General features: G+C 52.1%; 39 protein-coding genes (1 of these 39 running past the window's edge). 18 read left to right on the forward strand and 21 right to left on the reverse strand.

Features of this window, described 5'->3' with window-relative positions; translation table 11 throughout:
• On the forward strand, positions 1-277 hold a 277-nt coding region (locus LZ24_RS11880), incomplete at its 5' end, for a type II toxin-antitoxin system HicB family antitoxin (RefSeq protein WP_246118594.1).
• Between the two features lie 2 nt (positions 278-279).
• A complete protein-coding gene (locus LZ24_RS18075; protein ID WP_144685526.1) occupies positions 280-462 on the forward strand; it encodes a type II toxin-antitoxin system HicA family toxin in 183 nt (60 codons plus the stop codon).
• Between the two features lie 336 nt (positions 463-798).
• On the opposite strand, the gene LZ24_RS11895 is transcribed toward LZ24_RS18075, so the two are convergent.
• The 6 genes from LZ24_RS11895 to LZ24_RS11920 all read right to left on the reverse strand — a co-directional run bounded on the left by LZ24_RS11895 (position 799) and on the right by LZ24_RS11920 (position 10554).
• On the reverse strand, positions 799-3324 hold the full coding sequence (locus LZ24_RS11895) for a PAS domain S-box protein (protein WP_186443101.1): 2526 nt from the start codon (positions 3322-3324) through the stop codon (positions 799-801).
• 158 nt (positions 3325-3482) lie between these two features.
• Positions 3483-5393, reverse strand: a complete 1911-nt coding sequence (locus tag LZ24_RS11900; RefSeq protein WP_144685528.1) for a bacteriohemerythrin — start codon at positions 5391-5393, stop codon at positions 3483-3485.
• Positions 5394-5421: 28 nt separating this feature from the next.
• On the reverse strand, positions 5422-6426 hold the full coding sequence (locus LZ24_RS11905) for a methyltransferase (RefSeq protein WP_144685529.1): 1005 nt from the start codon (positions 6424-6426) through the stop codon (positions 5422-5424).
• 641 nt (positions 6427-7067) lie between these two features.
• Entirely contained in the window at positions 7068-8537 is a 1470-nt protein-coding gene (locus tag LZ24_RS11910) for a protein adenylyltransferase SelO (RefSeq protein ID WP_144685530.1), read from the reverse strand.
• A gap of 42 nt (positions 8538-8579) precedes the next feature.
• On the reverse strand, positions 8580-9551 hold the full coding sequence (locus tag LZ24_RS11915) for an NAD(P)H-dependent flavin oxidoreductase (RefSeq protein WP_144685531.1): 972 nt from the start codon (positions 9549-9551) through the stop codon (positions 8580-8582).
• 118 nt (positions 9552-9669) lie between these two features.
• A complete protein-coding gene (locus LZ24_RS11920; protein WP_144685532.1) occupies positions 9670-10554 on the reverse strand; it encodes a LysR family transcriptional regulator ArgP in 885 nt (294 codons plus the stop codon).
• A 231-nt stretch (positions 10555-10785) separates the two neighbouring features.
• On the opposite strand from LZ24_RS11920, the gene LZ24_RS11925 reads away from it, so the two are divergent.
• Positions 10786-11403 carry a LysE/ArgO family amino acid transporter gene (locus LZ24_RS11925; RefSeq protein ID WP_144685533.1) on the forward strand — a complete coding sequence of 206 codons (618 nt, stop codon included), beginning with the start codon at positions 10786-10788 and terminating at the stop codon, positions 11401-11403.
• A 233-nt stretch (positions 11404-11636) separates the two neighbouring features.
• Here LZ24_RS11925 and LZ24_RS11930 read toward each other — a convergent pair whose 3' ends face one another.
• Positions 11637-13985, reverse strand: a complete 2349-nt coding sequence (locus LZ24_RS11930; RefSeq protein ID WP_144685534.1) for a PAS domain S-box protein — start codon at positions 13983-13985, stop codon at positions 11637-11639.
• Between the two features lie 575 nt (positions 13986-14560).
• On the opposite strand from LZ24_RS11930, the gene LZ24_RS11935 reads away from it, so the two are divergent.
• The 11 genes from LZ24_RS11935 (at position 14561) to LZ24_RS11985 (ending at position 35220) form a co-directional block, all read left to right on the forward strand.
• Entirely contained in the window at positions 14561-17641 is a 3081-nt protein-coding gene (locus LZ24_RS11935) for a PAS domain-containing hybrid sensor histidine kinase/response regulator (protein WP_144685535.1), read from the forward strand.
• Positions 17631-19937, forward strand: a complete 2307-nt coding sequence (locus LZ24_RS11940; protein ID WP_186443103.1) for a GGDEF/EAL domain-containing response regulator — start codon at positions 17631-17633, stop codon at positions 19935-19937. Before LZ24_RS11935 ends, LZ24_RS11940 begins: the two co-directional genes overlap by 11 nt.
• A 166-nt stretch (positions 19938-20103) precedes the next feature.
• Positions 20104-22128: a methyl-accepting chemotaxis protein gene (locus tag LZ24_RS11945; protein WP_144685537.1), complete on the forward strand. Its 2025-nt coding sequence runs from the start codon at positions 20104-20106 to the stop codon at positions 22126-22128.
• Positions 22129-22231: 103 nt separating this feature from the next.
• Positions 22232-24274: a hybrid sensor histidine kinase/response regulator gene (locus LZ24_RS11950; protein ID WP_144685538.1), complete on the forward strand. Its 2043-nt coding sequence runs from the start codon at positions 22232-22234 to the stop codon at positions 24272-24274.
• The gene (locus LZ24_RS11955; protein ID WP_186443104.1) at positions 24267-24647 is read left to right on the forward strand and encodes an Hpt domain-containing protein; all 381 of its coding nucleotides are present in this window, start codon (positions 24267-24269) and stop codon (positions 24645-24647) included. The genes LZ24_RS11950 and LZ24_RS11955 overlap by 8 nt, the downstream gene beginning before the upstream one ends.
• On the forward strand, positions 24644-25270 hold the full coding sequence (locus LZ24_RS11960; protein ID WP_144685540.1) for a response regulator: 627 nt from the start codon (positions 24644-24646) through the stop codon (positions 25268-25270). Before LZ24_RS11955 ends, LZ24_RS11960 begins: the two co-directional genes overlap by 4 nt.
• Positions 25271-25558: 288 nt before the next feature.
• Positions 25559-27055, forward strand: coding sequence for a response regulator (locus LZ24_RS11965; RefSeq protein ID WP_144685541.1), 1497 nt, complete (start codon positions 25559-25561; stop codon positions 27053-27055).
• A gap of 51 nt (positions 27056-27106) precedes the next feature.
• Positions 27107-28297, forward strand: coding sequence for an ABC transporter substrate-binding protein (locus LZ24_RS11970; protein ID WP_144685542.1), 1191 nt, complete (start codon positions 27107-27109; stop codon positions 28295-28297).
• 51 nt (positions 28298-28348) lie between these two features.
• On the forward strand, positions 28349-31237 hold the full coding sequence (locus tag LZ24_RS11975) for an ATP-binding protein (protein ID WP_144685543.1): 2889 nt from the start codon (positions 28349-28351) through the stop codon (positions 31235-31237).
• Positions 31238-31256: 19 nt separating this feature from the next.
• Positions 31257-32387 carry an FIST signal transduction protein gene (locus LZ24_RS11980; protein ID WP_186443105.1) on the forward strand — a complete coding sequence of 377 codons (1131 nt, stop codon included), beginning with the start codon at positions 31257-31259 and terminating at the stop codon, positions 32385-32387.
• Positions 32377-35220: a PAS domain-containing hybrid sensor histidine kinase/response regulator gene (locus LZ24_RS11985; protein ID WP_186443106.1), complete on the forward strand. Its 2844-nt coding sequence runs from the start codon at positions 32377-32379 to the stop codon at positions 35218-35220. The genes LZ24_RS11980 and LZ24_RS11985 overlap by 11 nt, the downstream gene beginning before the upstream one ends.
• 3 nt (positions 35221-35223) lie before the next feature.
• Here LZ24_RS11985 and LZ24_RS11990 read toward each other — a convergent pair whose 3' ends face one another.
• The 6 genes from LZ24_RS11990 to LZ24_RS12015 form a co-directional block, all read right to left on the reverse strand.
• Positions 35224-35799: a class I SAM-dependent methyltransferase gene (locus LZ24_RS11990; RefSeq protein ID WP_186443107.1), complete on the reverse strand. Its 576-nt coding sequence runs from the start codon at positions 35797-35799 to the stop codon at positions 35224-35226.
• An 18-nt stretch (positions 35800-35817) separates the two neighbouring features.
• On the reverse strand, positions 35818-36207 hold the full coding sequence (locus LZ24_RS11995) for a phage holin family protein (RefSeq protein ID WP_144685547.1): 390 nt from the start codon (positions 36205-36207) through the stop codon (positions 35818-35820).
• 171 nt (positions 36208-36378) lie between these two features.
• Positions 36379-36804, reverse strand: a complete 426-nt coding sequence (locus LZ24_RS12000) for a PilZ domain-containing protein (RefSeq protein WP_186443108.1) — start codon at positions 36802-36804, stop codon at positions 36379-36381.
• Entirely contained in the window at positions 36782-37507 is a 726-nt protein-coding gene (locus LZ24_RS12005; protein WP_144685549.1) for an OmpA/MotB family protein, read from the reverse strand. The genes LZ24_RS12000 and LZ24_RS12005 overlap by 23 nt, the downstream gene beginning before the upstream one ends.
• Positions 37504-38286 (reverse strand): motility protein A, encoded by a 783-nt coding sequence (locus tag LZ24_RS12010; RefSeq protein ID WP_144685550.1) that lies wholly within the window; start codon positions 38284-38286, stop codon positions 37504-37506. The genes LZ24_RS12005 and LZ24_RS12010 overlap by 4 nt, the downstream gene beginning before the upstream one ends.
• 200 nt (positions 38287-38486) lie before the next feature.
• Positions 38487-38924 (reverse strand): hypothetical protein, encoded by a 438-nt coding sequence (locus LZ24_RS12015; RefSeq protein WP_144685551.1) that lies wholly within the window; start codon positions 38922-38924, stop codon positions 38487-38489.
• A gap of 71 nt (positions 38925-38995) precedes the next feature.
• On the opposite strand from LZ24_RS12015, the gene LZ24_RS12020 reads away from it, so the two are divergent.
• Together LZ24_RS12020 and LZ24_RS12025 are read left to right on the forward strand one after the other, a co-directional pair.
• Complete coding sequence (locus LZ24_RS12020; protein WP_144685552.1) at positions 38996-40984, forward strand: ribonuclease catalytic domain-containing protein; 1989 nt, start codon at positions 38996-38998, stop codon at positions 40982-40984.
• A gap of 25 nt (positions 40985-41009) precedes the next feature.
• Positions 41010-41660, forward strand: coding sequence for a hypothetical protein (locus tag LZ24_RS12025; RefSeq protein ID WP_144685553.1), 651 nt, complete (start codon positions 41010-41012; stop codon positions 41658-41660).
• Here the strand turns inward: LZ24_RS12025 and LZ24_RS12030 are convergent.
• The 3 genes from LZ24_RS12030 to LZ24_RS12040 form a co-directional block, all read right to left on the reverse strand.
• The gene (locus tag LZ24_RS12030; RefSeq protein ID WP_144685554.1) at positions 41657-42661 is read right to left on the reverse strand and encodes an OmpA family protein; all 1005 of its coding nucleotides are present in this window, start codon (positions 42659-42661) and stop codon (positions 41657-41659) included. The genes LZ24_RS12025 and LZ24_RS12030 overlap by 4 nt on opposite strands.
• A 660-nt stretch (positions 42662-43321) precedes the next feature.
• Entirely contained in the window at positions 43322-44689 is a 1368-nt protein-coding gene (gene purB / locus LZ24_RS12035; protein WP_144685555.1) for an adenylosuccinate lyase, read from the reverse strand.
• Between the two features lie 27 nt (positions 44690-44716).
• Positions 44717-45247: a YkgJ family cysteine cluster protein gene (locus LZ24_RS12040; RefSeq protein WP_186443109.1), complete on the reverse strand. Its 531-nt coding sequence runs from the start codon at positions 45245-45247 to the stop codon at positions 44717-44719.
• A gap of 364 nt (positions 45248-45611) precedes the next feature.
• Here LZ24_RS12040 and LZ24_RS12045 point away from each other — a divergent pair, with 364 nt between their 5' ends.
• On the forward strand, positions 45612-47237 hold the full coding sequence (locus LZ24_RS12045) for an FAD-dependent oxidoreductase (RefSeq protein WP_144685557.1): 1626 nt from the start codon (positions 45612-45614) through the stop codon (positions 47235-47237).
• Positions 47238-47796: 559 nt separating this feature from the next.
• Here the strand turns inward: LZ24_RS12045 and LZ24_RS12050 are convergent.
• From LZ24_RS12050 to LZ24_RS12070, 5 genes are all read right to left on the reverse strand, one after another.
• Positions 47797-49494, reverse strand: coding sequence for a TIGR03545 family protein (locus tag LZ24_RS12050; protein ID WP_144685558.1), 1698 nt, complete (start codon positions 49492-49494; stop codon positions 47797-47799).
• A gap of 16 nt (positions 49495-49510) precedes the next feature.
• Positions 49511-50014: a TIGR03546 family protein gene (locus LZ24_RS12055; RefSeq protein ID WP_186443110.1), complete on the reverse strand. Its 504-nt coding sequence runs from the start codon at positions 50012-50014 to the stop codon at positions 49511-49513.
• 74 nt (positions 50015-50088) lie between these two features.
• Positions 50089-51183 (reverse strand): mechanosensitive ion channel family protein, encoded by a 1095-nt coding sequence (locus tag LZ24_RS12060; RefSeq protein ID WP_144685560.1) that lies wholly within the window; start codon positions 51181-51183, stop codon positions 50089-50091.
• 22 nt (positions 51184-51205) lie between these two features.
• Positions 51206-54910 (reverse strand): AAA family ATPase, encoded by a 3705-nt coding sequence (locus LZ24_RS12065; RefSeq protein ID WP_144685561.1) that lies wholly within the window; start codon positions 54908-54910, stop codon positions 51206-51208.
• A complete protein-coding gene (locus LZ24_RS12070) occupies positions 54907-56184 on the reverse strand; it encodes an exonuclease SbcCD subunit D C-terminal domain-containing protein (protein ID WP_144685562.1) in 1278 nt (425 codons plus the stop codon). The genes LZ24_RS12065 and LZ24_RS12070 overlap by 4 nt, the downstream gene beginning before the upstream one ends.
• Positions 56185-56775: 591 nt before the next feature.
• Between LZ24_RS12070 and map the strand changes: the two genes are divergently transcribed.
• Positions 56776-57671, forward strand: partial view of a type I methionyl aminopeptidase gene (gene map / locus LZ24_RS12075; RefSeq protein WP_186443111.1) — the 5' portion only. Its footprint extends 10 nt past the window's final position; only the first 896 of its 906 coding nucleotides appear in the window; the start codon lies at positions 56776-56778; its stop codon lies off the right edge, out of view.

Below are 57671 nucleotides of genomic sequence, written 5' to 3' on the forward strand. Positions count from 1 at the left end.
TGCAGATTTAAAAGAGGCGGGCCAAAAATGTAGAAAATCTTGCATTGAAAAAATAAGGAGCAGATCAATGAGAACTTTTACAGCCGTGATAGAAAAATGTCCTGACACAGGTCTTTTTGTTGGTTTTGTTCCGGGTTTCCCTGGAGCACATACCCAGGCTGCAAGCCTTGATGAAATGAAGGATAATCTCAAGGAAGTTGTAGAAATGCTTTTGGAAGATGGAGAGCCAAAGCTTGAATCCGAACTTATTGGAACACAAACCGTTATGGTGGCATGATTATGGGAACATGCCCTGTACTGAAGCCAAAAGAAGTTGTAGCAATTCTCCAGCAACTTGGATTTCAAGAAATACGCCAGAGAGGTTCACACAAACAGTTTCGACATTCCGATGGTCGTAGAACCACTGTGCCATTCCATAGTGGACGGGATATATCACCAATCTTACTCCGTCAGATTTCTTAAGATATCGAGATCAAACTTGAAGATCTATTGCAGCAGCGCTAACCACCACAGCTTTAAATGGAAGGAAGGCCATGCCTGCGAAATTGAAATCACCGATTACCATTGATGTCGGCCGTCGTTTGCCTCAAAACCGCCCACCGAAGCCGCCTTTATGATGTTTCGTGGTTCATGCGGATGCTCAATGAATCCATCGCAAGAAAAGCCAATCAGGAGGAAGGCATTTCCGGCAGGTTCTGGGAGGGACGTTTCAAAAGTCAGGCCCTTCTCGATGAAAAGGCCATGGCCTATGTGGGGCCCAACCCTGTCCGTGCAGGTATGGCCGAAACCTTTGAAACATCAGAATTTTTGAGCGAAAAAGGACGCCCGGTCCCTCCCACTGGCCTTGGAGTGGTACATGGCCCTGTCTGCCCGCTTGCACAGGGTGATAAGATCCCTGCCATGCTCGGGATAAAGAGCAATGCCGATGCTGGCTGAAATACGGAGTTCATGTCCTTCAATACAAAATGTCCTTCTCAGCTCCCTGCAGATATTAGCCCCGATCCGGGCTGCGTCCTCTCTGGAGGCTATCTTGCGCAGAAGGATGACAAACTCATCGCCACCGATCCGGGCTGCCGTGTCCGAAGCCCGGATGAGTTTTTCCATCCTCCGGGCGGCCTCCTGAAGCAGAAGGTCGCCCACCCGATGCCCCAGCGTATCGTTCACGGGTTTGAATCTGTCCAGATCAATGAACAAAAGGGCAAAGGTATCCTTCTCCCGCTCCCCCTGAATCAGGGCCTGCTCCACACGGTCCTCAAAAAGCGTCCGATTTGGAAGCCCCGTCAGGGGATCATGCAGAGCCATGTGGGTAATACGTTCTTCCGCGTCTTTCCAGTCCTGAATATCTGCGAAATATCCATGCCAGAGAATAGCCCCGTCATCCTGCAACTCCGGTACGGACTGCCCGGAAAACCAGCGGTACGCTCCATTTGCCCTGCGTACACGAAACTCATTCTGCCACAGACTGAGGTTGGCTGCTGAATCCAGAATGCTTTCCATAAGGGATCCCAGATCATCAGGGTGCATGGCATTAAAGGCTGGGGAGGCGTCCTCCATCAGCTCTTCGGGATGAACCCCGAAAATTTCCTGCACTCTCTCGCTGGCATAGGGAAAATGATAACTGCCATCGGGCCGTATTCTGAACTGGTAAATGGCACCGGGAATGTTGGCAGCCACCTTGTTCAGCATGGCCAGGGCCGTTTCCCTGGATTCTGCCGCATACTTTATATCGGTGATATCCCTTGCAATGCCATGGATACCTGCAATATGGCCTTCCCCGTCAAAAAATGGCGAGGCATTGGATGTATGCCAGCGCCAGCCACCGTCCCTGTGGGTCACACGATAGGATATGCCCCCCTGTTTTTTGCGGGTATCATAAATCAGATCCAGAAATGCATATCCTGCGGCAAGGTCATCGGGATGCATGAAGGCGGTAAAAGACTGGCCCCTGACATGGGAAACATCGTGGCCAAGTATTTCCGTCCAGTTGGGAGAAACATAGGTCAGCACGCCATCCATATCCATGCTGAAAATAATATCATTGGCGTTTTCCACCATTGCCCGGAAGGTTTCTTCACTGATCCTCAGTTTTTCTTCCAGCTCCTTCCGCTCCGTCACATCAAAGACGGTTCCTGCACTGGAAATCATGCCTCTGTACAACAGAGTGCCAAGGCTTAACTCAACCCAGCGGACCCCACCATCCTTTCTCAGTATTTTCATTTCATACCGGGAGTGTACATCCTTTCCCTCCAGCCGTTCCATGGTCATCTGGACGGCCACTTCCCGATGGTCCGGATGCACAAAAAAAGAAACCTCATGGGCAAGGAGTTCCTCTTCATTGTAGCCAAGGATATGGCCCATGGCAGCATTCACCAGCACAAAGTGCCGGTTCTGAAGCACATAAATGCCTGCGGTCGCATGATCCGCCAGCGTCCGGAATCGTGCTTCACTTTCCTTCAGGGCACGGGTTCCTGCTCCCAGCTCAGCCAGAAGCCGCCTGCGCTGTACCCTGAGGGCCAGCAGATAGGCCCCGCCTCCGGCAAAGACCAAAAAAAGCAGGCCCGCTCCCAGTACAGGCAGCAGCCATCCGGGCAGGACCTCCACCCTTTCGCTGCGCATCCAGCGCTGGCTGATCCGCTGAAGTTCCTCATCTCCGAAAATGGAAAGGGCCACATCAATGCTGTCCTGCAGGTCACGGCTTCCCGGAGGCAGGCCCGCTGCCAGATACCGGGTATAAAGAAGCGTCACAGCATAAAACTGACCGGGCTCTCCATATCGGTCCAAAAGATACATGCCTGTGGGATAATCCGCCACAAAAAGCTGAACCTCTCCATGAAGTGCCGCCTGCACCATCAACTGGTTATTGAGAAAAGGACGGAGCGTCAGGTCGGGATACGCAAGCCGCATAAACTCCTGTTCATAACTTCCGAGGGTCACACCCACTTCCGCACCGTCTGGAATCTCCAGCCTCAGGGGAATCAATTCCGAAGCGGCAAAGGCGTAGGTGTGAACCCCCATAATTTCAGCTGAAAAATCCATGAACTCCGATCTTTCAGGTGAAGGGACCAGTCCTCCATGGACATGGGCACGACCATCCTTTACGGCTTCGATGCTTTCTGCCCAGTCCGTGAGAAAAAAACGGACATCCATTCCCATGATACGGGTGATCTCCTGCCAGAGCTCTATCAGCATTCCTGCAGGACGCCCCCCATCGTCAAGGAATGAAAAGGGCGGCCAGGCATGATCCAGGGAAACCACCAGAGTTTCCCTCACAGGCTCCCTCTGCCCATGGGATAAAACCGGCAGGGAGCACAGCAGCATCAGCATAAAAAATGTCTTTATTTTCCCACAAAAGGACATAGACAACTCGCTGAAATTGAAAATATTATAACATCTTATCCCTGCCTGATTCTGGCCGTCCTCCCGCCATGTTCTTCCCGGCACCACGACCATCAAGGTGTAACAATAAGGTCTTCCGTCAGCAATCAGAGCCTAAGCTCCGTTTTACCCATCTTTTCCTTGAGAAAGGGAACATAGGCCATGTCTGTCTTTAAGATATGGGTATTAAGCCAGTCTTTGAGAAAATCCATGAGATCCATGGTGACCGTCGCCTTTCCGCTCTCAAAATCCTTCTGAATTCCCACAACCCTTGCCACAAGATCCCTGTGAACCTTACTGTGGGACCGGCTTTCCGGGTATCCGTATCGGGCAAAAAGCTCTTCCTCATAGGCAAAATGGGTTACGGTGTAGTCCGCAAGCTGCTTAAGAATGCCTCCCAGCTCAGCGGCCCCCTTTTGAAGCCGCATGGCCTTGTGAAGCAGGTTGATCAGGCGCACAAGTTCTCTGTGCTGGTCATCAATGGTCTTGATGGATGTGGCAAGGCGTGAACGCCATGGCATCAGCTCCGGTATGTCCGACGCCTTCAGTCCGGAGTGAAGACCTCCGGCCTTCTCTTTATTGGATACCCTGAAAACGGCGATCATTTCCCTGAGATTTGAAGCCAGAAGATCCAGATCCTTTGCGCTGATGCTCATATGGCTGGACCGGCCGGACATTTCTGCGGCCACCGTATCCACGGTTGCAATGTCCCTTGCAATTTCCGATGCCACAAGGGAGCTCTGGGCAACATTCTCATTCACTTCCCGGATACCGATGGAAGCCTGATCAATGTTTTCAGCCACCTCCGATGCCCTTGATGACTGCTCATCCACAGAAAGAACAATCTCGTGGACTATCTGATCCACCTGGGAAATCACCTGAGAGATGGTTCCTACCTCCTCTACGGTCTCACGGGTGGATGACTGGATGCCCCCTATCTTCCCACGGATAATGCGGGTGGCATCCGCCGTCTGATCCGCCAGCTTCTTGATTTCTCCGGCAACAACGGCAAAGCCCTTGCCGTATTCGCCAGCACGCGCCGCCTCTATGGTGGCATTGAGGGCCAGAAGATTGGTCTGCTCCGCAATTTCCGTTATCAGCTCCGTTACATTGCCAATTTCCTGAGCCGCTGCACCCAGCGTGCCGACCTTATCGGAAACCACATCCACCTGATTTCTGGCCTGGGTCGATATTTCAAGGGCTTCCCTGCAGTTCCCCGCCACTCCTGAAATATTGACCTGCATCTGGGCAGCGGCTTCTGCCACCATGGCAATATTGGTGGAAGCTTCCTCGCTGGCCGCAGCAACCGTATGCATACTGGTGTTCATCTCTTCCGCTGCCGCCGCCACGGAATTGGAACGGCGGTGCAGGTCCGATGCCTCCCCCTCCATTTCAGCAGACACCATGGCAACCTCGGAGGATGCAGCAGCAATACTCTGGGTTTTTCCTCCAACACTCATGATGATCTCATCGAGGGTGGCCACAAAAAGATCAAACCCCGCCGCAAGGCTGCCGATTTCATCCTCTCTCACAAGCCCCATTCGAACGGTGAGATCCCGCTCTTTTCCTTTGATGGCCTTGCGAAGGCTGGCATTCAGTTCTCTGACGGGTGTAAGAAAAATACGATTGAAAAGAAAGCCCATGGCAAGCATGACAAAGAGCAGGCTGGCTGCAGCAGCAAGAACCATCCGGCCCAGCATCCCGTGGGAAAGGGTATGGGGAATGGCACGGATATCCTTCTGAAGCCCTTCCAGTACGGCTCTGGTATCCGCATTCACAGAAACGGAATCCATGGCCTGAACCTGCGCTGCCATGGCTTCGGCAATGCGGGTGCTGTCATGGATCTGGACACTGCGAAAGGCCCACAGCATAAAAATCAGGGCCAGAATCACCACCAGCAGGAGCGATCCTGCAATTTTAACATCCAGACTTTTTTTAACCAGCGATGCAACCATGAACACCCGCCTCAGACATGAAGGATTATACAAGAACAGAACCGCCATCGGTCCCTTTGCCAAATATCCATCCTTAAAATAGGGGAACGGATCATTTTATGCCCATGAGAATACCTGATTCTGTGGGGCCTTTATAGGGCAGGCGACGGATCTCAGAAGCCCCTGCGTTTTCAAGCATCTCCCGGATTTCTGACTCGGAATAGGATTGTCCGCCATCCGTTGCCACCAGCATATTGATACTGAAAAGAGCTGCAAAAAGCGGGGCTGTGCGCAGATCTTCAAGGATGAAATCATGGATGAAAATGCGGCCTCCGGGTTTTAAAGCTGACATGGCCTTTACAACAAGCCTTTGGGCATCCCCGGGATTCTCCCCATGGAGAATGTGGGAAATCCATACGGCATCAAAGGCTCCCGGTTCCGCCACACTGTCCGTGTGAAAATTGAAATCCGTAAAGGCCATGCGCCCTTCAAGGCCATAGCGGGCAATGGTTTTCTCCGCAAAGGGTCTTGTGGTGGGCAGATCATAGACATCTGCCGTCAGATCTTTGTTTTCCAAACAAAAATGGATGGCAAAGGTGCCCGGCCCTCCGCCAAAATCCAGAAGGCGGCGGCATCCGGAAAGATCAAGGGCCTTTGCAACGCCCGGTGCGGTGGCAGAAGCGATGTTGAACATCCCCATGAGAAAACTTTCCCGCTCCGCTTCTTCCGTAACACCGTCAAGGCTGCTGTCAACGGGTTTTCCCGAAAGAACCGACTCGGACATGCGGTTCCAGGAATCCATGAGAAAGTGGTGGTGCAGAATCATGTAACCCACATAGGCGGGGGCGTCCTTCACCAGAAAGGCCTCCGCAGCCGGGGTGTTGGCATAAAGGCTGTCTTTTTTCTCAAGAAGCTCCATGGCAGAAAGGGCATCCAGCAGGGCCACAACTCCCCTGAGATCCCCCTTCATGGCATGGCAGAGATCTCTGGCACTTGCAGGGCCTTTGGAAAGAAGGGTAAAAATTTCCAGCTTCACCCCCGTATGCAGGGTGCAGACCTGCCAGTAGGAGCCCGAAAGGCGCAGAAGACTGCCGGGATTCCAGGAAGATTCCGTCATGATGATTCTCCTTTCTCAATCATTTGATTTGATTAGCAATTATTCAGCACAATTTCTTTCGAACTGCCAATGCTGTCATTGCAGCAGCTTCGTACTGCTGCAAGGCTCCGAGGCTATTTGAAAATGACATTGCAATCGTTTCGGATTCCGGCACTCAAGCCATAAACCCAGAGCCTGCGATGAAAAAAATGGGCTTTTGCAAGCTTGAGTGCCGGAGTGCTTATAAAAGCGGCAAACTGTCTGAGCCGCCACAAAGGCAGCGTACTCAGGCCTGCCATGGTAATCAAAAAGCTTATCCTGCCTGTGGCGGGGAGGTTTTGCCGCTTCCGCACAGGGCAAGAAGCTCCCGAATCCGGCACTCAAGATCCATAGGCATTTTTGCTCCCGTAAAGGGCTTGAGTTTTTCAGCTTGAGTGCCGGATTGCGTCACGGGCAAATAGCCTGGAGCCTGTGCATCTGTCTTGCAGGTATGATATGAAAAAGTGTGCTGAACAGTTACAAACCATTGAAATTAAATGGCCATATTTTACGATTGTGGCGGGCACCCGTAAAGGGTGCCCCTGCAAAACAGGGGCCGTAAAAACCATTCGTAGGGGCAGGCCTTCAGGCCTGCCCCTATCAGATACTTCGCCCACATCGCCTCAGGTTCCGCAAAAAGTCCGGTGTACAAGCTCATGGGGCTGCGGTGGTTCAGCATACTTTTCAAAACCCGGCTGAAGATCAAAGGGCCGGGACAGCACGGAGAGCAGGGTTTCAAAGGGCTGGAAGTCACCCCTGTCCTCTGCGGCCCGGATAACTTCCTCCACCCTGTGGTTCCGGGGAATGAAAAGAGGATTCACCTTCCGCATGGCTGCGGCACGCTGAACGCCATCACCGTCTTCGGCATCCAGACGATGCAGCCAGTCCCCCAGCCATGGGCCGCAGGCCTCAGGCTCCCTGAAAAGGGCCGTGAACCCGGATACCCTTGCAGGGTCTTCTGCAATATCGCAGAGCTTACGGAAACTTAAGGTGAAATCGGCTCCATTGGCATGCATCAGCTTTAATAAAGACTGAATCCGCCCTTCATCCCCTTCCATGTTTTTTAAAAATCCAAGCTTTTGACCCATACCTGAAAGCCAGTGCCGCTGGAAGGCATCGGGAAAGGCCCCGAGAACGGCATTGGCTGCCTCCAGTTCTTCATCGGAAAAAAGGGGCAGAAGACTTTCCGCAAAGCGCCGCAGATTCCAGTGGGCCATCTGCGGCTGCCGTGCATAGGCGTATCTTCCTGCCTGATCAATGGAGCTGAAAACCTTCATGGGATCATAGGCATCCATAAAAGCGCAGGGACCAAAATCAATGGTTTCTCCGGAAAGGGCACAATTATCCGTGTTCATCACCCCGTGGATGAACCCCACCTGCATCCATGCTGCCACAAGGCTGGCCTGCTGCTCCATCACAGCCCGCAGCAGACCGACAGGTCCTTCCTTTTCCATCGTCATCTCCGGAAAATGACGGTTCATTGTATACTCCGCCAGAATCCGAAGGGCTTTGTGATCCTGTTTTGCCGCAAAAAATTCAAAGGTTCCCACACGGATATGGCTCAAGCCCACACGGGTCAGCACAGCACCGGGAAATCTTTTTTCCCGAAGCACCTCTTCTCCGGTCAGTACCACGGCCAGAGAGCGGGTGGCAGGAATACCTAAGGCATGCATGGCCTCCCCAAGAATATACTCCCGCAGCACAGGTCCCAGAGCGGCCCTGCCATCTCCATTGCGTGAAAAGGGGGTTGGGCCGGAACCCTTCAGCTGGATATCCCGGCGCAATCCGTTTTTGTCCACAATCTCTCCCAGCAGAATGGCCCGGCCATCCCCAAGCTGAGGCACAAAATGACCGAACTGGTGTCCTGCATAGGCCATGGCCAGAGGCTCAGCTCCTTCAGATACCCGATTGCCCGAAAGAATTTCTCCCCAGACTTGAGGAAAAAACATCTCCCAGTATAGCCCCAGATTCTCCAGAAGTTCCCGGTTTATTTTCACAAGCAAAGGTTTTTTCACCGGCACAGGGTGCTGGAAAGCATAAAAACGGGAAGGCAGACGGGCATAGCTGTTGTCAAAGGGAATGGCTGAATCCATGGGAAAGCTCCTGAGCCTCTGTAAGTCCGTGAAACTGCAATTTCAGGAAAGAAAGGAGGCAAGGCGTTCTCTGATGATCCTTTCAGCATCTTCCACAATGCGGCGGATCAACGCCTCCACAGAAGGCACATCGCGGATCAGTCCAGCCACAGGGCTTGCCCCCCAGACACCGCCGTTGACATCCCCGTCCTTCAGGGCCTGTTCTCCCCTTTTGCCTGCAACAAGGGGGGCCAGCTCATCGATGGTTACACCGCCCCGCTTTTCCAGCGCCACAATCTCATCGGCAAGGGTATTTTTATAAATCCTTGCCGTATTGTGCAGGGTTCTGAAAATCAGTGCGGTCTGCCGTTCATCGGCATCCACAAGGGCCTTTTTGATATTGGCGTGCACAGGTGCTTCCTTGGTTGCCACAAAGCGGGTGCCCATATTGATCCCGTCTGCGCCCAGTGCCAGTGCTGCCGCCAGTCCCCGGCCATCGGCAAATCCGCCGGAGGCAAGGATGGGAATATCAAGGCTGTCTGCGGCCAGAGGCAGGAGGATCAGGCCCGGAATATCATCTTCTCCGGGATGCCCTGCGCACTCGAACCCATCCACGCTGACAATATCACAGCCGATTTTCTGCGCCTTCAGGGCATGGCGTACGGAAGTGCATTTGTGGATCACCGTGATTCCAGCCTCTTTAAACAAAGGCAGAAACTCTTCCGGGCTTCTGCCTGCGGTTTCCACAATTTTTACCCCCTTTTCCACGATCATGCGGGCATAATCCATATAAGGTACGGGCTTGAGGGTAGGCAGAAGGGTGAGATTCACGCCGACGGGCTGATCCGTGAGGGAAAAAAGCCTGTCGATCTCATGGCCAAGGGCCTCAGGGTCAGGATAAATCAATGCCGTCAAAAGACCAAGGCCACCGGCATTGGATACCGCCGATGCAAGGTCTGCCGTTCCCACCCACTGCATGCCACCCTGAACAATGGGATGGCGGATACCCAGTTTTTCCGTAATCCGTGTTTTCATATTTTTTCTCCGTGAAGGGTTTCGGGGTATTTAAAAAAATCATACAGAAAAGAAGCTGCAAGCACAAAGGCTGAAACCTCAACTTACTTCCCCTGCGAAGGCACTGCAAGGCTATGGATCAAAAAAGCCTTTTTCCCGCCTCCTGCACCAGTACATCCGTAAAGTCTTTAAGCAGGGAGGACCCGATATCCCAGCAGTGCCAGAAAAGGGGAACGTCCATGGGCATATCCGGAACCAGCTCCACAAGGGAGCCGGAATTGAGAAAACTGCGGCTCTGGAGATCCGGCACCATGCCGCAGCCAAGGCCCAAAAGGATAAAGTTCAGAAAACTTGTGGCGGAAGGAATATAATGTACCGGAGGATTAAGAGATAAACCTGTTACCTGATTAAAAAAGCGATCCTGCAGGCGGTCTTTCCGGTTGAAAATCAGCACGGGTGCTTCAAGATCCCGCAGCCCCTCCAGCCCCGACGGCAGCCAGCGATCCATGTAGGCCGGTGATGCCAGCATCCGGTAACGCATACTGCCAAGGAGGTGGATGCGGCATCCCTGAACGGCCCTGTCCCTGCTTGTAATGCATCCCATGACCTCCCCGTCCTGAAGCAGACGATGGGTGACATCCTGATCATCCGTCCTGAGATCCAGCAGGATCATGCGGGAAAGCAGAAATTCCTGCACCGCCTCAGGAAACCATGTGACAAGGCTGTCTGCATTGAGGCCCACCGTCAGACTGCGGTAGGCCCCCGGCCCTTCAGGCAGCAGGGCATCTTCCAGATCCGCCTCCAGAGAAGCCACCTGCCGGTAATGTTTCAGAAGCCGTACCCCCGGCTCCGTTGCCCGGGGCGGGCTGCTCCTTACCAGCAGCACCTGACCCGTCTGGCTTTCAAGCAGTTTAATCCGCTGGGATACCGCTGACTGGGTGATGTGCAGCGTCTGCGCCGCCCTTTCAAACCCGCCCTCTTCCACCACGGATGCCAGTGCTTCCAGCAGTTTATAATCCAGCATATCCGACACTCCCTTTTTGCTCACCCTTCTTCTTGCAAAGCTCTTTGGTACTACCCATAACATATACTTATGAATCATGAAAATAATGAATTTTCCTTTTAGACCCTTTGGCGTTAAGGATGAAAAAAAGGGCCGCCACAGCCCCCATGCCTTTGAAAATATCCGTTCCGGACAAACACGGTAAAAATAATCTCCGCCCCGGAAAAATAGAGAACCTGAAAGGAAAGAACCATGCTGACCCCTGCTTTTTACGGATTTTCCGTATGCCTTGGACTGATCATTGCCATTGGTGCCCAGAATGCCTTTGTGCTGAGCAATGGCATCAGAAATAACCGGCCCCTTCTCATTGCCCTGACCTGCATTGTCTGCGACAGCCTTCTCATCGGCATTGGTGTCGCAGGGCTGGGAAGTCTCCTTGTCTCTAAACCGGATTTTGTCCGCTGGGCCACATGGGGTGGGGCTGCCTTTCTCATGGTCTACGGGTTCAGGGCCTTCTGCTCTTCCATCAAAGGGGGAGGCACGCTGGAAACCGAAAACAGCGGGAGCATTACGGCATCTTCCCTGATCCTCGCCACCCTTGGGGTGACTTTCCTCAATCCCCATACCTATCTGGATACCATTGTGCTGATGGGTGGGCTTTCGGCCCCGTACATGGGGACAGAAAGACTGGGATTCTGGCTGGGTGCGGTGACGGCATCCACGGTCTGGTTCATCACTCTGGCCTTTGGGGCCCGCAGGCTGGCCCCATTTTTCAAAAAAGCCGCTGCATGGCGCATGCTGGATGCGGGGGTCTGTGTCATCATGTGGGGGATTGCTGCTGCTCTGGTGCAGCAGGCGCGCACCCTTTAAAAAAACGGATCTTTCAGCCCCAGGCCTGACAATGCCTGTTGAAGCCGCTTCTACTATTACAGTGACCTATGCTGCACATCGTACGCCTGAAATTTTCAAATGTTTCAAGGCTGACCGTTTGGAGTATAAATAGCGTACGCTTTACCGGACTTTCAGGTTAATATCAAAGCCCAGTGGCCGGAACTTGCGGTATTCTCCCATGTGGTCTATACAAAGGTGGGGTTTTCGGTTTTTCAATCTGTAACTACCACAATGGGAAACCCCTGTATCCCACCGGGCAACTTGAAGGGCAGCACAAAATGGACAAGGGTGCCTGCATCGGGTCTGCTGTCTATGTTGATATTTCCATCCATAAGGTCCACAAGCCGTTTGACAATGGCAAGTCCAAGCCCGGCACCTTCGTATTGGCGGGCAGAAGATCCGTCCACCTGAGTAAAGGGTTTGAAAAGGTCTTTCAGGCGATGTACAGGAATACCGATTCCCGTATCGGAAATGGAAAAAAGGATACGCAGATAGCCCGGCCTTTCCTGAGACAGGGGATGAACCTCCACCCGAATGGTCCCGCCTTGGGTAAACTTCGTGGCATTGCCTATGAGATTGAAGAGGATCTGCCTTAACCTGCCAGCATCACCCATAAGATTTTCTGGTATGGAATCATCGGTCAGGCAGCTTAAAACCGTGTTGTTTCTGGCGGCGTGATCATAAAAAATCTCACACAGGGAATCGCAGACCTCTTTCAGATTAAAAGCCTGCTCCTGAATCTCCATCTTTCCGGCTTCGATCTTGGAAATATCAATAATATCATTTAATAAACGACCCAATCGTTCCGCAGAACCAATGGCCAGTGAAATGCACTGTTTTTGATCTTCATTCAGAGGATCTTCCTTCAAAAGCTGCATCATACCCAGAATGCCGTTGAGGGGGGTGCGGATTTCATGGCTGATGTTTGCCATGAATTCGGATTTGGCCTGACTTGCGGCTTCGGCCTCTGATTTGGCTTCCAGCAGGGCTTCTTCTACAAGCTTTCTCTCGCTGATATCCCTGACAATGGCAAGAATTCTTGGAATCCCGGCAATAAAAACAGGCTTTAAAATATTTTCTGTATAAAAAAGCTCCCCGCTTTTCTTTCTGCATAGCCATTCAAAAACAACGGCTTCACCCTTTGCCGCTCTTCTCATCAATTTTTCTGAATATTCATTGGTATAAGGCTCTACAGGCGCAGACAATTTCGCCACAGACAGTTCCGAAAGCTCGTTTCTTGTATAACCATACTTTAACAACATGGATTCATTCACATCCAGAATCGCTCCCGTATCAATGTCATGGATAAACAATGCATCCGGGATATTGTTAAATATTTCCCTGTATGTTCTTTCAGAGAGCAGAAGATTTTCCTCTGCCTGCCTTCTTTCGGTAATATCCCTGAACTCAACGGTTCTTACTGTTTTTCCTTTGTAGGGGACATTTCTTGCCTCAAGCCTGATGGGAAAGGACTCGCCATTTTTACGCAGGCCATTGGCCTCGTAGGGCTTTTCATAGCCCGCAATGATTTTACCCATCACCATGTCCCTGTGTTCCGGAGCAATGAGCAAAAGACCGTCCATCCCCGCAAGTTCATCCAAAGCATATCCCGTCATGTCCGAAAGGCCCTGATTGCAGTCCAGAATGATGCCTTTGTCATGGATTGCAATGCCCCCGAAGGATGCATTGTGCAGGGCCTTAAAACGTTCTGTGCTTTCGACAAGCTCCTTCTCTATTTTTTTACGTTCGCTAATATCCCTGAAGATACCCGTAATGCAGGGTCTTCCATCAATATCCAGTACAATACCCGTTCTGATTTCCACAGGAATACTGCGCCCGTCTGCATGGCGTAATAAGATTTCAAACAGCTTACCTGCTTTGGTAAATTTTACTGCTTCCTGAAATTTTTCCTTGATATATTCTTCAAATTCTGCGGGGTGAAGCTGACTGAGATGCATGGCAAGGAGTTCATCCCGCGTTCTGCCCGTAAGGGACAATGCCGCAGGATTGGCATCCATGAGCATGCCAGTTTCCATATCCGCAAGGAAAACAGCATCCGCCATGCCATAAAAAAGGGTACGAAAACGCTGCTCGCTTTTAATCAAAGCCTCGGATATCTCATGTTTTTCCATGCTGTATCCCAGTCTGCGGGCGCAAAGGATGAGAAGATTTATTTCCTCTTCCAAAAAAGGGCCCTCATCCCTGAGCGGACGTTTTTCCAGATAAAACACCTCAACACGGCCTTCACTCTGCCCATTCACCCTGATTTCAGCAGAAATCCCCCAGTCCGTTTTGCTAAAATTATCTGTCTGAAAAGACTGCCCCCTGAAATGAATGCGGACACAGGTAATTTCAGGATAAAAGAAGGCATGGGCCAATGCCTCCAGTGAAGCACGAAAGATTTGTCCCGGATCTTTGCCCCTTTCCACGGCATCGGAAATTTTCTGAAGGCAGTTCAGTTCCTTGACACGCTCCCGCAGTGCCTCTTCCGCAGAAAGCCCTTTGCTGCACAAAAATGCCGTTTCAGGATGCCCTGCATCCCCTGTCTTTTCTTCGTCCATGTCCCAGATCCTTATCTGTCACATTTTCTGGATTTCCTGATTTATACTCCAGTTGCCCATCTGTGAAACATCTGAAAATTGGATTGTTATTCTGATTTATTTAATGAGGCCCTCACCCGGTATAGATACAGGCCCTGTCCCTGCCAAGGGCCTTGGCCTTATAAATGGCTTTGTCGGCTTTTCTGGATAAAACCATAAGGCTGTCTCCATGTTCCGGATATACGGCCATACCCAGGAAAAAACGTAACTATTCAGCATTGGTTCACACACAAGGGCAGGCACAGGGGCCTGCCCCTACAATAACACAAAACCTGAATTAATCATGGGTTTTGTGTAGGGGCACCCCCCCGTGGTTGCCCAAAACCAGGGCTGGCACAGGGGCCTGCCCCTGCACCAGAGGGAAATGGGGAATTTGCTGAATAATTACCTTAGTATTTGCAAAAGCACATTTTTTCCCCTATTCTCATTGGCATCCATCGTTTTTTACCTTAAGATACCGTCAGGGTTTTCTTTCAAGCTCCCTGTTTTTTTCAGCCAGACAAGCCAGCTTCCATCCAGATCAACGGGACACCGCCATGCCGAAAAAACCTGAAAAACCCCAAAAGGCTCGCCGCTACCCTCCCCTTACAGGGCAGTCACGGGAAGGTCAGCCCCCTGTGAATAGGGATGGGCGGTATAAAGATGCCGCCCGCCGCATCCCAAAGGTCGCCCCTGAAGACGTGGAAAATCTCTCTCAGGAGGAAGTGCTGCGCCTGCTTCAGGAAGTGCTCATCTATCAGACAGAACTTGAGATGCAAAACGAGGAGCTTCTTGCCGCGCAGGAAGAAATTGAAAAAAACCGGCGGCGCTACTTCAGCCTCTATGACCTTGCGCCGGTGGGCTACTGCACCCTCAGCGAAAAGGGTCTCATTTCCGAAGCCAACCTCACCCTCTGCCATATGCTGGGTGTCAGCCGGTCTGACCTTTTAAAAAAACCCCTGATCCGTTTTATTCCGGAAAGAGACTACCCCATCTTCCATAACATGCTAAAAAAAATGGAAAACGGCCAGAGCCATCAGGAATGCGAGCTGCGCATGGCAAGGCCGGATGGCTCATGGTTTCAGTCAAGGATGGAAACAAGCCATGCGCCGGAAAACAAGGAAAAAAATACCCTGCGCATTACCATCAGCGACATCTCCGAATCCAGAGAGCTGGAAAGCAGAATCCGGGAAAGGGAGGAAATTTTCCGCAGCAGTTTTGAAGACAGCTCTGCCGTCAAACTGCACATTGATCCCGCAACGGGCAGCATCATCAATGCCAATAAGGCAGCCGCCACCTTTTACGGCTGGTCCAGAAGCACCCTGCAGACAATGCGCATTCAGGACATCACCCTGCTGGACCAGCCCTTTGCCCGGGAAAGCCTGACCCTTGCAAAAAACCAGCCCAAGTCACGGCTTTTTTTCCGCCACCGCCTCAGCGACGGCAGCATCCGGGACATGGAGATTTTCAGCAGCCCCCTTACCGTCAATGGCAAAGAGATCATTCACGCCATCCTCCATGACATCACAGAACAGAAAGAAGCGGAAGAGAAGCTTCGCCAGAGTGAAGAGCTTTACAGAAATCTTTTTGAAACCATGGGTCAGGGGGTTGTGTATCAGGATGCCTCCGGCCATATCACCAGTTGCAATCCTGCTGCCATGCAGATACTGGGCCTCAGCCTTGAACAGATGCAGGGCCGCAGTTCCCTTGATCCCCGCTGGTGCGCCACACGGGAGGACGGATCGGATTTTCCCGGAGAAGAACATCCGGCCATGCTTGCCCTGAAAACGGGAAAACCCGTGCGCAGTGTGCTCATGGGGGTTTTTCATCCGGGAAAAAATGAAAAAAGATGGATTCTCATTGATGCCATTCCCAAGTTCCATGACAAGGCTGAACAGCCCTATGGTGCCTTCACAACCTTCACGGATATCACGGAAAACATCCGGGCAAAGGAAAAAATCGAAGAATACGCCAGACAGATGGCTGAAAAAAACAGGGAGCTGGATGAGGCCCTGAACAGGGCAGAACAGGCTACCCGTGTAAAGGGCGAGTTTCTGGCCAACATGAGCCATGAAATCCGCACGCCCATCAACGGGGTCATGGGCATGACGGATCTGCTTCTGGATACGGAGCTTAACCCTGACCAGCGGCGTTTTGCGGAAACCATTAAAAACAGCAGCCGGATTCTCCTCTATCTCATCAACGATATTCTGGATTTTTCCAAGATTGAGGCAGGCGAACTCCGCATCCAGCCCCTTGCCTTTGACATCCACCGGCACATGGACGATTTTGCAGCAACCATGGAAATTCAGGCCCGCCAGAAAGGCCTTGCATTCACCTGTAAGATGGATGAAACCATACCGCAAACACTTTATGGAGACCCGGAAAGGCTGCGGCAGATCCTCAACAACCTTACGGGCAATGCCATGAAGTTCACGGAGGAAGGTTCCGTTGACATCAAAGTAAACCTTCTCAATGATTCCAGTCATTCCCCCGGAAAAGAACGGGCCTCCAGCGAAAAAAACACGGATATCTGCCTGCTTTTTTCAATCTCCGATACGGGTATCGGCATTCCCGAAGACAGAACCCATCTGCTTTTTAAACGGTTTTCCCAGATGGAAACAGCCACCAACCGTCGCTTTGGCGGCACCGGGCTTGGCCTTGCCATCTCCAGCCAGCTCGTTACCCTGCTGGGCGGAGAAATCGGCGTGAACACCCAAAGGGAAAGGGGCGTTGAATTCTGGTTTACGGCAAGATTCCCCATGGACATATCCCATGCAGAAAAAGAGACGGACAAGAAAGAAAAAGGGCTGCCTCAGCCCAATGGCAATCCAACCTTTGCCGGACTGCCCCGTTTTACCGGCCATATTCTCCTTGCGGAAGACAATGCCACCAATCAGGCCGTGGCCACAGGCATTCTCAAAAAAATGGGGCTTAGGCCTGAGGTGGCGGATAACGGCTTTAAAGCCCTGGAACTTTTGCAGCACACAGCCTATGACCTGATTCTCATGGATGTGAACATGCCGGAAATGGATGGCATCGAAACCACCATCCGAATACGTCAGATGGAAATGGAAGCGTCTCTGGAAAGGGGCGGAAAAACCTGTAGCGGGGTTCCCATTATCGCCATGACCGCCGCAGCCATGGAAAAGGACAGAATACGCTGTATGGAAGCAGGTATGAACGATTATCTCAGCAAACCCGTCAACCCCCATGAACTGGCGGAGGTTCTTGGAAAATGGCTTCCCCTTCACCCTGCGGATGCGGACGAAAGGATTCTGCCCCATAGGGAGGGGAAAAAGCCCCTTCCGGCCTTTGACAGGGAAGAACTCCTTGGCAGGGCCATGGACGATGAAGAGCTTGTGAAAAAAATACTGGAGGCGGTACAGGAAAACCTTCCCTTAAGGGTAAAACGGATCAGGGAGGCCCTGATGGCCGGGGATTATTCTGCCATCCTTGCGGAGGCCCACGCCCTCCATGGCATGGCCCTGAATGCAGCCTGTCCGGGTATTGCAAGGATCGCCCGCAGCATGGAAACGGGTGCTGAGGGTCATCAGAATCTTGAAGAGCTGAGATTGATGATGGTTCGTCTGGACGATGAGGTCAGACGCTTTGGGGAGGCAATTCATGGACTTTGAATACGGAGAAAAAAAACCAGATACGGATGGGACTGCTGCTCCGAAGATTCTCATTGTGGATGATGAAGAAGTCAACAGGGTCATCCTTGACATCCTTCTCAGTAAAAAAAACTTCATCACCCTTTCCGCCGCATCCGGTGAGGAATGCATACAGAAGGCGGAAGAAGAGGCTCCGGATCTTATTCTTCTGGATATCATGATGCCTGTGATGGACGGCTTCAGAACCTGCGAAATTCTCAAAGCCAATCCCCGCACAAGGGAGATTCCCGTTATCTTTCTTTCCACACTTGCGGACAGCAGAAACAAAGCCACGGGTATTGAGATCGGAGGCGTCGATTACCTGAGCAAACCCTTTGACGGGGCCGAACTCATGGCAAGGCTCCGCCTTCATCTGACCCTCCGGAGCCAGAAAAAACAGCTCCGGAGACATACGGAAATTCTGGAAGAAACCGTAAGGGAGCGCACCCGTGAACTGAGCCGGGCGGAAAGGGCTTTGCGCCACAGCTATGAACAGCAGGGAATCCTCAACCACCTTCTCCAGCTTTCCCTTAAAGATCAGTCCCTTGAAGAAATTCTCCAGCAATGTCTTGAAAGCATACTGAAAATATCATGGCTCAGGCTCCAGCACAGGGGCTGTATTTTTCTGGCCGGACGAAGGGATGGCACCCTTCAGCGGGTGGCCCATCAACCCTGCAGCGATGCCATCCGGGCGGCCCTTTCCGAAAAGACAGGTATCGGAATCTCCCTGTGCCCCCAAAAGGCATGCATTGCAGATATCCATGCCTCCAGTGACTTTCCATCAGATCTGACGCAGCACCAGATGCATATCCTTGTACCCGTCTGGTCCAGATCCCGGCCCCTGGCCCTGCTCTGCCTGCATCTGGAAAACACACAAGCCCTTTCCCCGGAAAAAAAAAATTTCCTCACATCCATTGCCGGTACCCTCATGCAGATCATCCTCCACAGACAGGCAGAAGAACAGGCCCGCCACAACCTGCTGCACGATTCCCTCACGGGGCTGCCCAACCGCACCTTCCTGATCCAGAGACTGAAAACAGAAAGCCTCGCAGCAAAGGAAACTCCGGAATCCTGCTTTGGCCTTGCCCTGCTGAGCCTTGACCATTTCAGAAACTTCAACGAAAGTTTTGGTTTCTCTCTGGGTGACGGCATCATTCACGCCACGGCTGAAAAACTTCTGGAAGAAAAAGGTTCGGATTATGAAGTCTGGCACCTTGGGGCAGACACCTTTGCCCTTTTGTTCAGCAGGCTGAAAAACCGGGAAACAGCCATCCGGAGCACAGAAAAAATACTGGAAGGCATACGAATACCTTTTTCCGTCAAAGGCCACCTGCTCCATCTTACAGCCAGTGCGGGCATTGCCTTTTCCGATTTTTCATATAAAAAAAGTTCCGAAATTCTGAGGGATGCGGATACGGCCATTCATCAGGCAAGGATTCTGGGCAGGGACAGGCTGATGGTGTTTACGCCCAAAATGCATGAAAAGGCCAGAGGTGCCATGGAAACCCTCATGGATCTGCGTCAGGCCATGGAAAAGGATGAGCTTATTCTTTTCTATCAGCCCATCATCCATGTTGACAGCGGCAAAGTCACAGGCGTTGAAGCCCTGATCCGCTGGAAACATCCCCACCGTGGCATGGTCAGCCCTGCGGAGTTCATCCCCATTGCCGAAGAAACGGGGCTGATACTCTCCATGGGAAAATGGATACTGAAAAAAGCCTGCACGGATATCAAGGCTTTCAATGCCCTTTACCCAAACAATCCCCTTACCCTAAGTGTCAATCTTTCTTCAAAGGAATTTGCCAACACAACACTTTTTGAACAGATCCGGCAGACCCTCACAGAAACCGGCTTTCCACCGGAACGGCTGAAACTGGAAATAACGGAAAGTGTGGTCATGGGCAATGCCGAAGCCGCTGTCATCACCCTGAGCAAACTCAAAGAAATCAATGTCCGCATCTCCATTGATGACTTTGGTACGGGATATTCCTCCCTTTCCTATCTGCACCGCTTCCCCGCAGACAGTCTCAAAATCGACCGTTCCTTTATCCGCCGCATGCATCTGGGGGGAGAAAACATGGAAATTGTCCGTACCATTGTGACGCTGGGCAAGGCCCTTCACATGGAAATCACCGCCGAAGGCGTGGAAACCGCAGAAGAGCTTGCCATGGTAAAAGAGCTGGACTGCCCCTGCGTACAGGGCTTCTATTTTGCCAGACCCATGCCTTTGGAAGAGCTGAAAACGTCCCGCTTTTTTCATCCCCTGCTTAAAGGGTGACGAGCGTTTACGTAAAAAACCAGAAACAGACAAAGCCTTTACATACTGCCCCTGAAGACGGACCCATTCAAAAAAACTGTTCTTTGCCCTGCAAAGCCTGTTATAAACAAATACACCCTCTACACCCCCTATCTTTGTTTTTCCAAACCCTAAGGAGAACAAGCACATGACAGACAAGGGATGGACCATAGGAAAAAAGCTCATTGTATCCTTTATCGGTGTTGCCATCATTACCCTTCTTGTGGGTATTGTGGGCTTTTACGGAGCAGATCAGGGTGAAAAATCCATCACCGAAATCGGTGCGGTGAGACTTCCCTCCGTAGACAGCCTCCTGCTCATGGAAAGTAACCTGCAACTGGCCCGGGGCAGCGTTCGAACCCTTGCCATTCCCGGCCTTTCCATGGAACAGCGCCAGCGCCAGTATGAGGCATTTTCAAGGGCAAGGGCCGCATACCGGGAAGCCGTCAATATTTATGAACCCCTTCCCCAGACCACAGAAGAAGCACGGCTCTGGAACGAATTCACCACAGCCATTGCCGCCCTTGCCAGAGAAAATGACCGGACCCTTGAAATGGCCAGAGCCATTGATGCCAATGGCATTGCCGATCCCATGGCCCTGTCCCGCCGCATTGAGCAGTTTACCAAAGACCATTATATGGTTGTGGATCAGGTGAGAACCCTCATTGAAAACCCTGAAACACGGTTTGAAGGGGGAGAAAGCCACACCGCCTGCAATGCGGGCCGTTTTTTCCCCACCTTCCAGACGGACAACCGTCAGCTTCAGGCAGCTCTCCGTGAATTTGACACCCCCCATCGCCGTTTCCATGAAGCTGTGGCACGCATCAAGGAAGCGGTGGCTTCAGGCAGAACCGATTCCGCACGGCAGATTTTCAGGGGCGAACTGGAACCTGCCATGGATGGCGTTTTCAGAAGTTTTGCGGCCATGCAGGCCATCGCCGATGAGTCAGTGAATCTCTTTGAAGCCATGAAGGAGCAGGCCCTTGTGGTTACGGCGGCAAGGGAAAGGGCTGCCCTTGGCGTTCTGGCCCAGATTGTGGACATCAACAGAGAAATTGCCCGTGCGGAAACGGAAAATGCTCAAAGGCAGGCTGTATTCATAGAGATTCTGGTTATGGTGGTATCCATCATGGGTGTGATCCTTGCCCTTGCTCTGGGTCTTCTCATCACCCGCAGCATCAACACCAACCTAAGCCGTATCATTGCAGGGCTGAACGAAGGTTCTGATCAGGTGGCTTCGGCTTCGGGTCAGGTATCTTCCGCCAGCATTTCCCTTGCCGAAGGTGCCAGCGAGCAGGCCGCATCCATAGAAGAAACCTCTTCTTCCATGGAAGAAATGTCTTCCATGATCAAACAGAATGCGGACAATGCCGGGGAAGCCAACGCCCTCATGGGACAGACAAGGGAGGTGGTAAACACCGCCACTGCCTCCATGGCCGAGCTTACCGGCTCCATGACAGACATTTCCAAGGCCAGCGATGAAACCTCAAAAATCATAAAAACCATAGACGAGATCGCCTTCCAGACCAACCTGCTGGCCCTCAATGCCGCCGTTGAGGCGGCCCGTGCCGGGGAAGCAGGAGCCGGTTTTGCCGTGGTTGCCGATGAGGTGAGAAACCTTGCCATGCGGGCTGCGGAAGCGGCAAAAAATACCGCAGAACTCATTGAAGGAACGGTAAAAAAGGTACAGCAGGGAAGCGAGCTTGTCAGCCGCACAAACAGCGCCTTCAGCGAGGTGGCTTCCAGCAACATCCAGGTGGGTCAGCTTGTGGCGGAAATTGCCGCTGCCTCCAAGGAGCAGGCGCAGGGCATAGAGCAGATCAACAGAGCCGTTGCGGAAATGGACAAGGTGGTACAGCAGAATGCGGCCAATGCCGAAGAATCCGCTTCCGCATCCGAAGAAATGAATGCACAGGCCGAACAGATGAAATCCATGGTTCAGGAACTGGTGGCCATGGTGGGGGGGGCTGCTGCCAGTGCCAGAAGACATGCCTATACCACGGCCCATTACAGGGAAGAAAACCAGAACCGTCCGGCCCCTGCAAGGGCGCAGGCTCCGGCAAGGCAAAATCCGGACAGAAACCTGAAACGCCCACCCCAGACCAAGGGCAAAGAAATCAGCCCCAGGCAGGTCATCCCCATGGATGATGACGATGATTTCACAAGGTTCTGAGCATTTTCTGTCTGTCTTCGCTATGGCTGGATACACGAAAGACGGTCTTCCCTGACTCCCCTGCCGGAAAGGAAGACCATTAGTTCCTCACCGGGAGAAAAAGATGAACACCAAGAATAATAATCCCGAAAACCCCCATACAGAGCCGGATGTTTCAGAGCTGAAAAAGAAAATTGCGGCCCTCAGGGAACATCTGCAGGGACAGGCCAAAAAAATTGCAAAAATGTATCAGGATAAGGCCCATCTCATTGCCCTCATCGAACATGCGCCGGATATCATCATGCGTTTTGATAAAGATGGCAGACACCTTTTTGTCAACCGGGCCATTGAAAAGGTGGTGCCCATAGCTGCGGGGGATTATATCGGCAAAACCCACAGGGAGCTGGGATTTCCCGAAGCAACCTGCTCTTTCTGGGAGTACAACTTAAAAAAAATCTTTATTACGGGTGAACTGAAAGAAAAGGAAACCCCCTATGCGGGCATCTACGGCTTAAGAATTTTCAACTGGCGTCTTATTCCCGAATACGGCCACTCCGGCAAAGTTCACAGCATCCTCTGCATGGCAAGGGACGTGACAGAGCAGCGCCTTGCGGAGCAAAGCTACACAAAGCTTTTTGACACCATGCCCTATGGCTTTGCCCTGCATGAAATGATTTTTGATGAAAGGGGAAAGGCCCTTGACTATCGTTTTTTAAGCGTCAATCCGGCCTTTGAAAGGCTGACGGGCCTGAAGGCCGATGACATTCTTGGCAGGCGGGTGCTGGAAGTGCTGCCAGAAACGGAAAAACAATGGATAGACCGCTACGCAGAAGTGGCAGCCGGAGCGCCACCCATCCACTTTGATTCCTTTTCAAAGGCACTGGATAAACATTTTGAGGTTACAGCCTATGGCTCCGGTCCGGGTCAGTTTGCCACCCTATTCCACGATGTCACAGAACGAAGGAATACGGAAAAGGAGAAGGAAAAACTGCAAAGCATGCTGGCCCAGTCCGACAAGCTCAATGCGGTGGGCCGCCTTGCAGGAGGTGTGGCCCATGACTTCAACAACAAGCTCAGTGTCATCACAGGGTATGCGGAATTTGCCCTGGACAGAACCCCTCCTTCCCATGAACTCCATGCCGACCTGCAGGAAATCATCAAAGCCGCCCGCAGTGCCACGGAACTGACCCGCCAGCTCCTCACCTTTGCGCGCAGGGAAAGGACCAACCCGCCGAAAATCATTGATGTCAACGATATCATCCCATCCATGCTGAACATGCTGGGAAGACTGCTCGGAGAAAACATCGACGTCAACTGGCAACCGGGAAAAAATATCTGGGCTTTGCACATGGACCCTTCCCAGCTGGATCAGATTATTATCAACCTCTGCGTCAATGCAAGGGATGCCATAGGAAGAAAAAACGGGCGCATCACCATTGAAACCCGGAACACCAGCCTGAAATATCCTTCGGAAACGGCAGAATCTGATATTTTCCCCGGAGACTATGTCAGTATCAGCATAGCGGACAATGGCTGCGGCATGGACAGGGAAACCATGGCACAGATCTTTGAACCCTTTTTCACCACAAAAAAAGAGGGGGAAGGAACGGGGCTGGGCCTTGCAACGGTTTATGGTATTGTGCGACAGAACAAGGGCATCATACGGGTGTACAGTGAACAGGACATGGGAACGGCTTTCACTGTTTTTCTGCCAAGATACACCAGCCAGCAAGCCGAAGCCGAAACAACACCTTCCATGGAAAAGGAAAAAAGGGGGAAAGAAACCCTGCTTCTGGTGGAAGACGATCCGGGTCTTCTGGCCCTGAATCAGGCCATGCTGGAACGTCTGGGGTATCAGGTACTGCCCGCAGCCCTGCCCGAAGAGGCCCTGAACATTGCCGATTCCTTTAAAGAAGACATCGCCCTGCTGCTCACGGATGTGGTCATGCCGGGGATGAGTGGTCCTGCACTCTCAAAAATTCTTACGGAGCGTTTTCCGGACCTTAAAAGCCTTTTCATGTCAGGCTACTCCCAAAATATGCTCCGGGAGCAGGGATTTGCCACGGAGAATGTGGATCATTTTATCCAAAAACCCTTTTCCTTTAAGGAGCTCAGCCTTAAGGTCCGGCAGATTCTGGATATGGAAGGAAGTGCTCAAGATGGATAAAACCTCACAGAATAAATATTTTTCCTCTGTTTTTGACAAGAAAACCATGATGAACCGTTTTATGAATGATGCGGAAATAGCCTGCGGCGTTGTAAGGGTTTTCCTTACGGATACCCCAAGGCAGCTTTCCCTGCTTCAGGATGCCCTGAAAGACAAAGATCTTGAAACAGCCACGAGAATTGCCCACAGCATCAAGGGAGCCGCCATGAATGTGGGAGGCTTAAGCCTCGCAAAACTCGCCGCAGCCATGGAAAAGGATGGCCATGAAAAACACATCCCTGCCATGGAAGAAAAACTGGGGCAGATGAAAAAAAATTGCCATGATCTCATAGGAATTTTACAAGAAACCTTCCATATAAAGGATATTCCATGAAGATACAGGACCACAGCATCCTCGTGGCTGAAGATGATCTGACTTCCCGCACGGCTTTGCAGCTCACCCTTAAAAAATGGGGCTATGCCCCCCTCATTGCTGAAGACGGAGAGGCTGCATGGGAAATTCTGCAGGATGAAACCCCTCCCCGCCTGCTGATTCTGGACTGGATGATGCCAAGGCTCCATGGCATTGACCTCTTGCGCCGCATCCGTTCCAATAAACTGGAATCTTCCTTTTATATTATCATGCTGACCACAAGGGACAGCACCGAAGATATCATTGAGGGCCTTGATGCCGGAGCCGATGATTACCTCACCAAACCCTTCAATCCCGGCGAACTGCGGGCACGGGTCAATGTGGGCTTCCGGGTTCTGGGCCTGCAGGCCACCCTTGAAAAAAGAATTCGGGAACTGCAGAAAGCCGTAGAACACATTCAGACCCTGCAGGGCATTCTTCCCATCTGCTCCTTTTGCAAAAAAATACGCAATGACACGGGCTACTGGGATCAGGTGGAATCCTATATAGCCAAGCACTCGGGTACCCGCTTCAGCCATGGCATCTGTCCGGACTGCCTTGAAAGACATTACCCGGATTTTGCCGATGAGGTGCGGGGCCAATGAGGTACGGGAATGATAGATTGCGGCATCCTGTGAAACGGGTTGTCGTTTTACCTTGTTTGGTCAGAGAGAGATGTGATATGGGTATGAAACATAATAACGCCAGAGGAATAGGGTTCTGCAACTTTTAAAGAACCTCCTTTTGCGTATCCTGTTCGCTTCTGGGTCAATGCACAAGTTACTCCATGACAAGACGCCTGAATAAAACGTTTTTTGCTACTGAATATACGGTCAACTGCTTTGCAGGTGCTCATATATCCGAACCCCCTCTCAGATACCGCTGTGGAGAATATGATGCCCGTGCTTTCCAACCACCCAAAAATCATGATCGTGGACGATACCCCGGCCAACCTCAATCTTCTGCAGGAAATTCTTCAGGCAGAAAACTACCATATTATGGCCTTTCCGAGGGGTTCAATGGCCCTTTCCGCTGCCGTAAAAAACCCTCCTGACATGATCCTTCTGGACATCCGCATGCCGGAAATGGATGGCTTTGAAGTCTGCCGCCGTCTTAAGGAAACGCCTTCCCTGAAAGATATCCCCGTTATTTTCATCAGTGCCCTCAGTGATACGGAAGACAAGCTCAAGGCCTTTTCCGCAGGGGGAGTGGATTATGTGACCAAACCCTTTCATCCCGAAGAAATCCATGCCCGCATCAAAACCCACCTGCACCTGCAAAGGCTTTTGCGGGAGAGTGAGCAGAGACAGGAAGTGCTCATCGGAGAGCTGCCGGATATTGTCATCCGCTTTGACAAAGAGGCCCGCCACCTTTTCGTATCCGGGAATATCCATGAACTCTACGGACAGGATGCAAAGGCATACAGGGGAAAAACCCACAGGGAACTCTTTTTTCCGGAAGAAATCTGTGAATTCTGGGAAGATGCCGTAAACAAAGTTTTTGATACGGCTGAAACCCATGAAACGGAAAAGACCTTTACGGGAAAAGGCCCTGCTGCCATCCACAACCTGAGACTGATTCCCGAATATGACGTTAACGGAAAAATCCAGTCCGCCCTTGCCATCAGCAGGGACATCACAGCCTCGAAAATGGCGGAAAAAGCCCTGCTTCAGGCAAAGGAAGCCGCAGAAGCAGCCAACCTTGTCAAGTCGGAATTTCTGGCCAATATGAGCCATGAGCTGAGAACCCCCTTAAATGGCATTCTCGGCGTCATGCACCTGCTGCAGGGCACAGATCTTGAGCCGGACGATGCGGAAATTCTGAACCTTGGCATCCATTCCGCCCAGAGGCTGACCCATCTCCTTACGGACATCATGGACTTTTCAGCCATGGATGCAAAGAGGGTCAGGCCCTCAAAGGAAAGCTTTGAGCCGGAACAGGTCTGCAAAACCCTCGAAGGACTTTTCAGCCTTACGGCCCTGGAGAAAAAAATCCACCTTGACATTGCCATGGATCCGGCCACACCTTCCCTTCTGGTGGGAGACGGTCCCCGCCTCCGCCAGATTCTCGGCAATGCCTTTAAATTTACAAAAAACGGAAGCATCCGGCTGGAAATTCTTCCCCTGTCCCCCTTACAAAATGAAAAAGCCCATATTCTGTTTATTCTTTCCGATACAGGTATCGGCATCAGCCGGGATCTGATGGATCAGATATGGGAACCCTTCAGGCAGGCCGACGGCTCTTCCACACGAAGCCATGAGGGAGCTGGGCTGGGTCTTGCCCTGATCCGGAGGCTTGTTCTGATGCTGGGCGGCACCCTGTGCATGGACAGTCTTCCCGGAAAGGGTACGGAAGTTTTCCTGCTTCTGCCCTTTGACCGCAGCCATTAAAAAAGCCTGATATCACGACACGGGCAAAAAAGAGTATTTGCGGAGGGATATATGAAAAAAATCCCATGGCTTGTATTCATTCTGGCCTTCTGTTTTTATAGCACCAGCCTGAGGGCAGCCCCTCCTCCCCTCATCATCGGTGTGGATGTGGATATGGGTGCGGCATCGGCCATGGCGGGAAACAGCATTTACCGGGGAGCCATGCTGGCCGTATCGGAAATCAACGAAAAAGGAGGCCTGCTGGGCCAGCCCCTTCACCTGAAGGTGCTGGATCACAGGGGCAACCCCGCCCGGGCCCTGAACAATATGCAGACCTTTGCGGAAACACCCGGCCTGCTGGCAGTGATTGGCGGAAAACAGACCCCTGTCATTCAGGCGGTTTTACCCCTCATCCATCGGGAAAAAATCATTTTTCTCATTCCATGGGCTGCGGGAACCCACCTTGTGGACAACGGATATACCCCCAACCATGTATTCCGCGTGTCTGTCCGTGACGAAGACGCAGCCGGTTTTATGGCTGACACCCTTATTCGGGCCGGCTATGAAAAACCGGGCATTCTGCTGGAAAGAACCGCATGGGGAAAATCCAATGAAAGATCCATTCTAAAGGCCCTGTCCGAAAAAAACATCCATGGGGCAGGGATATACTGGTTTCACTGGGGTGTCTCCGACCTGAGCCCCCAGCTACTTCACCTGCAAAAAAACGGAGCAGACAGCCTGATTCTCGTATCCCAGCCCAGAGAAGGAAAAACCCTTCTCAGGTCCATGGTAGCGCTGCCTGAAAACCAGCGTATCCCCATCCTTTCCCACTGGGGCATTGCAAGCGGGGATTTCCCTGCTCTGGCCGGAGATCTGATCCAGAAAACAGAGCTTTTTTTTCTCCAGACCTTCTCCTTTCTTGATCCGCCTTTTCCTGACCGGGCTGACCACCTTTTCCGTTTATACAAAATGCACTTTCCGGAAACCCAAAAACCGGAAGAAATTCCCGCACCCGCAGGCCTTGTCCATAGCTATGACCTTGTGCATCTGCTGGCAAAGGCCGTGGCAAAAGCAAAAACCAGCGAAAGGGAAAAAATCCGGGATGCACTGGAAAATATCGACTTCCATGGGGGCATCATGAAAAACTACAGGCCTCCATTTACCCCCTCACGCCACGATGCCCTTGGCCCGGAAGACTTCCGCATTGCCTGCTTCACCGAAAAAGGCAGCATCATTCCCTGCACCATGATAAAAAAACCCTGATCATCGGAGACTGCTGCTGTCCGGCCCCTGGCCCTTAACAGGAGTACCAACTTGAAAATATTGAGAAACCTCAGGCCCAATCCCGGCTTTGCCTCTTATATTCTCTGCAGGGTCATTCCCCCTACCCTCATCATCATGCTCCTTGCCAGCCTGACAGGCCTCTGGATGGCAAGGTCTGCCATCCTTTCTTCGGTGCATACCCGCCTTGAGGCAACGGCAGATACCCAGCAAATGCAGATCGAAGACCGTATCCATTCCTTAAAAAACCAGCTTATCCATCTGGCAGCCAATGATCTCATCATCAATGGCCTGATCCACACCATAGACAGGGAAATTTATCTCCCCCTCTTCTTTCAGTCCCTGAGCCTTACCGGCTCCCCATGGGAACGCATCGCACTTGTGGATTACATGGGAGAGGAAATCATAGCCAGTCAGCCCCAGAGCTCTGTCCCGCCTGCCCTGCCTGCCCCATCCATGATTCAGGAACTTGCAGGCAACAACTCCCTTCTCCATCTTTCTGCCGGTGGCCTCCACATGGCCGTTCCCATCCTCGTGCATGGGTTTCAGGAGGGGGCCCTTACCCTCTTTCTGCCCCTTGATGACATCCCCAGACTCAAGGAAATGGACAGGTCGGATATGGACATGGTCTTTTTAAACGGAGACAATGAAGTCATCATAGCCAATGCCAGCTATCGCCAGCGTTTTGGCCTTCGTATGCCGAAAGATACCAGCGACTGGATTTCCATGAGCCGCGAGATTGAAGGCCTGCCCGGCGTCACCCTTGTTCTGGGAATGGATTCTGCCATTGTTCTCAGTCCCGTAAAAAAAATGGCCTTTTATATGATGCTCACCACAGGAATCAGCATTCTCGCCCTCATTGCCTCCGTGATCACAGGAGCCCGCCTCGCCGTCAAAAGTGTAAAAAAGCTGAGCATGGCCATGGGAAAGATTGCCAGTCACAAGGATCTGAGCCACCGCATCCGGCTGGACCTGCCTCTGGAACTGCAGCAGCTTGCCCGTGCCTTCAATCAGACCATGGAAACCCTTCAGGATACCACCGCATCCAAGGAAGCCCTTGAGCAGAGCCGGGAGCGCTTTGATCTGGCCGTGAGAGGCTCCAACGACGGCATCTGGGACTGGGATCTGAAAAACAATACCCTCTTTCTTTCTCCTAAATGGAAGGAGCAACTGGGCTACGGAGACGGGGAACTAAAAAATCACATTGATACCTTTAAAGACCTGCTCCATCCCGAAGACAGGGAATGGGTGCTTGAACGCACGGAACTCTTCATTACGGGCACCATTTCACACCATGAGCTGGAATTCCGCATGCTGCATAAAAGCGGCACCCACCGCTGGATTCTTGCCAGAGGTGCGGCCCTGCGGGATGCATCGGGTACACCCTACAGGCTTGCGGGCTCCCATACGGATGTCACCCAGCGCAAAGAAACGGAAATCCGCCTCACCGAATCCAGGGATGCCCTGAAAGAAAGCAACCAGTCTCTGGAAGAAGCCCTTGCCATTGCCGAAGAAATGGCCCAGAAAGCCCGGCAGGCCAACATTGCCAAAAGCCGTTTTCTTGCCAACATGAGCCATGAAATCCGCACACCCATGAATGCCATCCTTGGATTTTCCCATATACTGGCAAGGGATGCCGAACTCTCCCCCCGCCAGACGGAACATCTGAACACCATCATCCGGAGCGGACGTCACCTGCTCCAGCTCATCAACGATATTCTGGACATGTCCAAAATCGAAGCCGGGCAAAGCACCCTGACCCTGTCGGACTTTTCCCCGGAAGACCTCATCGGTGATCTGGAAATCATTTTCCGCAGCCGCGCCATGGAAAAGGGTTTGCAGTTTCTCCTTGAAAAAAGCACCGACCTTCCAGCCTATGTCCATGGGGATGAAACCAAGCTGCGCCAGATGCTTCTCAATCTTCTGGGCAATGCCGTAAAATTCACGCAGACGGGTGGTGTCACCCTCAGGGTGCGTGCAGACCAATACGGAGAAGACGCAGGTAAAAAACTTTTTCTTCTGATTTTTGAAGTGGCGGATTCCGGTCCGGGGATTCCTGAAAAAGAAAAAGAGCATATTTTTGAACCTTTCCTGCAGGCAGAGGAAGGCATCAGGGCCGGTGGCACAGGCCTTGGCCTTGCCATCAGCCGTAATTTTGCGGAAATGATGAACGGCAGCCTGAGCTTCACCAGCCTGAGGAACTTTGGCAGCTGTTTTCGCCTTGAAATTCCCCTGCCTGCCATGGATCACCCTGTACAGCCAGAGGCTTACGTCCTGTCACCGGTCATGACCCTTGCACCGGGCAGTGCGCCCGTGCGCATTCTTGTGGCAGATGATGCAGAGGACAACCGTGCTCTGGTCGCTGCCCTGCTCCAGCCCATGGGCTTTGAGATCCGTGAGGCGGAAAACGGCAGGCAGGCCATTGATATTTTTGAATCATGGTTCCCCCACGCCATCCTCATGGACATGCGCATGCCCGTTATGGACGGGTATGAAGCCATCCGCCATATCAAATCCGGCAGCCGCCCCTCTTTTATCCTTGCCCTGACAGCCACAGCCTTTGAGGATGAACGGAAAACAGTGATGGATACGGGGGTGGACGCCTACCTGAGAAAACCCTTTCAGCCCCAGGAACTTTTTAATCTTCTGGCGATCCATCTCGGAATAGAGTATAGTTTTCAAGATGTCAGCCCGGAAAAACCCCAAGCATCTCCGCCCGTTTCAAAACGTCTGCCCCCCTGCCGTGACGTCCTTTCTGCGGAAGAACAAAAACAGATGCTTGAAGCCGTCACAGAGGGAGATATCAAAAACATCCTTGAACTCATTGAAAACCTGAGACAAAGAAATGCTGTTGCTGCTGGCATCCTTCAGGAAATGGCCAGAACCTATGCCTATGATAAAATACTGGCATGGCTTGGCTGAAAACAAGGAGAAAAGCCCCATGATCATTGCGCTCTGCAGGGATGGAAAATCCCATAAGGCTGAAAAACTGGCAAAATCCATGGCTTCGGACCCTCGGGTCAAAGCCCTTCTCATCCTTGCCTGCGATGCCAATGGATGGAAAAAGGAAGAGGTGGACCCCTGGCTGACGGATCTTGGAAAACCGGTATTTGGCGGCATTTTTCCCCAGATCATTGCAGAGGGAAAAAACCTTGAAAAGGGGACCCTTATCGCAGGGCTTTCCCACCCGGCAGAGCCCTTTGTACTCAAGGGCATCAGCCGCCCCGGTACAAACCTTGAAGACGAGCTGGAAAGCCTTCTGGAAGGAAGGGACTTTTCCGACAGCACCCTCTTTGTCTTTGTGGACGGTATGGCCCGCCGCATTGGCCAGCTCGTTGAAGGGCTGTTCAACACCCTTGGCCTTGCCCCCAGATACATCGGTGGCGGCGCAGGCTCCCTGAGTTTTAACCGGAAACCCTGCATCATTAGCGCCGAAGGCCTGCTCACGGATGCCGTTGTTCTGGCCCATTCAAAGGTTGCAAGCGGCATTGGCGTGGCCCACGGATGGCATCCCATATCCGAAGCCATTAAAGTCACAGAAGCCTCCCATAACCGCATTCTTTCCCTGAACTGGCAGCCCGCCTTTCAGGTGTACCGCAGTATCATCGAAAAACACGGGAATGTTTCCTTTGATAAGGCAGATTTTTTTGATATTGCAAAGGCCTATCCTCTGGGCATTGCCCGCATGGATGCGGAAATGGTGGTACGGGACCCCATATTCACGGAGTATGATGCCCTGATCTGTGTGGGGGAAGTGCCGGAGGGCAGCTACATTCATGTTCTCAGCGGAGATATGGACTCCCTCATCAAGGGTGCCCTTGAAGCCAGAGAGGCCGCCATGGCAGGCTATCAGGGCCGGGAAAAAAATCCCGTCCTCTTTTTTATGGACTGCATCTCACGGGTTCTTTTCATGGGCCCTGATTTTCAAAAGGAAATTGCCGCAGTGGAGCAGGGCACCTTTACCTTCGGTGCCTTAAGCCTTGGAGAAATTGCCAACACAGGGGAGGCTTTTCTGGAGTTCTACAACAAAACCGCCGTGGCGGGTTTCATGGGAGATGCCTATGAACCTTGACATGTACAAGGATGCTTTGCTTGAAATCGCCTTCTCCATCAGCGGTGAGTTCAACTTAAAAAAACTGCTGCAGAACACCCTGCCCATTTTTCTCCGTAAACTCAACTGCACCCTTGCTGCCGTGGTACAAAAAAACGGAAAAAACCTTTATACCGAGCATATTCTTCCCAAAGCCATGGCGGACCACCCGGATTACCTTGGCCCCATGGAAGAACTCAGCCTTGCGCTGGAAAGCGATTCCGGTCTTTTATGGTACCCCATGGACCATGGCAGCTATCACTATTATGCCTTTCCCATGGAAGACTTCGGCTTTCTTCTTCTGGCCAGAGCCAGACCCTTTGACAGCTATTTTCTCAAAGAAATGCCTCCCCTCACCCGCATGCTGGCCAGAACCTGCCTTGCCTGTGCAGCCATTGAAAAAAGAAAAGAGAGTGAAGCCCTGCTTCTGGAACAAAAGGCCCACTTTGAATCCATCTTCACCAATACCAACGATGCCATGGTTTACTTTGACACCGAACACAGGCTCTTCAATGTGAATGAACGCTTCACCCGGATGTTCGGTTATACGCTGGAGGAAGTCCGGGGAAAAAACGTCAATACCATTGTGGATCCCCGTAAGCTGCAGAAGGAATACGGCTCCCCCAGAATCCTTGCCGGAGAAACCATAGAGATGGAGGCCATCCGCTATGCAAAAAACGGCAATGGCATTGAGGTGCTGCTCAAGGGCGGACCTGTTCTCATCCATGGGGCCATTGCCGGAGGCTATGCCATTTATTCGGATATTTCCGAAAGAAAAAAAAATGAGCGTCAGCTCCTTGAATCCAACCTGCTTTTGGAAAAATCCATTGACAGGGCCAACAAGCTTGCCAGACAGGCAGAAATGGCCAACATTGCCAAAAGTGCCTTTCTGGCCAACATGAGCCACGAAATCCGCACCCCCATGAACGCCATCATGGGCCTTACGGAACTGTGCATGGCAGAACCCCTGACGGAAAAGCAGCAGGGCTACCTTTCAAAGGTATCCTTAGCCAGCCGGTCCCTTCTGGGAATCATCAATGATATCCTTGATTTTTCCAAAATTGAAGCGGGCAGACTCAGCATGGAGTCCATCCCCTTTGTTCTCGATGATGTGCTGCATCAGAGCTGGAATCTGGTGGCGCACAGGGCAAGGCAGAAAAAACTGGAACTTCTCTGTTACAGAGATCCTGCCATACCGGAACAGCTTCTGGGAGATCCCTTACGTCTGGGACAGGTACTGACCAACCTTCTGGGCAATGCCGTTAAATTCACCGAAACCGGCAGTGTGCTGCTGGCCGTGACCCTGATCCGTCAGGAAAAAAAATCCTTTACCCTTGAGTTCAGAATCAAGGATACGGGTGTGGGTATCAGCGAGGATGAAAAAAAACGCCTTTTCCAGCCCTTCTCCCAGGCAGACAGTTCCACCACCCGCAAATTCGGCGGCACAGGTCTGGGACTGACCATCTCACGGCAGCTTGTGGAACTCATGGGCGGAGAAATCCGTCTGGAAAGCGCCCCCCGGAAGGGTTCCTCCTTTATTTTCACATCCTCCTTTCAGGCAGACCATCCCATTAAAGAAACCGGCCATGACCTGCCCGAAGCCCTCCGGTCCATGCGCATACTGGTACTGGGCAGCCATGGGGAGACAGGAAAAGTTCTTAAGGCTTACCTGAAGGCCTTTTCCCTTGAAACACACCTTGCTGACAATACAGAGGATGCCTGCAAGGTGCCGGGGGATGCCCTGCCCCCCTTTGACATTATTTTCTGGGACACAGGAAGATCCGGCCCTGAAGATACTGAAACCTTCCTGCAGCGCCTTGAAAAATCAGAAAGCGCAAAAAAACCAGCCATCATTCTGGTATCCGAAGAGGGGGAGGATCATGCCGCCAGCCTGAAACACAGGGAATATGCCACAGCCATTCTTACCACCCCCTTCACGCCCTCCCTTGTGATGAAGGCCCTGCTGAACAGTATTAAGAAAAAGGAAGGCAGAGCCCCCGTAAAGCAGCGGCATCAGCTCAGCAACGGCAGATCCCTTCAACCCCTGCATGGCAAACGTGTTCTGCTGGTGGAAGACCACGAAATCAACCGGCTTGTGGCGGCAGAACTGCTGAAACAGGTGGGCATAGAAACGGAGATGGCCTTCAACGGAAAGGAAGCCATCCACGCACTGGATCTCAACCCCTGTGATTACTACGACTGTGTGCTCATGGATATTCAGATGCCTGTGATGGACGGATATGAGGCAACCCGGCAGATCCGTAAAAATGACGATTTCAGGGATCTTCCCATACTGGCCATGACGGCCAATGCCATGGAAGAAGACCGTAAAAAAACCCTGGAATGCGGGATGCAGGGCCATGTTGCCAAACCCATAATACCGGAAGAGCTTTTTGCAAAACTTCTGGAATGCTGTTGCGACAAAACCGCTTCCGGGATTGCCTGCCACCGGGAAAGGGAGTGCCTCCTGACAGAGGAAAAAACGGGCAGAAACGATTACAAGCCAAAAAAATCATCCGGTCATGATGAAGATCAGAAAACAAAGGGGCAGCACCCGGAAATAAACTGCCGGGAACTGCCCCCCATAAAAACGGAAACCGATCCTGAATTTCTTGAACATATCAACAATCTGAATGAGCTGCTTCTCCAGTATGACAACAGGGCGGAAGAACTCATCAACGCCCTTCTTGACAGCGGACTGCATCCTTCAGATGCAGGAATTTTGAATCTCATAAAAAAAAGAATCTGGACCTACGATTTTGAAGGGGCCCTCTGCCTGCTGCAACCCTTTATGCAGCCCGTTGACAAAGAATGAAAATCACTGATCCTGCTTTGAAAAAACTGCAAGATAAAGCAGCTCTCCCACAGGCCGGGTCTCCTGAAGGCTAAAGCCAAAGGGCCTGACCATTTCCGTCAGTTCTTCGGGGGAAAGGCGTATGTGCTCCGGAGGACCGGGAGGGCCAGCCACCTTCTCAAACTCCACAACGGCCAGTCTGCCACCGGGTTTAAGGGTTCTTGCAAGGGCCTGCAGCATGCCTTCTGCCTTACCCTCAAGGGCCAGATCATGGAGAACCGTTGCGGCCAGACAGATATCCACGCTTTCCGGTGCCAGGGTGGTTCCCTGGGAGAGATCCGCCACAAGGGCCTGAATGTGGGTGAAACCGGCATCCTCAATCCGTTTTCTTAAATCAAAAATACCCTTTTCCCATAAATCAACGGCATAAATGCGGCTGTGCAACCCTGTCCAGCGGGCCAGTGCCAGGGTATAGTTTCCTGCACCGCAGGCCGCATCCAGAATGACAAGACCCTCAAGGGGTCCGAGGGCATCCTTCAGGCGCTGTCTGTCCAGCAGTTCAAAGCTGGATTTACCCGCAGCAATGGGTTCTTCATTCATGGTCATCTCCTTTTAGCCCTAATCCCAGGGGCCTCGCCGCTGGGTATTCACCACAATGATGCGGCCGTTTTCAAAACGGAAACCCGTCAGGGCCACATTGATCAGAGAAATCACAAGGGAAGCGAAAAAAGCCGTCCAGAAGCCGGACACATCAAAGCCCCTGACCAGAGCCGCCGTGATCTGTAAGAGAAAAGCGTTGATAACAAAGGCAAAAAAACCCAAAGACAAAAGGGTGACCGGCAGGGTAAGGAGCAGCAGCAAGGGCCGGATGAAAGTATTTAAAACCCCAAGAATGGCTGCTGCGGCAATGGCGGTTCCCACACTGGCCACCTCAATTCCCTGAAAAAGCATCCCCGCCACCAGAATGGAAACCGTAAGAATCAGCCAACGAACTGCAATATGTTCCATGATTTCTGCCTTTATCCTGTGATAAGCGAACTTCCGGGTCACTTAACAACTTACTCTGTGACAAAAAAACCGCACCGCATCCTGATATGAGTATTCAAATACAAAGACGGTTCGTCCCCGACCTACAGGATTCACCGATGTTTTTTAAGCTAAGCATAAAAAATTCACGATTCAAATTTTTTTTTTACGCAGACCCATAATTTTCAATCTGCGCCTCTGCTGAAATTCATAGCGCTGGGCCGCCAGCACAAAACGGTGCAGGATTTCCTCCTCCTTTTCCATGATATCCGGAAAGGAACAGTGACACTGCCCGTCGGAAGTTCGCCCCAGCACCTCTGCCATGGGCATCAGATCAAGGGGAACTTCGGGCGTATGGCTGATCATATGAACAATGAAACGGTCTCCCGGCCTTAAATCCGGATGGTTAAAGCTGCACCCGCCCGCACTGATATCCGATGCCAGACGGTTCTCTGCCTCTCCCCCCACCCGGACATACACCCGTACACTGTCTTGCGGCGCATACCGGAAACTCCGCCTCCTGTCCTTCAGGGCCTTGTCCAGCCATGAAAAAAAATTATTTTTGTTTTTCGAGAACAAACTCCACCCTCCTGTTGATCGCACGGTTCTCGGGAGAATTGTTCGGCCTTAAGGGTAAAAGGGAACCGTATCCCGTTGCGGTGAGCCTGAAGGGAGAAATCCCCTTGTCTATGAGATATTTCAACACCGTTGTAGCCCTGAAGGCGGACAATTCCCAATTGGAAGGAAAACGTAAGGTAGCAATGGGCACATCATCGGTATGGCCTCTGATATTGATGTTATATTCGGGATAGGCTTTGAAAATATGCACAATCTGCTCAAGGATGGGGTCTGCCTGGGATGTGAGCTGTTCACTGCCGGATTCAAAAAGAATGGTACCCCGGATGCGCACAATAATTTTATTATTGAGAATCTGTACGGTAATATGATCCCCCACATTCCTTTCGGCAATGAAGGCGTTAATATCTTCCACCATGGCTTCTTCTCTGGAGCGGTGACCGAAAATTTCCTCCACGGTCAGCTCCTTCCGGCTCAGCTCCGGCACCTCCATCACTTCAATGACACCAAGGGTGGTCATGTCCTGACCAAGGCTGATGCGTATGGATTCAAAGGCCTGTTTGAAGCGCTCCATGTTCAGGCTGGAGATGGAGTAAAGAAGAACAAAAAAAACCAGAAGAAGGGTCACAAGGTCCGCATAGGTAACAATCCAGCCCGGCCCGTCATCTTCATCCATAAAGTCGTCTTTTCCGCGGCTGTTTTTCATGCCGCCCCCTGACGCACATCCATTTTTTCCAAGGGAAGACGGTCCCTTAAGGGAATAAAGGATGAAAGTGCTTCATAAATCATCAGGGGATTGCTCCCCTTCATGACGGCAATGGAGCCTTCCAGCATGATTTCCAGCTGCATGACCTCAGAAATGGTCCTTGTTTTCAGCTTTCCTGCAATGGGCAGAAAAATCATGGTGGACAGAAGGGAGCCATAAAAGGTTGTAAGGAGGGCAACGGCCATGGCAGGTCCTATGGCAGAAGGGTCCGCCAGCTTGGACAGCATCTGCACAAGACCGATAAGGGTTCCCAGCATGCCAAAGGCAGGGGCATAGGCCCCCATTTTTTTGAATACATCCTGCACGGCAAAATGACGCATTTTCAAAGAATCGATTTCCGTTCTTAAGGCTGCCCGGACCTCTTCCTCCTGGGAGCCATCGGCAATGAGACCGCAGGCTTTTTTCAAAAAATCCGAATCCGGTTCCAGATTGGCCAGTTCCAGAAGTCCCTTTTTACGTCCTACATTACAGATACGGATCATGGTTTCAACGGCTGCATTGGGGTCTTCACGATCCTTTGTAAAAGCAAAGGCCGCTGCACGGAAAGCGGCAGCCACCTCACGGAAGGTAAAGGTTAAAAGGGTGGCGGCCATGGTTCCTCCCAGAACGATCATCATGCCGGGTACATTGACAAAGCTGCGGATATCTCCTGCAAGGAAAATGGCACTTATTATCAGGGAGATGCCAGAAAAAATACCAATGAGGGATGCAAAGTCCATGGGGGACTCCTTAATGGATGTTCCGGAAAGCAGGGGTAGGATCGCTGTGGGGCTGCATCATCTGAAAAAAACCCCGATTAAGATAAAGCTCTCTTTCTATCTGGGTAGCACAGGGCCCTTTCAAGGTCAATAAAGACCCGAAGCTCCAGATACAAGACGACCAGACACCCTTAAAAAAGGCAGATCTTCTCCCGTAGTAATTATTCAGCACCGTTTTTCAAGTACCAGACCTGCAAGACAGATGCACAGGCCCCGGCTATTTGCCCGTGACGCAATCTTATTCGGGAGCTTCTTGCCCTGTGCGGAAGCGGCAAAAACTCCCCGCCACAGGCAGGATAAGCTTTTTGATTACCATAGCAGGCCTTGGTACGCTGCCTTTGTGGCGGCTCAGACAGTTTGCCGCTTCTTTCGCACAGGCCTGCAAAGCTCTGATCCGAAACGATTGCAATGTCACTTGCAAATAGCCAAGGTGCCTTGCAACAGTACGAAGCTGCTGCAACTACAGCATTGGCAGTTTGGAATAAACTGTGCTGAACAGTTACCTCCCGTAAAAATATCTCCGTCACCCCACATGGCAGATGCCAGACCATGGAAAGGCTTTCAATCATTTTAAAAAGATACAAAAAAAGAACGCCCATGAAAAAATTTTCAAGTTTTCCGGTGCCATGAAGATTGACTTGACCGGGTGGAGCTGCTAGTTTTACCGTTTATGGAACCAGGAAAAATTGTCAAATATATCGACCAACAGAAAATTATCACCGCCGTTGTCACAGAAAACAAAAAGCAGAGACTCCGGCTTCTCACTGAAACCAACCGGGAAGTCAATTTATCGGCCAACCGGCTATCCCATATATCCGAAAGTCAACTGGACCTTGGCATCCCCCGGGATCATCAGGTCCGGACACTCAAGGAAACGGCAGAACGCCGCAGACTACTGTCCGCATCCATGGATCTCCATGAGCTATGGGAAGTTGTCCATGAAGAAGCGGACTGGCAGGACACGGAAACCATCGCCTCCCTCTGCTTTCCCGATGGCAGTGATGCCGATGCCCAGTCTGCCGTTATCCGCACCATGTTCACGGACCGACTCTACTTTAAATTCGGCACCAGCCGTTTTTTTCCCCACAGCCCCGAACAGGTGGAGCAGCTCAGAAAACAGCAACAGGAAGCGGAACGCCGCCGACGTGTCATCGAAGACGGCATTGTCTGGCTGAAAAAAAATCTGGACAATCCAGCCCCTGAACTTCCCGATGAACTCCGTCCCGTTGCCGCACTTCTGCAGGACTATATCATTTTCGGGGATGAAGCTTCCGGCATGGAAACCACCCGCCAGATCCTCTCCGGCATCGGAGGAGACCCCGGAGAAAAACTTTTTTCTCTTTTTGTACGTCTCGGACTCTGGGAGCAGGATGAAAACCTTCTTTTGAAGAAGTTCGACGTTCCTACGGAGTTCGACACGAAAACCATGGAAGCCGTTTCCCTTCTCAGGGAAAATCCCGTGGATTTTACAAACGATCCCAGACGCCGGGATCTCACAGGCCTGCGCCTGATGACCATCGACGGCCCATCCACCCTTGACTATGATGATGCCATCAGCATTGAAGCTTCCGGAGATTACCACATTGTGGGCGTTCATATCATTGACGTGGCCCACTTTGTCACCCAGGACAGCCCTCTGGATGTCTGTGCCCTTGAAAGGGGCAGCTCCATTTATCTGCCCGATGCCCGTTTCTCCATGCTGCCTCCGGCCATGTCCGAGGATCTCTGCAGCCTCAAAGGCGGAGAGCTGAGGCCTGCCATCAGTGTCCTCATGCGCATTGCAGACTATGCACGGGTGATCGACTATGAAATTGTGCCCAGTGTCATCCGTGTTGCGGAGCAGCTGACCTACAGTGATGCCAACCGCATGATCGAAGAAGATACGGATATTGCCAACCTTGACCGCATTGCCAGAAATTTCAGATCCCAGAGAATCATGGCCGGTGCCGTACAGATTTCCCTGCCCGAGGTGAATATCCGTGTGGATGAGGACAGCGGAGAAATACTGATCTCCAAAATCGACAGGGAAAGCTCCAGCCGTATGCTGGTGGCGGAAATGATGATCATGGGTAACGCCATGATGGCGGATTTTCTGAAAAAAAATGAAATGCCCGCGGTATTCCGGTCCCAGCCGGAACCCAAAAACCGGCTTTACAAAGGAGATGAGGGCAGCCTGTTTCAGAATCTCATGCAGCGCAGACATTTAAACCGGGTGGTCCTCACCCCCGTACCCGAGCCCCATTCCGGTATCGGCTTTCCCTGCTATGTCACAGCCACATCGCCCATCCGCAAGTACTGGGATCTTTCCACCCAGCGCCAGCTCAAGGCCATTCTGGGCATGGAAAAAGCCGCTGGCAAAGATGAAATCCAGAACCTTTTTGCCCGCCTTGAGCAACCCATGGCCTCCGTAGGCCGGGTGCAGTTTTTCAGAAAAAGATACTGGCTCTTCAAATACCTTGAAGGTCGCATCGGTCAGCGGGAAAGGGCTCTGGTTCTGGAAGAACGCCGCAACCAGTATCAGGTGCTGCTCATGGATTATATGCTGGAATGGATGCTGCCCGTATCCTCGGGAATCCAGCTCAAGCCGGAAAGCGAAATCGAGGTGGTGATTCAGCAGGCCAGTGCCAGACGGGATCAGCTTTCCCTGTATCTGGCCTGAAAATCTCAGGATACAGGATGAAACCATGCAAAAAACGGAAAACTGGCGTCATCAGGCAACGGCCTTCCTTGCCCGGTGCCGGGCACAGATGTGGGGCAGGCACAAGGAAAGGCCCTTAGAGTGGCTTTTCAGAGCTGGTTTTTCCGTATCCTTTGCCCAAGACCACTTTCTGGGCTGGAACTTCCGGCCCATGTACCGCAACGCCGCCCTCTGGCTGGGACCGGAGCGGGAAGGTGAAAAATACTATCTTCCCGAAGGTCTGCTGCTTCCATGGATTCAGAATGAAACCCTGCTCCGTCTCTCCATCCTTGATCCCGAAGGTCACCTCCACATCCTTGAAGGCAGCAGCACGGAAGCCATCACCGCCGGTGAAGGCCCGTGCCTCTTCATTACAGGCAATGACGGGGATGCCTTCCGGCTGATGCAGGAAAGCAAAAAGGGAACGGCCATTATGGCTGCTCCCCTCCTGTTTTCCACAGAACTCCCCGATCTTGATGCCTTTGGCAGGATTCGCCTTGTTGCTCCGCCTGTCCCTGAAACCATGCAGCTTCTGGAAGATCTCAGGGAAAGGGGCCGCATGGCAGAGCTTTTCCGGATTCCGGAAAAAGGCCTTGTGGCAGGCCTGCTCTGCGGCGACCTGAGCCCGGCGGATATCACCGCCATGATCCGCTTTTAAAAAAAGGCAGCAGGCCCCGAAGGAGGCAGAAATTCCACTTCCACCCGCCGGTTGCTGCGTCTTCCCTCAGGTGTTTCATTGGAGGCAACGGGCCGTGTATCTCCGTAACCTGCGGCTTCCAGCCTGTAGGCTTCTATCCCCCCCTGCTGCACAAGGTAGTTTCTGACACTTGCCGCCCTTTTTCTGCTTAAATTCATATTGTATGCCGCCTGCCCCGTGGAATCCGTATGACCTCCAAGGCGGAACCGGGTACCGGCAAGCCGGGAATCCCTGAGGGCTGCGGCCAGACGATCCAGCTCCATCCTTGAAGCAGGCGTCAGTTTGTCGGAATTGACGGCAAAATGAATGTCAAAGCTTAAGCGTCCTGCTTTATCTCCTGCCTGAACCATGGCCACCAGCAGGCTCGTAAGGGCCTCTACGGAATGTCCTGTCCCCGTAAGGGGAGCACCCACCAGTACCCTTTCTTCTTCAATGGGTTCTTTCTTTTTCTCCCTCTGCACAAAGTGGATTTCCCGTACCTGATCCATGGGCAGATAATCCTTCCGCCACCGGCCTTCATAGGCCACATACTTTTCAATGCTCAGCTCAGCCGCAGGGAACTCATCCCCCACATGGCGTACCAGAGCTGCCCTTTCCACCTCAAAGGGCTCCCCCTTTCTGGGGGTGATCCGCATGGACAGAACACCGTAGGGAGGACCGGGAATACTGATGAATTCAACCCTTGAAAAAATCCTTCGGGCTTCTTCCACAGGTACAAAGAAACGTTCACCATTTCTGGTGAAACGAAAGGCAGCGATGTTCAGATCCCTGAGACGCCGGGAAGCATCATGGAGGACCATGCCTTCATCCGTATATTCCGTTGCGGTATCAAAAACCAGAGACCGGACACGGTTGCCATCCCGCAAAACGACAATGGTGTTCAAGGCTTCTGCGAACACCAGACTGCCCCAGAAAAAGGCCAGACACCCTGCTGCCAGTAACAGAAAATATTTTTTTCTCATCAGATTCCTCCGCTAGCAGGCCATGAAGGCCTCTCTGTTAAAAGGCTTTTTACCCTTTATCGGCAAAGGAGGCTGAACATTTAATCGAAGGCCGCCTTTTTTTGATATTGTTCAGCACAATTTATTTCTGATTACAACTGTCTTTTAGTCATACGAACCTTAATCATAGAAATTATATGACCAGATTTTACGCATGTTAGCGGGCACCCGTAAAGGGTGCCCCTACACAAAACAGGGCCGTAAAAACCATTCGTAGGGGCAGGCCTTGCGCCTGCCCGTATTCAAGCTTGCACCATGGATCTGGCAACAACCGGACCAGCAAACTGTGGCTGAGTCAGGAAGGCTGTAATTTTAACAGCCCCGTACCGTTGCAAGGCACCCTTGCTGTTTGCAAGTGACATTGCAATCGTTTCGGATCAAAGCTTTGCAGGCCTGTGCGAAAGAAGCGGCAAACTGTCTGAGCCGACACAAAGGCAGCGTGTCTAAGCCTGCTATGGTAATACAAAAGCTTATCCTGCCTGTGGCGGCGAGTTTTTGCCGCTTCCGCACAGGGCAAAAAGCTTCCGAATAAGATTGCGTCACGGGCAAACAGCTTGGGTGCCTGTGCATTTGACCGACAGCTATGGTCGTTAGAAAATTGTGCTGAACACTTTCTTTTTTTTAAGGATACTCTGCAAAATAATGATCCACCAGAGCAGCAGCCAGCCCTGTATAATCCGCAGGAGTGAGCTTGCGCATCCCATCCTTTGCCTGCTGGGGCACCTTTTCCAGGGAATCAATCAGGCGGGTAAAATCTTCAAGGCCCGTCTTTCTTCCCCTTGTCAGTTCTTTAAGCTTCTCATAGGGATTGTCTTCGCCATACACCCGCATTACCGTCTGAATCGGCTCCGCCAGCAGCTCCGGGTTGGCAGCCAGATCCGCCGCCAGCCGTTCCTCATCCAGAGCCACCTTGCCCAAGCCTTTCAGGGTGTTTCTGCAGCCGATGGACATATAGCCAAAAAGTGCGCCCATATTTCTCAGCACCGTGGAATCCGTCAGATCCCGCTGAAAACGACTCTGGAGCAGCTTGAAGGCCATGTGCTCCATCAGGGCCACGGCCAGCCCCAGATTGCCTTCCCCATTCTCAAAATCAATGGGGTTTACCTTGTGGGGCATGGTAGATGAGCCCACCTCCCCTTCCTTCAGACGCTGACGGAAATACCCAAGACTGATGTAGCCCCACATGTCACGGTCCAGATCCATGAGCACACCGGCCATGCGCACCATGGTATGGAGAACCTGAGCGATGCTGTGGTTGGGATTGATCTGGGTGGAATACATGACGGGCATCACTCCGAGATAATCGGACAAAAATATTTTTGAGGCGGCAATCCAGTCCACTTCAGGAAAAGCCGCCATATGGGCATTGAAGTTGCCCGTGGCGCCGTTCATTTTGGCTCCGATGGATATACTGGCAAGGCTTTCCATTTCCTGACGGAGACGCCATGCAAAATTCACCATTTCTTTTCCCATGGTGGTGGGTGTGGCGGGCTGACCATGGGTACGGCTCATCATGGCGGCACTCCGGCCACTTCTGGCAAGGGCTTCCAGGGATTCCAGCACCTCCTGCACCCGTGCCATGATGAAATCCCTGCCCTTCTGGAGCATCAGCGCATAGGCCGTGTTATTGATGTCATCGGAGGTACAGGCAAAGTGGGTCCATTCCCGGACCTTCTCCAGCCCCAGCGCATCAAGCTTTTCCTTGATATAATACTCCACCGCCTTGACATCGTGGTTGGTGGTCTTTTCTATGGCTTTTACCTTCAGGGCCTCCTCTGGCCCGAAATCCTTTGCTATGGCATCAATGCGGTCCAGATCCTCAGCTGCAATCTCCACCACCTTCAGATGCTCCACAAGAAAACGAAGCCAGCGCAGCTCCACAATCAGCCTGTGGCGGATCAGCCCGTATTCTGAAAAAATATCCCGAAGATCTTCCGTCAGTCTCCGGTAACGGCCATCCAGCACACTCAACGCACAAATCTGTTCCATTTCAGTTCCTTATCCGTTTTTTTTAATTCAGCAGACATCCGGCAGCAAAAGCGCCTCTGCAATGGTCATTCGCTCAGGTAAATCCATCCCGCTTTCCCTGATGAACATGCCCTGTACAGCCACAAGCATGCGATTCAAAGGTTCCAGTGCGATGGACATGGGCAGGGCTTTTTCAAGCACACCGGAAAAATTTAAGGGACAGCAATCCAAAAAAGCCTCTTCTTCCTCCTGAATCAGCAGGGGATACCCATGGGTCCGGCAGATGACAGGCCTTGCTTCATACAAGCCGCAAAGGCCTCCGTGCAAAAGGGGACAGGGATCTTCCGGACCGGCCTTTTCAGCCCGCATGCGGATTGAAGCCTTCTCCTCCTCACCAAGGACAGCCAGTGCTTTCGCCATGGAAAAGGCCTCCACGGCAAAAACAGAAATATGCCTGCAACAGGCATCACACCCCTTACGGCAGACCATATGAGACCCAGCCTGCATACGGATTTCTTCCAGCCTCTGATCCACCCGCTGTATCAAAGCCCTGTAGTTAAAAAAAAGATCTTCCGGCAAAAGTTCCTCCCGCCTTTCGTTCAGGTACAACAGCCAGCGCAGCAGCATGGGCGGGCTGTTTGACATGCAAAACAGGTTGACAATAGCACAGCAATGGGGCAGCGTGAATATTATCATTAATTTTGGGCATGAAAAACTCCGGGCCTTAACAGAAAACACCATGGCCAGACTGGCAGATGGCACACAGACTCCCTGATGCCATAAAAAATAAGTTCAGAGGTAACTCACAATTTTCCTTTGACAAATCGAAAACTCTCAATCAGGTGCATAGACAAGCGAGCCATTTGTTCGTGACGCAATCTTATTCGCTCCTGAAGCCGGCACAAAGGACAGCAACCCATACACCTTACCAAGGAAAATCTTCATGTTTGCCCCTGCTCCCTCCTACCATTCAGACGTGCTCATTGTTGGCGGCGGTATCGCCGGACTGGTAACGGCCCTGAAACTTCTGGACAGCGGCCTTTCCATGATCCTGCTGGACAGGGACAGGGAGGACAGGCTGGGGGGACTTGCAAAGGAATCCTTCGGCGGAATCTGTGCTGTGGGTACAGACCTGCAAAAGCGTATGGGCATACCGGATTCTCCTGAAACCGCATGGGAAGACTGGAAGCGGGTGGCCCGTTTCACGAATAAAGACAGATGGTCCAAAGCCTGGGCCAGAGCCTATGTGGAGCATTCTGAAAAAGAGGTCTATACCTTCCTCACGGAGCTGGGTATCCGCTTCCTTCCCGTGGTCAACTGGCCGGAGAGGGGCATGCTGCAACCGGCCAACTCCCTTCCCAGATGGCACATAGCCTGGGGAACGGGTCACCGCATCATTGCGTGCCTTTTAAAAGCCATCCATGACCACCCCAGGCGCAGCAGACTGAGCTTCCGCTTCGGCCACTGCGTTAGCCAACTCACCACCCATCAGGATAAGGTCTGCGGCTGCACCGGTACCATGGAAGGCACAGGCCGCCCCTTTGAGGCCCATGCGGACAGGGTAGTTCTCTGCGCAGGCGGCATCTGCGGCGGAGATCTTTCCCGTGTACGCAGGCACTGGCCCGGCCATCTGGACAAAATCCCCTCCCGCCTTCTCAACGGCAGTCACCGCTTTGCAGACGGCCTGATCCACGATGCAGCAGCAGCCATCGGCGGCAGGCTGGATCATCTGGACCGGCAGTGGCACTATGCAGCAGGCATCCCCTATCCGAAAAGCCCCATGGAAAATCAGGGCCTAAGCCTTGTTCCGCCAAGGTCTGCTCTCTGGCTCAATGCAAAGGGCGAGCGCATCGGTCCCCTGCCCCTGATGGGATACACGGATACTGGCTACATCGTAGAGCGTCTTTGCCGGGAGGAAGAACCCTTTTCATGGCTGCTTTTGAACCGGAAAATTGCCCTGAGGGAAATGGCCGTATCCGGTTGTGACTACATGACAGCCTTCCGCCACAGAAAATTTTTAAAGATGATCCGGGAGCTTCTTTTAGGTAACAGGGAGCTTACCGACCGCCTGATCCGGGAATCCGATGATATTCTTACAGCAGCCACCCTCATGGAACTTGGCCGGAAAATGCAGGAAAAGACGCCGGAAGTACCCCTCAACATGAAAGCCATGGAAAAGGCGGTCAGGGCCTATGACCGTCAGATTGAATGGGGTCCCTCCTTTTTTACCGATGATCAGCTCAGGCGCATCGCCATCACCCGCAAATACCGGGGAGACCGGCTGCGCACCTGCAAATTTCAGCAGATTCTCGATCCTTCCGCAGGCCCCCTCATGGCCATCCGCACCTTTATCCTTACCAGAAAATCCCTTGGCGGCATACGGACAGACCTGAAAAGCCGGGTACTCAACGGACAGGACAGCCCCATCCCCGGCCTCTTTGCCGCAGGTGAAACCGCAGGCTTTGGCGGCGGCAACATGCACGGGAAAGGGGCACTGGAAGGCACCTTTCTGGGAGGCGCCATCCTGACGGCTCACCATGCGGCGGGAAGTATCTGCAAAGGCGAATAAGTTTTTTTTAAAAAATCTGATTACTACTCTGACTCAGCCACAGCTTGCAGGTCAGGTTGTTGCCAGGCCTATGGTGTGGGCTTTAATACGGGCAGGCGCAAGGCCTGCCCCTACGAATGGTTTTTACGACCCTGTTTTGTGTAGGGGCACCCTTTACGGGTGCTAAGCTAACATGCGTAAAATCTTGGTAATTATTCAGCACAATTTATTTCGAACTGCCAATGCTGTAATTGCAGCAGCTTCGTACTGTTGCAAGGCTCCATGGCTATTTGCAAGTGACATTGCAATCGTTTCGGACCAGAGCTTTGAAGGCCTGTGCGAAAGAAGCGGCAAACTGTCTGAGCCGCCACAAAGGCAGCGTACCAAAGCCTGCCATGGTAATCAAAAAGCTTATCCTGCCTGTGGCGGGGAGTTTTTGCCGCTTCCGCACAGGGCAAGAAGCTCCCGAATAAGATTGCGTCACGGGCAAATAGCCTGGGGCCTGTGCATCTGCCTTGCAGGTATGGTACCTGGAAAACGGTGCTGATCAGTTACAATAAACTTTTTTAAAAAATCCCTCTCAGATATCCAGCCTCCCCGCCATATTCAGACGCTCATCCAGAACCGCCCTCAGGTCTGCCATACCCCCCAGCTGATTCTCCAGCTCACGGATCTTTTTATCTGTCATGGCATGGACTTCTTCATGGAGACGGGCACGCAGGGTTTCCGTTGCTTCTCTGGCGGCTCTGGTAACGGCTCCCCGCACCACCGCATCCAGACTGGATGAAAGCCTTATTTCAGGTCTTTCCAGTGTTCCTCCGAGCCTGCCTTCCACGCTAATGCGCTTGACATCCTTCAGGCCCGATGCCACAGCCGCCCTTACCCTGTCTCCGGAATCGGGCATCTCAAAACGCACACCGTCAAGGTCAAGGGCTATTTTTCCCTGCAAATCCCTTCCTCTGCTGAGAATATCCAGCGTCAGATCTGCCCTTTCAGCATTCAGGGCAAGATCCCCGCTGCCCATGGTGTCAGGATGCCATCCGCTGACCCCTGCCTTCATATGATCACTCGGCGCTTTTGGATTCACACGGTTAAAAACAAGCTCCAGATCAACGCTTTCAAGATCTGAAAGACTGTCTCCCCTGAAACGGATTTCCATGGGACTTCCCACCAGAGGCTGCCGGTTCGTTGCATTGCGGAGAGTCCCCTTGAGATTCCCGGCCGGTATTTCAAGGGAAAGGCCTGCACTGCGGATAAGAAAATCCGGCCGCTCCGGGATTTCTGCAAACAGGATATCCACGCCTTCACTGCGCAGTGCTTTTTCAGGCTCTGGTTTCTTCTCCCTTTCACGAATCCTTTCCAGCAAAGGCTCTGCCCTGCGGTACAGGGCAAGCCCTTTACGCAGACGGCCCTCCCATTCAGGGCCAAGGAGAATGCCCGTGATATTGCCCAGGCCCTCATCGGAAATCCCGTATTTTTCCACAAGCTGATTCACATCCTCTGCGGCCATGCTGCCAAGGGAAGCCATCCGCCTGCGCAGGTCAGCAAGGCTCTCTTCCATTTCCTGCCGCGTATTCCTGAGGGCCAGAATGTCTTTTTGTACATCGTCCCTGATCTGCTGCAGCTCCCTTGCTCCCGTAAGTACACCGCTCAGTCCGCTGCCCCTTTTAAGATTGTCAATGCGTGCCCTGTAGGCTGCCAGATCATCCATATCCGGCAGATTTCTGAGTCTTTCATCAAAGCTTTCATATTCCTCGCTTAAGGCCTTTTTCAGTTTTTCCGCCTCTTCCAGCGACCCAAGGGAAGCCCTGTCCAGAATGGTTTTCACATCGGGAATTTCCATGGATGGCACGGGGATACGGTCCATGGCCCCTGAGGCAGGCCTTTCTTCCTTCTCCACCGGCTTTCTCTCGGGCAGAGCGCCGGATACCCTGCGGGGCGTTCCCAGCCGGATACCCTCCACGCGCATTTCCGTCACTTCTATCTTACGGAGCATGAGTGCCTTTGTATCCATACGCATACGGATGCTTTCCATCTCCACGGCATTGGTCATGGGTGCATCCGGGTCCGTCACCCGGATACCGGAAAGGCTGAGTCCCAGAGGAAAAAGACCGGGCCTTGCACCGGCCACATCCACCTTTGCCCCCACCATCCGCGTACCTGCCACTTCAATGGCCTTTGCAATGAAGGGACCGGATAAAAACATGAAACCAGCCACAAGAAGAGCAGTTATCACAATAAAAGCCGCAAGACCCGGCCAGCGAATCCACTTTGTCATTGTTTTTCCCCCTTTTTCAGCCAAGCGACTTATAGGCCATGAAGATTTTCGTTCCTTTAATAATCTGGGCAATGCGGGTCTTCTGAATCCAGCCCATAAACTGGCTGCGGTATTTTTTGATAAGGAACTGGAGCATAAAAAACAGAGGAATGAAAAGAAGAAGGGAGATCACAAAGCTTCCCATGAAAACCGTATTGTTAAAACGGATCAGGCGCAGCACAGGCATGTTGTAAAGGCTGGTCCAGAACCCTTCGATGCCCGGATGGGAAAGCAGCCAGAAGCCTGCTCCATGGAAAAGGGGATCCAGAAGAAAGGCCAGCGCCGTAAAAAGCCCCCAGCCCAGAAAAAAAGCCGAGAGGTTCACCTTGAGCACCAGCACCAGAAACAGGAGGCAGAGGGTGAGGAGGCCAAAGAAGGGCGTAAACCCGGCCACCATGGAAAAACACAGGGCAAGACTGATCTGACCCGGTGACGCTTCCGAGTTCAGGATCTTTAAAAAAGAAGCAAGGGGTTTGATCATGGCATCCTTTCCTTTCAAACGGGTAAACAGAAGAGAATCAGACCGCACAGGGATTCTTCCATAAACATGAAAATTCAGGACCGCATCCATACATCCCTCTGGGGAAAGGGAATTTCAATTTCATGACGGTTCAGGGACTTATAAATTTCCATATACAGCTCATGGGAGACAAGGCCCCTTTGTTCCGGCTTTTCTATCCAGCAGAGCAGCTCAAAATTCAGACTGGAATCTCCGAAGCCCCGCATACGTACACGGGGCTCAGGGTCTCTGCACACGGAAAGATTCCCCTTTGCCACCTCCCCCAGCACAGCAGTCACCTGATCCACATCGGAACCATAGGCAACGCCTACCTTTATGCGGATACGGTACTTTACCCAGCGACCGCCGGACTCGTTCACGATCTTTGAATTGGCCATGAGGGAGTTGGGAATGATAACTTCCACATCATCTCTGGTCAGAAGGCGGGTGGAGCGGATTCCCACCTTGGTGACCTCTCCCCTTTCCTTGCCGTCCAGCACCACATAATCACCCATCTTGTAAGGTGCATCGGCGATAATAAAAAAACCGGCAAAGAGGTTGGCAAGGGTATCTCTGGCGGCAAAACCCACGGCAATACCTATAACACCCGCCGAAGCCAGCCAGGCCGTGGCATCTATATTCCAGACCTGAAGCAGGGCATAGGTGCCAATGGCAATGATGATCACCGTCATTATGAGATCAAAAAGGGGCAGGGTTCGTTCTTCCACAATGGCAAAGCGGTCCCGCACCCGGCCCAGCATCTCCAGAAAAACATGGCTGGCTTTCAGTGCGGTCCGGATCAGTTGAAGAATGAGAATACTGACCAGTATCCGGGTGGTGAGTGCGGTGGCAAATTCCCCCAGAGGCAGGGTGTGCAGGGCTGTGACAAGGCTGATGTACCCCACAAGGAGTGCCGCAACGCCAGCCCCCATGCGCACAAGCTGACCCATGGATTCAGAATCCGCCCGTTTTGTAATCTTCAGGCCCCAGAAAAGGATAAAGGCCCGCAGGAGAAAGGCCAGACCAAAACCAAGGCTGAGGATAACAAGCCCCAGAAGAAAGGGGTAGGTGGCCAGAAGATCCCAGCTCCCCTCCAGCCATGGGGGCAGCCATAGGGGTGTATCAATGGAAGCATCAGCGATCCCGTTCATGGGCTTATCCTTTCTTTTTTTATCATTCAGGCTGCCCGCAGCCCGGTCCCTGAATCCTGCTTCTGCCGCCGGGACCGGGAATCACCTGTATGCGGCTGGCCATGCGTTCACGGATACTGGAAACATGGGAAATGATACCAATGAGCCTGCCATCCTTATGAAGGGCGGACAGGGTTTCCAGGGCCATATCCAGCGCCTCCTCGTCCAGGGTTCCGAAACCCTCGTCCAGAAAAAGGGAATCCACCCGTATATTTCTGCTGGACATACCGGAGAGCCCCAGAGCCAGTGCCAGACTGACAATGAACCGCTCTCCGCCGGAAAGATTCTTTGTGGACCGGATCTCCCCTGCCTGATAGCTGTCCACCACACAAAGCTCCAGAGGCGAAGCCACATTCCTTGTCAGAAGATAGCGATCCGTCATTTTTTCCAGTTGCCGGTTGGCATATCCCAGCATGTACTCAAAGGTGAGACCCTGGGCAAAATTACGGAATTTTTTCCCGTCTGCGGAACCGATCAGAACATGCAGATCACCCCAGCGGCTGCAGATTTTCTTCTGCAGCTCTTCGGCATCCTTTTCCCTCTGATAGGCCTCCTTCTGTTTTGCATGGTCGACGAGGCGCTGGCCAATGGCACCGGTTTCCTGCTGCAATCGGGTAAGATCCCCCTCCAGACGGGCAATCGCATCCTGAAGTTCCGGAGCAGGGGTCTCTGTCAGGGCTTTTTCCCGTTCCGCTTCAAGAAGGGCTGTCTTTTCCTTCCTGCGTAAAAGAAGCTCCGTTTCTTCCTTCTGAAGCTTTTCCGCCTCCTGCATCAGGCTTTTGCGTTCTTCTTCCCCAAGGCAGGCCCCCTGATAATCCTTTTCATCCTGAAAACCCGCATCCGGAAGCTTTGATACAAAATTTCCTTCTGCCTCTGCAAGGGGACCGGCCCTGAGCCTGCGGGCCTCCTCCAGATCAAAAAGCCGCTGCCGAAGCCCTTCCCGCTGCTGAAAAGCATCCTGCAGGGCCTTGCTCCTGTCCGCTTTATGTTTTTCTGCCTTCTCAATGCCTTTTAAAATCAATGCTTCCTCGGTATCCGGATTCCGGTCACCAAGGAGTTCCGAGCGTTTTCCGGAAAGGGCTTCCATCTCTTCTTTCAGGCGAAAAATAGTTTTCTCAGCTTCCTGCTTTTCCCCATCCAGCCGCAGCTTCTCTGCGGCATGGTGTTCCAGCCGCAGATCAAGGGTCTGGATTTCTGCCATGAGGGTCTGCCTGTTTTTTTCCCGGGCCATCCACTCCCTTTTACGAAAAACAAGCTCCTGCCGCACCACTTCCAGAGATGCCGCTTCCAGAGATGCCGCTTCCGGAGATGCCGCTTCCGGAGAAGAAATCCCATAAAGGGCAAGAACCCCTGCAAGGCCATCAGAGATTTCCCTGTACCGGGTATTGATCTCCTGAAGCTCAGCCTGCAGGTGTTTCACCTCAGTCAGTGCGGCTTCCTTAAGATACTTTGCATCCCGCAGGCTGTCACGGCAGTCGGCTGTTGTCTTCAGCAGTTTTTCAGCATCCTTTTTATCTTTGAGGATTTCCTTTTCAAGGATCTCTGCGGCCCCTACCCTCTCCTGAACACTCTGCTGAAGCCCCCTGTTTTCCTCCCCCATAAGCGGCAGAACATTTTCCAGTTTTTCGGGAGATTCCTTCCATGCAAGGGCCTCCATGGCCCTTTGGATTTTTTGCTCCGTCAGCTCCTGATCCCCAAGGGTTTTTCTTTTTTTCAAAACAAGCTGTTCTTTATCCTTGCGCAGCTCAGCTTCCTTCACCCCAAGGGCCATCAGTCTTTTTTCTACAAGCTTCAAATCCTTACGCAGTTTTTTCAGCTCTTCTTCCGCCGCATCGGGCAGGGGAAGGTTTTCTTTAGCATAGGGATGCTCCACGGAACCGCAAAGGGGACAGGGTTTACCGTCCTCAAGCCTTGTCCGGGCTTCCTCCATATCCTGAATTCTTCGCAGAAGAAGCAGCTGCGTTTCCAGCAGACCGGCTTCCCGCTCTAAAACGGCTTTTTCAGCCTCTGCCTTTTCCATGGAAAGGCCAAGTTCCTTTTCAGCCCTTAAGAGCCCTTCCTCCTGATGCTTTAAATCTAAAGATTCCTTTTTCAGGGCGGCGGCATCGCTAAAGGACTGGCCCAGGGCATCAAAAAACGCCTGCTTTTCCTTCAGCTCCCAGACCTGATCCCGCCATGCCCCCAGCTCCTTTTCCTGCAAAAGCTTTTCAAGCTCTGCCTGCTTTTCATCAAGAACGGCCTGCAATGCCAGCGCTTTAGCTTCGGCTTTTTCCAGATCCTTACTTTTTTTCACCCGGTCTTTTTCCGCAAGAGCTGCTTTCTTCTCCGCCTGATCCACAGCTTTCAAAACAGAAAGGGACTTCCCATGGATATCCTGCAGGGCATCCAGCCGGGCTTCAATGCCCGTAAGGTCCGTGACAAGGGAAGCATCCGCCGCCTGACGCTTCAGCCAGGCATCCGTCTCATCAAAAAGCCCTGCGGCCTTCAGCCGTTTTTTTTCATCCTTTTTCTGCTCACCAAGGCAGGCGGCCATTTTTTTTTCCAGCTCTTCCAACGACCTGAGTGCGGCTGTAAAGGGAGGCCTTTTTTCATCCATCCGGAGATCCAGCTCACGAACCCTGCGAAAAACGGGCTGCTGTTCTGCAAATGAGGTCCGGATCAATCCAAGGGCCTGCTCTGCCTCTTCCAGCATTTTTTCCGCATCCCTGCAGGCCTTCTCACACAAGGGCATTTCCCCCAGCCGCTGTGCCTGACTCTCCGCATCCCTCTGCTCTTCCCGCCTAAGGGATGTGAGGGCCGCATACATTCCGGAAAGCTCCAGTGCCAGCATAGCCCGCTTCAGCTTCTTTGCCTCCGGCTCAAAATCCTGCTGCCGGACCTCAAGGGCTTCCTTTTCCCCTGCAATGCGAGTCAGTTCTTCTTCAAGAACTGAAAGGCCTTTCAGCCATGCAAAAGCTTCTGTCTTCAGCCTGAAAGCCGCCTTCAGATCCTTTTCCAGAAGAAGGTTTTCTTCACGCTTTTTCTCCTGTTCCTGCACCTCTTCACGGCTCATCAGCACAAGATTTTTTAAGCCTGCGGAAAGTTCTTCCAGCTTTTTTTTCTCCAGAGCCAGACGCCCATGCACCCGCATGGAAATCTCGCCATAAATTCCCGTTCCCGTAATCTGCTCCAGAATTGTGGAACGGTCATCGGAGCTGGCTTCCAGAAAGGCGGCAAAGGCACCCTGGGCCAGCATCATGGACCGGGTGAAGCGTTTAAAGTCCATGCCCGTGACTTCCTCCACCCGGAGGGGAACCTCACTCAGGCCCGTCATCACAGAATCGGGCAGATTTTCATCCACAAACTCATGCCTTGCATTCTGCAGTGCGCCATCATGTTTTCTGCGGGCACGGTGCTGGCTCCAGTGACAGCGGAAAGTCCCTGCTCCGGTTTCAAAGCGCACCTCCGCAGAACAGGTGCCGGTCTGACGGCTCATGATTTCATTGGTACTTTTATTCACTTTTTCAAGGCGGGGCGTACAGCCGTAGAGGGCCAGACAGATGGCATCCAGAATGGTACTTTTCCCGGCACCTGTCGGGCCGGTGATGGCAAAAATACCATCCGCCACAAAGGAAGGATGGGTAAAGTCTATGGACCAGCGGCCCGTCAGGGAATTGAGATTTTCAAAGGAGACCGAAAGAATTTTCACGATACAGGCCTCCCCTCTTCTGCAAGGGCAAAAAGAATCTCCGAGAAGTCCTGCTGCAGGTCTGCCCGCTGATCCTCAGGAATCCCATGGGCCTCAAGGCAGCGGTCAAAAACCTCCTGCACATCAAGATCGGCAAGGGTTTCCTCTGCCCTTCCCTTCTCCAGAATCTGCTCTGAAATCTGCCTGTTTTTCACACATAAAATGGACATGGACGACCCTTTCACGGCTTCGTCCAGAGCTTGTCTGAGATCGCCCATGAGCTCTTTACCCGTATATAAAACTTCCAGCCAGGCATCGGAAGCACCAAGGGAGAGTTCTGCAATGCGGCCTGCAATCCCATCCCAGCCTCCCTGAATTCTTTCCAGCTTCTGAAAAACAGGCACGGGAACCAGAGAGAGGGCGGGACCAGAATCTCCAAAGGTGACAAGGCAGACACTTTTTTCCCTGCGGGTTTCTCCAAAACCCATGGCCAGAGGCGAGCCGCTGTATCGCACAAAATCCGATCCTCCCACCTTCTGCGCCGAATGCAGATGCCCCAGAGCCACATAATCCGCAGATTCCGGGAAAATGTCTGCGGATACATGGGCAAGGCTTCCCACATAGAGATCCCGCACGCCATCCCCTTCAACGCTCTTTCCTCCTGCGGCAAAAAGATGGCCCATCACAATGAGGGGAAAAGCCCTTTCAGGCTTCTGCGCCTCCGCTGCCAGTAAGCTGCGTTTTTTTTCCGCGAGAACAGACACTTCCGCATAGTGTTTCCGGATACCTGCAAGCAGGCTGGCCTGTTTATCATCGGCACTTTCTCCGGCTTCGGAAACCCTCACATCCCTATCCTTAAGAAAGGGAACGGCACAGATGACAGCCGTATCCGGAAAAGCACTTTCCCCGTTTCCGTCATCCTTTTTTCCCGCATGAAGAATAAGAATTTCATCCTCAGGACTGCCCGTGACCTCCCCCACCACATGCACGTTCAGGGCATGGAGAATTTCACGGGGAGCATTGAGAAAGGAGGCAGAATCATGGTTACCGCCCGTCACCACCACATGGCGGCAGCTTCCCTGTGCCATCTCACAGAGAAAACGGTAATACAGGGCCTGTGCCCGGTGGCTGGGGGTTCTGGTATCAAACACATCACCGCTGATGAGAAGAATATCCACGGCTTCTGCGTGAATAAGCTTGCCAAGCCACAAAAGAAAAGCCTCAAACTCTTCATAGCGCTGCTGATTGTAAAGGGTGCGGCCAAGGTGCCAGTCTGAGGTGTGTAAAATTTTCACGCATTGTCCTTTTCTTTTCTGATAAATCGCCATTTTTTCAAATGAAAGGGTGAGGCGTGAAATGGCGGAGTACGGATATACTAATGAGTTTATAACACACTCGACATTAAGCCAAAACATACTGACTGCCTTTTGCTCTAAAAAAAACTGGCAAGAGCTGTTGGCTGGATATCGGAGATAAGGAAAAGGATCAGCATATAAACTGATTAGCCCGATCCATTGACAAGCAACTCATTTTTTTAAAAAACTGCCTCAAAAAGAATAGCTGTGTCTAAAATTACCGAAGATAGATTAATTTTGAATCCTGCGCCTTATATTTGAGACATATTGCTCATAAAAAGACTTTTTTGAAGCCTCACCGCCCTGTTGAGGGGTGCAAAAAGTCTCCCGAAACACCATAGGAGAGGTGTGGCTGAATGTGACGGAGGATTTGGGATGTTGACTTGGCTTACATTCTTTTATACTTTTCTTTTCTTTCAGGCCTTGCCTGAAAATTTACCATAGCAGCTTTTGGGTTCATCGGGAAAAGGAATGTCCTTTTTTACAAGATCCACAAGTGGCTGCCAGCAGGCATGAAAAGGAAGTCATCCAATGCAGCTTTTGATGAAAATAGGACGCAATGACCCCTGCCCCTGCGGGTCCGGGAAAAAATATAAAAAATGCTGCGCCAGCCGTAAAGAGCCCCTGAAGGTGGATTTGAATAAATATTACCAGCAGACCTATGGTATCCGCCTGAAAAGCAAAGAACAGATAGAGGGCATACGCAAGGCGGGTCAGCTTGTGATGGAAACCCATCAGATGGTGGCAGAGCATCTGAAACCCGGCATTACTACGGATGCTGTGAATGAACTGGTGCATCACCATACCCTTAAAAATGGCGGAATTCCTGCCCCCCTGAACTACAGAGGCTTTCCCAAAAGCGTCTGTGTTTCTCCCAATGAGGTGATCTGCCATGGTATTCCCGGAGACCGGGTGCTGATGGACGGGGACATTGTGAATGTGGATATCACCACCATCCTTGACGGTTACTACGCCGATGCCAATTACACCTATTTTATAGGTACGCCTTCGCCTGAGGCAAAGCGTCTGGTGGCCGTCACCCTGGAAAGCCTGAGAAGGGGGCTTGCCATGGTCAAACCCGGCAATACCACAGGGGATATCGGATGGGCCATACAGCGTTATGCCGAAGGTGAGGGTTATTCCGTGGTCAGGGAGTTTGTGGGCCATGGCGTGGGGCTGGAATTTCACGAGGGTCCCCAGATTCTTCATTTCGGAAAAAAGGGAACCGGTGTACCTCTGGTTCCGGGTATGACCTTTACGGTGGAACCCATGATCAACCTTGGAAAAAAAGATCTGTATATCCTTGAGGATCAGTGGACGGCCGTGACCAGAGATGGCCGCCTTTCCGCCCAGTTTGAGCAGACCATTGTGGTGACCGAAGAGGGCTATGAAAGCCTGACACCCTTTTCTCTGGAAGGTTTTGTGCA

Source organism: Desulfobotulus alkaliphilus (genome assembly GCF_007830435.1).
GTDB classification, from domain to species: Bacteria; Desulfobacterota; Desulfobacteria; order Desulfobacterales; family ASO4-4; genus Desulfobotulus; species Desulfobotulus alkaliphilus.

Excerpts from the sequence above, each read along its gene's own strand:
- LZ24_RS11930 (WP_144685534.1), bottom strand. The coding sequence starts at position 13,985 with ATGGACGAAGAAAAGACAGGGGATGCAGGGCATCCTGAAACGGCATTT.
- LZ24_RS11965 (WP_144685541.1), top strand. The coding sequence starts at position 25,559 with ATGATGCCCGTGCTTTCCAACCACCCAAAAATCATGATCGTGGACGAT.
- LZ24_RS12015 (WP_144685551.1), bottom strand. The coding sequence starts at position 38,924 with ATGGGCGTTCTTTTTTTGTATCTTTTTAAAATGATTGAAAGCCTTTCC.
- LZ24_RS12045 (WP_144685557.1), top strand. The coding sequence starts at position 45,612 with ATGTTTGCCCCTGCTCCCTCCTACCATTCAGACGTGCTCATTGTTGGC.
- LZ24_RS12010 (WP_144685550.1), bottom strand. The coding sequence starts at position 38,286 with ATGGACTTTGCATCCCTCATTGGTATTTTTTCTGGCATCTCCCTGATA.
- LZ24_RS11935 (WP_144685535.1), top strand. The coding sequence starts at position 14,561 with ATGCCGAAAAAACCTGAAAAACCCCAAAAGGCTCGCCGCTACCCTCCC.
- LZ24_RS11920 (WP_144685532.1), bottom strand. The coding sequence starts at position 10,554 with ATGCTGGATTATAAACTGCTGGAAGCACTGGCATCCGTGGTGGAAGAG.
- LZ24_RS11960 (WP_144685540.1), top strand. The coding sequence starts at position 24,644 with ATGAAGATACAGGACCACAGCATCCTCGTGGCTGAAGATGATCTGACT.
- LZ24_RS11985 (WP_186443106.1), top strand. The coding sequence starts at position 32,377 with ATGAACCTTGACATGTACAAGGATGCTTTGCTTGAAATCGCCTTCTCC.
- LZ24_RS11925 (WP_144685533.1), top strand. The coding sequence starts at position 10,786 with ATGCTGACCCCTGCTTTTTACGGATTTTCCGTATGCCTTGGACTGATC.
- LZ24_RS11970 (WP_144685542.1), top strand. The coding sequence starts at position 27,107 with ATGAAAAAAATCCCATGGCTTGTATTCATTCTGGCCTTCTGTTTTTAT.
- LZ24_RS11915 (WP_144685531.1), bottom strand. The coding sequence starts at position 9,551 with ATGAAAACACGGATTACGGAAAAACTGGGTATCCGCCATCCCATTGTT.
- LZ24_RS12030 (WP_144685554.1), bottom strand. The coding sequence starts at position 42,661 with ATGAGAAAAAAATATTTTCTGTTACTGGCAGCAGGGTGTCTGGCCTTT.
- LZ24_RS11895 (WP_186443101.1), bottom strand. The coding sequence starts at position 3,324 with ATGCTGATGCTGCTGTGCTCCCTGCCGGTTTTATCCCATGGGCAGAGG.
- LZ24_RS11910 (WP_144685530.1), bottom strand. The coding sequence starts at position 8,537 with ATGGATTCAGCCATTCCCTTTGACAACAGCTATGCCCGTCTGCCTTCC.
- LZ24_RS11940 (WP_186443103.1), top strand. The coding sequence starts at position 17,631 with ATGGACTTTGAATACGGAGAAAAAAAACCAGATACGGATGGGACTGCT.
- LZ24_RS12020 (WP_144685552.1), top strand. The coding sequence starts at position 38,996 with ATGGAACCAGGAAAAATTGTCAAATATATCGACCAACAGAAAATTATC.
- LZ24_RS12055 (WP_186443110.1), bottom strand. The coding sequence starts at position 50,014 with ATGATCAAACCCCTTGCTTCTTTTTTAAAGATCCTGAACTCGGAAGCG.
- LZ24_RS12050 (WP_144685558.1), bottom strand. The coding sequence starts at position 49,494 with ATGACAAAGTGGATTCGCTGGCCGGGTCTTGCGGCTTTTATTGTGATA.
- LZ24_RS12025 (WP_144685553.1), top strand. The coding sequence starts at position 41,010 with ATGCAAAAAACGGAAAACTGGCGTCATCAGGCAACGGCCTTCCTTGCC.
- LZ24_RS18075 (WP_144685526.1), top strand. The coding sequence starts at position 280 with ATGGGAACATGCCCTGTACTGAAGCCAAAAGAAGTTGTAGCAATTCTC.
- LZ24_RS11995 (WP_144685547.1), bottom strand. The coding sequence starts at position 36,207 with ATGGAACATATTGCAGTTCGTTGGCTGATTCTTACGGTTTCCATTCTG.
- LZ24_RS11905 (WP_144685529.1), bottom strand. The coding sequence starts at position 6,426 with ATGACGGAATCTTCCTGGAATCCCGGCAGTCTTCTGCGCCTTTCGGGC.
- LZ24_RS11955 (WP_186443104.1), top strand. The coding sequence starts at position 24,267 with ATGGATAAAACCTCACAGAATAAATATTTTTCCTCTGTTTTTGACAAG.
- LZ24_RS11945 (WP_144685537.1), top strand. The coding sequence starts at position 20,104 with ATGACAGACAAGGGATGGACCATAGGAAAAAAGCTCATTGTATCCTTT.
- LZ24_RS12060 (WP_144685560.1), bottom strand. The coding sequence starts at position 51,183 with ATGAACGGGATCGCTGATGCTTCCATTGATACACCCCTATGGCTGCCC.
- LZ24_RS11950 (WP_144685538.1), top strand. The coding sequence starts at position 22,232 with ATGAACACCAAGAATAATAATCCCGAAAACCCCCATACAGAGCCGGAT.
- LZ24_RS11980 (WP_186443105.1), top strand. The coding sequence starts at position 31,257 with ATGATCATTGCGCTCTGCAGGGATGGAAAATCCCATAAGGCTGAAAAA.
- LZ24_RS11990 (WP_186443107.1), bottom strand. The coding sequence starts at position 35,799 with ATGAATGAAGAACCCATTGCTGCGGGTAAATCCAGCTTTGAACTGCTG.
- purB (WP_144685555.1), bottom strand. The coding sequence starts at position 44,689 with ATGGAACAGATTTGTGCGTTGAGTGTGCTGGATGGCCGTTACCGGAGA.
- LZ24_RS12005 (WP_144685549.1), bottom strand. The coding sequence starts at position 37,507 with ATGAAAAACAGCCGCGGAAAAGACGACTTTATGGATGAAGATGACGGG.